Source organism: Janthinobacterium sp. HH102 (genome assembly GCF_001758625.2).
Classification (GTDB): Bacteria; Pseudomonadota; Gammaproteobacteria; order Burkholderiales; family Burkholderiaceae_D; genus Janthinobacterium.
Genome location: NZ_CP062064.1, coordinates 57,672 through 115,342 on the forward strand (window position 1 = coordinate 57,672; position 57,671 = coordinate 115,342).

At 54.4% G+C, this 57,671-nt stretch carries 53 protein-coding genes and 6 pseudogenes (1 of these 59 only partly in view); 16 read left to right on the top strand and 43 right to left on the bottom strand.

The annotated features are described in order from the left end of the window. Window positions 1-796: 796 nt before the first annotated feature. From JAB4_RS29780 to JAB4_RS29830, 12 genes are all read right to left on the bottom strand, one after another. A complete protein-coding gene (locus JAB4_RS29780) occupies window positions 797-4,780 on the bottom strand; it encodes a HEAT repeat domain-containing protein (RefSeq protein WP_139143927.1) in 3,984 nt (1,327 codons plus the stop codon). Between the two features lie 144 nt (window positions 4,781-4,924). Next, on the bottom strand, window positions 4,925-5,407 hold the full coding sequence (locus JAB4_RS29785; protein ID WP_139143928.1) for a hypothetical protein: 483 nt from the start codon (window positions 5,405-5,407) through the stop codon (window positions 4,925-4,927). Window positions 5,408-6,040: 633 nt separating this feature from the next. Beyond that, on the bottom strand, window positions 6,041-6,304 hold the full coding sequence (locus JAB4_RS29790; RefSeq protein WP_070219758.1) for a hypothetical protein: 264 nt from the start codon (window positions 6,302-6,304) through the stop codon (window positions 6,041-6,043). A gap of 78 nt (window positions 6,305-6,382) precedes the next feature. Continuing rightward, entirely contained in the window at window positions 6,383-6,598 is a 216-nt protein-coding gene (locus tag JAB4_RS29795) for a hypothetical protein (RefSeq protein WP_070219760.1), read from the bottom strand. Between the two features lie 106 nt (window positions 6,599-6,704). Next, a complete protein-coding gene (locus JAB4_RS29800; protein ID WP_139143929.1) occupies window positions 6,705-7,394 on the bottom strand; it encodes a hypothetical protein in 690 nt (229 codons plus the stop codon). A gap of 53 nt (window positions 7,395-7,447) precedes the next feature. Continuing rightward, window positions 7,448-7,657 (bottom strand): hypothetical protein, encoded by a 210-nt coding sequence (locus JAB4_RS29805; protein WP_070219764.1) that lies wholly within the window; start codon window positions 7,655-7,657, stop codon window positions 7,448-7,450. Window positions 7,658-7,746: 89 nt separating this feature from the next. After that, window positions 7,747-8,244, bottom strand: a complete 498-nt coding sequence (locus tag JAB4_RS30860) for a hypothetical protein (RefSeq protein WP_227742198.1) — start codon at window positions 8,242-8,244, stop codon at window positions 7,747-7,749. Window positions 8,245-8,291: 47 nt separating this feature from the next. After that, on the bottom strand, window positions 8,292-8,663 hold the full coding sequence (locus JAB4_RS29815; RefSeq protein ID WP_070219768.1) for a hypothetical protein: 372 nt from the start codon (window positions 8,661-8,663) through the stop codon (window positions 8,292-8,294). Continuing rightward, window positions 8,566-8,802: a DUF6283 family protein gene (locus JAB4_RS31075; RefSeq protein WP_254670499.1), complete on the bottom strand. Its 237-nt coding sequence runs from the start codon at window positions 8,800-8,802 to the stop codon at window positions 8,566-8,568. The genes JAB4_RS29815 and JAB4_RS31075 overlap by 98 nt, the downstream gene beginning before the upstream one ends. A gap of 198 nt (window positions 8,803-9,000) precedes the next feature. Next, entirely contained in the window at window positions 9,001-9,267 is a 267-nt protein-coding gene (locus tag JAB4_RS29820; RefSeq protein ID WP_083287481.1) for a hypothetical protein, read from the bottom strand. 11 nt (window positions 9,268-9,278) lie between these two features. Beyond that, window positions 9,279-9,626, bottom strand: a complete 348-nt coding sequence (locus JAB4_RS29825; protein ID WP_070219770.1) for a type II toxin-antitoxin system ChpB family toxin — start codon at window positions 9,624-9,626, stop codon at window positions 9,279-9,281. After that, window positions 9,620-9,871 carry a PbsX family transcriptional regulator gene (locus JAB4_RS29830; protein ID WP_070219771.1) on the bottom strand — a complete coding sequence of 84 codons (252 nt, stop codon included), beginning with the start codon at window positions 9,869-9,871 and terminating at the stop codon, window positions 9,620-9,622. Before JAB4_RS29830 ends, JAB4_RS29825 begins: the two co-directional genes overlap by 7 nt. A 946-nt stretch (window positions 9,872-10,817) precedes the next feature. On the opposite strand from JAB4_RS29830, the gene JAB4_RS29835 reads away from it, so the two are divergent. Continuing rightward, a complete protein-coding gene (locus JAB4_RS29835; protein ID WP_070219774.1) occupies window positions 10,818-11,183 on the top strand; it encodes a hypothetical protein in 366 nt (121 codons plus the stop codon). 796 nt (window positions 11,184-11,979) lie between these two features. Here JAB4_RS29835 and JAB4_RS29840 read toward each other — a convergent pair. From JAB4_RS29840 to JAB4_RS29865, 6 genes are all read right to left on the bottom strand, one after another. Beyond that, a complete protein-coding gene (locus JAB4_RS29840) occupies window positions 11,980-12,504 on the bottom strand; it encodes a hypothetical protein (protein WP_139143931.1) in 525 nt (174 codons plus the stop codon). A 59-nt stretch (window positions 12,505-12,563) separates the two neighbouring features. Next, window positions 12,564-13,040: a hypothetical protein gene (locus JAB4_RS29845; protein ID WP_139143932.1), complete on the bottom strand. Its 477-nt coding sequence runs from the start codon at window positions 13,038-13,040 to the stop codon at window positions 12,564-12,566. Window positions 13,041-13,166: 126 nt separating this feature from the next. Then, the gene (locus JAB4_RS29850) at window positions 13,167-13,454 is read right to left on the bottom strand and encodes a hypothetical protein (RefSeq protein ID WP_139143933.1); all 288 of its coding nucleotides are present in this window, start codon (window positions 13,452-13,454) and stop codon (window positions 13,167-13,169) included. 195 nt (window positions 13,455-13,649) lie between these two features. Then, window positions 13,650-15,539, bottom strand: coding sequence for a hypothetical protein (locus JAB4_RS29855; RefSeq protein ID WP_227742195.1), 1,890 nt, complete (start codon window positions 15,537-15,539; stop codon window positions 13,650-13,652). Window positions 15,540-15,781: 242 nt separating this feature from the next. Further along, on the bottom strand, window positions 15,782-16,225 hold the full coding sequence (locus JAB4_RS29860) for a hypothetical protein (RefSeq protein WP_070219778.1): 444 nt from the start codon (window positions 16,223-16,225) through the stop codon (window positions 15,782-15,784). Window positions 16,226-16,453: 228 nt separating this feature from the next. After that, complete coding sequence (locus JAB4_RS29865; RefSeq protein ID WP_070219780.1) at window positions 16,454-16,990, bottom strand: hypothetical protein; 537 nt, start codon at window positions 16,988-16,990, stop codon at window positions 16,454-16,456. 194 nt (window positions 16,991-17,184) lie between these two features. On the opposite strand from JAB4_RS29865, the gene JAB4_RS29870 reads away from it, so the two are divergent. Further along, a protein-coding gene (locus tag JAB4_RS29870) for an IS3 family transposase (protein WP_227742074.1) occupies window positions 17,185-18,443 on the top strand; the annotation gives its coding sequence in 2 pieces (ribosomal slippage) (window positions 17,185-17,524 and window positions 17,524-18,443; 1,260 coding nt in all). Window positions 18,444-18,543: 100 nt separating this feature from the next. On the opposite strand, the gene JAB4_RS29875 is transcribed toward JAB4_RS29870, so the two are convergent. Continuing rightward, window positions 18,544-18,939: a hypothetical protein gene (locus tag JAB4_RS29875; protein ID WP_070308602.1), complete on the bottom strand. Its 396-nt coding sequence runs from the start codon at window positions 18,937-18,939 to the stop codon at window positions 18,544-18,546. A gap of 293 nt (window positions 18,940-19,232) precedes the next feature. Then, window positions 19,233-20,651, bottom strand: coding sequence for an ISKra4 family transposase (locus JAB4_RS29880; protein WP_175445163.1), 1,419 nt, complete (start codon window positions 20,649-20,651; stop codon window positions 19,233-19,235). 259 nt (window positions 20,652-20,910) lie between these two features. Here JAB4_RS29880 and JAB4_RS29885 point away from each other — a divergent pair, with 259 nt between their 5' ends. Then, complete coding sequence (locus JAB4_RS29885; protein WP_071650240.1) at window positions 20,911-21,258, top strand: CzcE family metal-binding protein; 348 nt, start codon at window positions 20,911-20,913, stop codon at window positions 21,256-21,258. A gap of 614 nt (window positions 21,259-21,872) precedes the next feature. Next, on the top strand, window positions 21,873-22,352 hold the full coding sequence (locus tag JAB4_RS29890) for a hypothetical protein (protein WP_083287487.1): 480 nt from the start codon (window positions 21,873-21,875) through the stop codon (window positions 22,350-22,352). 262 nt (window positions 22,353-22,614) lie between these two features. On the opposite strand, the gene JAB4_RS29895 is transcribed toward JAB4_RS29890, so the two are convergent. The 8 genes from JAB4_RS29895 to JAB4_RS29930 all read right to left on the bottom strand — a co-directional run bounded on the left by JAB4_RS29895 (window position 22,615) and on the right by JAB4_RS29930 (window position 35,544). Continuing rightward, window positions 22,615-24,717 (bottom strand): heavy metal translocating P-type ATPase, encoded by a 2,103-nt coding sequence (locus tag JAB4_RS29895; RefSeq protein ID WP_083287486.1) that lies wholly within the window; start codon window positions 24,715-24,717, stop codon window positions 22,615-22,617. Window positions 24,718-24,945: 228 nt separating this feature from the next. Next, window positions 24,946-25,530: an SIS domain-containing protein gene (locus tag JAB4_RS29900; RefSeq protein ID WP_071650239.1), complete on the bottom strand. Its 585-nt coding sequence runs from the start codon at window positions 25,528-25,530 to the stop codon at window positions 24,946-24,948. A gap of 127 nt (window positions 25,531-25,657) precedes the next feature. Next, complete coding sequence (locus JAB4_RS29905; RefSeq protein ID WP_217494206.1) at window positions 25,658-26,068, bottom strand: MgtC/SapB family protein; 411 nt, start codon at window positions 26,066-26,068, stop codon at window positions 25,658-25,660. A gap of 426 nt (window positions 26,069-26,494) precedes the next feature. Further along, window positions 26,495-27,157: a response regulator transcription factor gene (locus tag JAB4_RS29910; protein WP_071650237.1), complete on the bottom strand. Its 663-nt coding sequence runs from the start codon at window positions 27,155-27,157 to the stop codon at window positions 26,495-26,497. Window positions 27,158-27,667: 510 nt separating this feature from the next. Further along, on the bottom strand, window positions 27,668-30,853 hold the full coding sequence (locus JAB4_RS29915) for a CusA/CzcA family heavy metal efflux RND transporter (protein WP_070222885.1): 3,186 nt from the start codon (window positions 30,851-30,853) through the stop codon (window positions 27,668-27,670). A gap of 14 nt (window positions 30,854-30,867) precedes the next feature. Further along, the gene (locus JAB4_RS29920; protein WP_070222883.1) at window positions 30,868-32,388 is read right to left on the bottom strand and encodes an efflux RND transporter periplasmic adaptor subunit; all 1,521 of its coding nucleotides are present in this window, start codon (window positions 32,386-32,388) and stop codon (window positions 30,868-30,870) included. Then, window positions 32,385-33,710 carry a TolC family protein gene (locus JAB4_RS29925; protein ID WP_070308601.1) on the bottom strand — a complete coding sequence of 442 codons (1,326 nt, stop codon included), beginning with the start codon at window positions 33,708-33,710 and terminating at the stop codon, window positions 32,385-32,387. The genes JAB4_RS29920 and JAB4_RS29925 overlap by 4 nt, the downstream gene beginning before the upstream one ends. A gap of 575 nt (window positions 33,711-34,285) precedes the next feature. Beyond that, a protein-coding gene (locus tag JAB4_RS29930; RefSeq protein ID WP_227742074.1) for an IS3 family transposase occupies window positions 34,286-35,544 on the bottom strand; the annotation gives its coding sequence in 2 pieces (ribosomal slippage) (window positions 34,286-35,205 and window positions 35,205-35,544; 1,260 coding nt in all). A gap of 514 nt (window positions 35,545-36,058) precedes the next feature. On the opposite strand from JAB4_RS29930, the gene JAB4_RS29935 reads away from it, so the two are divergent. Both JAB4_RS29935 and JAB4_RS29940 read left to right on the top strand, forming a co-directional pair. Further along, window positions 36,059-36,730, top strand: coding sequence for a heavy metal response regulator transcription factor (locus JAB4_RS29935; RefSeq protein ID WP_070223724.1), 672 nt, complete (start codon window positions 36,059-36,061; stop codon window positions 36,728-36,730). After that, window positions 36,727-38,163, top strand: a complete 1,437-nt coding sequence (locus JAB4_RS29940; protein WP_070223722.1) for a heavy metal sensor histidine kinase — start codon at window positions 36,727-36,729, stop codon at window positions 38,161-38,163. Before JAB4_RS29935 ends, JAB4_RS29940 begins: the two co-directional genes overlap by 4 nt. 219 nt (window positions 38,164-38,382) lie before the next feature. Here the strand turns inward: JAB4_RS29940 and JAB4_RS29945 are convergent. The 3 genes and pseudogenes from JAB4_RS29945 to ltrA form a co-directional block, all read right to left on the bottom strand. Beyond that, window positions 38,383-38,598, bottom strand: a pseudogene (locus JAB4_RS29945) (transposase domain-containing protein); the annotation flags it as partial. Between the two features lie 86 nt (window positions 38,599-38,684). Beyond that, a pseudogene (locus tag JAB4_RS29950) lies at window positions 38,685-39,656 on the bottom strand (IS66 family transposase); the annotation flags it as partial. A 64-nt stretch (window positions 39,657-39,720) separates the two neighbouring features. Next, window positions 39,721-40,998, bottom strand: a complete 1,278-nt coding sequence (gene ltrA / locus JAB4_RS29955; protein WP_227742196.1) for a group II intron reverse transcriptase/maturase — start codon at window positions 40,996-40,998, stop codon at window positions 39,721-39,723. Between the two features lie 634 nt (window positions 40,999-41,632). Here ltrA and JAB4_RS29960 point away from each other — a divergent pair. Beyond that, entirely contained in the window at window positions 41,633-42,325 is a 693-nt protein-coding gene (locus JAB4_RS29960) for an IS6 family transposase (RefSeq protein WP_070223707.1), read from the top strand. Window positions 42,326-42,385: 60 nt separating this feature from the next. Here the strand turns inward: JAB4_RS29960 and JAB4_RS29965 are convergent, their stop codons facing one another. Then, window positions 42,386-43,522 (bottom strand): serine hydrolase domain-containing protein, encoded by a 1,137-nt coding sequence (locus JAB4_RS29965; RefSeq protein ID WP_083287456.1) that lies wholly within the window; start codon window positions 43,520-43,522, stop codon window positions 42,386-42,388. A gap of 573 nt (window positions 43,523-44,095) precedes the next feature. On the opposite strand from JAB4_RS29965, the gene JAB4_RS29970 reads away from it, so the two are divergent. From JAB4_RS29970 to JAB4_RS30005, 9 genes and pseudogenes are all read left to right on the top strand, one after another. Further along, complete coding sequence (locus JAB4_RS29970) at window positions 44,096-44,374, top strand: hypothetical protein (protein ID WP_070308588.1); 279 nt, start codon at window positions 44,096-44,098, stop codon at window positions 44,372-44,374. 245 nt (window positions 44,375-44,619) lie between these two features. Beyond that, window positions 44,620-46,074 carry an alkaline phosphatase D family protein gene (locus JAB4_RS29975; RefSeq protein ID WP_070223712.1) on the top strand — a complete coding sequence of 485 codons (1,455 nt, stop codon included), beginning with the start codon at window positions 44,620-44,622 and terminating at the stop codon, window positions 46,072-46,074. 778 nt (window positions 46,075-46,852) lie between these two features. Next, a complete protein-coding gene (gene flgB / locus JAB4_RS29980) occupies window positions 46,853-47,257 on the top strand; it encodes a flagellar basal body rod protein FlgB (protein WP_193725224.1) in 405 nt (134 codons plus the stop codon). A 191-nt stretch (window positions 47,258-47,448) separates the two neighbouring features. Continuing rightward, complete coding sequence (locus JAB4_RS29985) at window positions 47,449-47,685, top strand: hypothetical protein (RefSeq protein WP_070308611.1); 237 nt, start codon at window positions 47,449-47,451, stop codon at window positions 47,683-47,685. Then, a complete protein-coding gene (locus tag JAB4_RS31080; RefSeq protein WP_232731431.1) occupies window positions 47,637-47,768 on the top strand; it encodes a zinc ribbon domain-containing protein in 132 nt (43 codons plus the stop codon). Before JAB4_RS29985 ends, JAB4_RS31080 begins: the two co-directional genes overlap by 49 nt. A 108-nt stretch (window positions 47,769-47,876) precedes the next feature. Next, window positions 47,877-48,074 (top strand): annotated as a pseudogene (locus JAB4_RS29990) (CopG family transcriptional regulator); the annotation flags it as partial. Continuing rightward, window positions 48,074-48,291: pseudogene (locus tag JAB4_RS29995) on the top strand (type II toxin-antitoxin system RelE/ParE family toxin); the annotation flags it as partial. The pseudogenes JAB4_RS29990 and JAB4_RS29995, both read left to right, overlap by 1 nt. Window positions 48,292-48,936: 645 nt before the next feature. Further along, window positions 48,937-49,089: pseudogene (locus JAB4_RS30000) on the top strand (recombinase family protein); the annotation flags it as partial. A gap of 58 nt (window positions 49,090-49,147) precedes the next feature. Next, window positions 49,148-49,840 carry an IS6 family transposase gene (locus JAB4_RS30005; RefSeq protein WP_083287490.1) on the top strand — a complete coding sequence of 231 codons (693 nt, stop codon included), beginning with the start codon at window positions 49,148-49,150 and terminating at the stop codon, window positions 49,838-49,840. A gap of 141 nt (window positions 49,841-49,981) precedes the next feature. Here JAB4_RS30005 and JAB4_RS30870 read toward each other — a convergent pair. The 11 genes and pseudogenes from JAB4_RS30870 to JAB4_RS30055 all read right to left on the bottom strand — a co-directional run. Next, window positions 49,982-50,077: pseudogene (locus tag JAB4_RS30870) on the bottom strand (IS6 family transposase); the annotation flags it as partial. A gap of 197 nt (window positions 50,078-50,274) precedes the next feature. Further along, a complete protein-coding gene (locus tag JAB4_RS30010; protein ID WP_070223558.1) occupies window positions 50,275-50,577 on the bottom strand; it encodes a HigA family addiction module antitoxin in 303 nt (100 codons plus the stop codon). A gap of 49 nt (window positions 50,578-50,626) precedes the next feature. Then, window positions 50,627-50,896, bottom strand: a complete 270-nt coding sequence (locus JAB4_RS30015) for a type II toxin-antitoxin system RelE/ParE family toxin (RefSeq protein WP_070223560.1) — start codon at window positions 50,894-50,896, stop codon at window positions 50,627-50,629. Window positions 50,897-51,015: 119 nt separating this feature from the next. Further along, entirely contained in the window at window positions 51,016-52,263 is a 1,248-nt protein-coding gene (locus tag JAB4_RS30020) for a tyrosine-type recombinase/integrase (protein ID WP_070223562.1), read from the bottom strand. Beyond that, window positions 52,260-53,258, bottom strand: coding sequence for a hypothetical protein (locus JAB4_RS30025; protein ID WP_131687624.1), 999 nt, complete (start codon window positions 53,256-53,258; stop codon window positions 52,260-52,262). The genes JAB4_RS30020 and JAB4_RS30025 overlap by 4 nt, the downstream gene beginning before the upstream one ends. Before the next feature lie 499 nt (window positions 53,259-53,757). Then, complete coding sequence (locus JAB4_RS30030) at window positions 53,758-53,922, bottom strand: transposase (RefSeq protein ID WP_083287491.1); 165 nt, start codon at window positions 53,920-53,922, stop codon at window positions 53,758-53,760. Window positions 53,923-54,140: 218 nt separating this feature from the next. Then, window positions 54,141-54,383 carry a hypothetical protein gene (locus JAB4_RS30035; RefSeq protein WP_071650252.1) on the bottom strand — a complete coding sequence of 81 codons (243 nt, stop codon included), beginning with the start codon at window positions 54,381-54,383 and terminating at the stop codon, window positions 54,141-54,143. Between the two features lie 284 nt (window positions 54,384-54,667). After that, window positions 54,668-55,480 (bottom strand): c-type cytochrome, encoded by an 813-nt coding sequence (locus tag JAB4_RS30040; RefSeq protein ID WP_070223566.1) that lies wholly within the window; start codon window positions 55,478-55,480, stop codon window positions 54,668-54,670. Beyond that, window positions 55,480-57,099, bottom strand: a complete 1,620-nt coding sequence (locus tag JAB4_RS30045) for a cbb3-type cytochrome c oxidase subunit I (protein WP_070223571.1) — start codon at window positions 57,097-57,099, stop codon at window positions 55,480-55,482. The genes JAB4_RS30040 and JAB4_RS30045 overlap by 1 nt, the downstream gene beginning before the upstream one ends. After that, window positions 57,086-57,661, bottom strand: a complete 576-nt coding sequence (locus JAB4_RS30050) for a cytochrome C oxidase subunit II (protein WP_070223573.1) — start codon at window positions 57,659-57,661, stop codon at window positions 57,086-57,088. The genes JAB4_RS30045 and JAB4_RS30050 overlap by 14 nt, the downstream gene beginning before the upstream one ends. Next, window positions 57,658-57,671 carry the end of a hypothetical protein gene (locus JAB4_RS30055; RefSeq protein ID WP_175444849.1) on the bottom strand. It continues 160 nt past the right edge of the window, so only the last 14 of its 174 coding nucleotides appear in the window; the start codon falls outside the window, past its right edge; it ends in the stop codon at window positions 57,658-57,660. Before JAB4_RS30055 ends, JAB4_RS30050 begins: the two co-directional genes overlap by 4 nt.

The following is a 57,671-nucleotide window of genomic DNA, read 5'->3' on the forward strand; positions in this document are numbered from 1 at the left end:
GGTGCCGCCATCGAGACAATTTTCGTCTCTCACACGGGGTGGTACAGCACTTTCGAGACATCGTCACCAGCTTGTCCAGACCCAAACGAGGCAATGTCCATAGCTTTCGGATGCTTGCAATTAGCGCGAGCACGCCACTCTGGAATGCGAGCCGGCGCCAACGATTGCAAGCCCATTTGCAGATAGCGTGAGCGCGGCCGCTTGGCCGCTTGCAGTTAATTCGAGCCCAAAACAACGTCGAATGCGAGCACGGCCGTTGTCAAACGCGAGCCGCTACACATTTAGACCGTTTTGCCATCGGTGTGCATGGCGAACAGTGCTCCTTGGAAGTGTTGAATAGGCTGGGCACTTTCCGTGGGTCACTTCTTGTTCATATCATTGCAGTGTGGCTCCCGCTTAAACCGGCGCAGAAACACTTCTCTCGCTTTTGCAGCGGTATCTATGCACATATTGCGTTAAGTGAGGGCGTGCATACCTCGTGCCATAATTTCGGTCCGCTCTATTCGATTGGTCCCATCCCACTTCTTTGAGTCAAGTTGGGCGCTTATTAATTTGCCCTCTTCATTTGCCAATGACGCCATAAGCAGAGCACTGCAAACTCTGCCTGTAAGTTGTGACATTGTCACTTTTGAAAAGTCTTCAGAGGCGGTGATGACGCACATGTGCGGTGCGCTCGCCACGTCGGCCACGTACGCGAAGAAGGGAGCGGCGACAATTACGTTAATCAGGCGAACGGATGGTCGCATTGGATCTTTCCCATTAATTAGCGTCCGACACGCTTTGGTAAGAAGGGACCTCAATTTTTCTTCTTCGGCGCCATGAACAATAGGACTTCTTCATCGCTGAGCTGATCTCCCAAATCGTCGAGCATGGTCTCGTCGAACTTACCATCGGAGCCCGCAAGCGCCCATGCGACCGCAGGATGGTTGGCAGGCAGCATCGTAGCTATTCGGTTCGCCGTCGGCAAATCTCGGGCCCGCATCACCCAGATTACGAGTAGCAGGAGGACTCTGCGCTTGTCGTTGGTTGCCAGTGTCTCAGCGATCGCGAGGACATGGGGCAAGTCGCCGCGCTTAGCGAGGAGGAGGAGAAGTCGCGAGGCCACTGGCTCGATCCGACGCGAAACGTCCCGGGCCGAAATACGTGCGATCACGTCGGGTGCGACGTGATCGGCAACCGCCATAAGAGCGTGCACTGCCGCCCGACGAACAGCCTTGCGTCCAGGATTGAGCGCAAGATCGAGCAAGCGCGCTTGCGAATCGATTTCTGCATTGGCAACCAGAAGCCTGAAAATCTCATATCGCAGGTCAGGGTCCCGGCTATCTATCGCAGTTCGATAGAGCTCATCTGCAGTTGGCGTATCTATGGCACCGAGCTTGGCGATGGCCGGCACTGCGGCCCGCGCGATGGGATAGATGTCATCCTCATTGTGATAGCGAGATTCTGGGGACCAGCTATCCTTGACGAGGCGAAGTAACGTGGGTAGGTGTTCAGGGTGTGGCTTCTCTGCAAGAAGTTCGACGAGCGTTTTTCGCACAGGACTGGCTTTCGCTTCAACAAGCGCGAGTAAATGTTGCGGCAATGGCGCCGGCAAAGGAGTGGCGACAGCCTTGAGCGCGCGCGAGATTACTGCGGCGAACTTGTGCTTCAGCGCGCCGTGCACTTCCTCGGTCATGCAATGACGAATGGCCGCCTCGATCGCTTCGACTGCCGCGCCATCGTCATCGGACTGTACGAGAACACAACGAACATCGTCCGCAATAGGCATCTGTATGTGCCGGTCGACCATAAACCGAAACACCCGCAGATTCTCGCTGGTGAAATTCATGCGTGCGATAAGAGCGCAAGCTGCATCAGAAAACTTAGGCGATTTATTATTTTTTAGCGCAATGGCTGCCTGGCTAACTTCCCCAAACGGAACAGGGAGCTTTAGCACTGCGGCCGCCGCGGCCGCGGCAGTGCGCTCGTGTAGGACGTTTTTTTTGAAACCGGAATGTCGATGTTGAAACTCGCCCAATTCTATGGCGATCTCTAATAGTCGGGACTCTCGACCTTGATTTCTGAGATCACTGACGATCTCTGTCAAGAAATCGGGTTCTCGTTCAATCAGACAACTCAGAGCTGCCTGACGAACGGACGGCTCTGGGTGGCCAGATACAAGCCGGCCGATCAACTCGCCTCTATACATCGGATCCCAGACTTTCGTGAGAATCCGCCATAGCGTACCCTCATCCTTGGTGCCGAAGCCGGTCGCAACCGCTCCGGCTATCTCGTCGGCGTTCGCTTCATCCTCATTTGCGAGCGAGCAAAACCAATAATACCGTAGCCGGTCGCAGTGGCGGTGCTCGGCAAGTTTTCGCCATCCGACGGTTGTTCTCACCCGATCAACATATGCTTTCAGAAACTCGCCGGCAGTGTGGCCGTCCTCGTTCTCCTGAAGATGGTTGGCGTAATCGTCGCTGTACTCATTATTGATAATTGCGAGACGGGTTTCGTCCGCGTTTCTGCGGTCTGCCTCGGACGGCGTTAGGACGTCCGCAGCAATATCTACAATCGCCTCGAACCCAGTAAGATCGTTGAGAGCGCCCGCCGCGATGGCATCACTGCTGTACGTCACGCCGTAGTGAACCGCTTTGGATGCTGCAGCCAAGAATGCCGGCGTGAGCTCTCCTGCTAAGCGCTCAGCTTCGACGACGAAGTTCTCGGAAAAACTATCTTGATCTCTTGGCAGTAATTCAATTATAAAGGTTTCGACCAACACTTTGACGGCAGGATCGGAGCGTAACCGATCATGCCACACATCAGCGTGTGGTGCAGTACCCCAGCAATGCATGCCGCCGAAGCTTCGGTCCGGACGGTGCAGCAGGAAACGTGCGGCCTCGGACACGTTGCTGTTGGCAGATCCCGCCGCCGCGGCTAGATCCAAGTTGCCCCGAAAACCTTTTCCACCTTCGGCGAGTTGGGCCGCGAGCCACGCGTCTATCTTCGCCTGAGAACCAGGCGTCGGCTCGGGCTTGAGCTCTGGTGTGCGATCAGCGGCCGCGATCAACCGAGCGGCAGCGGCAATACCCCAATCCTCCCCGGGGCCATCCGGTGAAACTAAAATATCAATGAGCGTTCGAAGTGTCTTCCTGGCGACGAGGCGGTCGCGCGTCAAGGCCTTTTCGATCCCAGCCTCTACACGTGGATGATAATAAGTGACGGACGCTTCTGCCTGACGCAGGTTGCGAGCTGAGACAAAGAATGCAATTAGCGGCGACACACCTTTTTCAAACTGGGCGCTATGCTCCGACAACTTCTCTTCGACCGACCGCAACAGCTTAAGCGACAATCGATCGTTCGCCTTGAGTAAGCCCCAGACCACCGCGGCCGCACGCACGTCACGTCTTTCCTCGATTTGGTCGATAACGGTGCGCTCGATCGAATTCTGGTGCGCCTGACGGATAGCCTCGGCGACGAAAGCACCGGGATTCCGCCGGTCATCGAAATCTATCGTGGGCAGTGCATCGAAGAACTTTTGGATCTCTAGAGGCGTGGCCAGCTCAGACAGCACCGACACCTCATGGTTTTTCGCGATCGGCTGAAGCTTGCGCGGCAGAGCATCAATTCGCGTGCGGTAAAGGCGGCGACGCTCAGTCGGACCGTAATGTTCAGCTTCCAAGTTAACAAGCCAAGGTTTAACGGTATCCAGCGCACCAGCGCTCTGAGCCACATCGAGACGGGAAGTTGCGACAATCATTCGGCTGGAGCGGGCATCGCCAAGAAAACCCGCGAGCTGATCGTTCCACGGGCGGCTCGCTGGATCGAAGTCGAACCGTCCCCATGGGTCTTCAATGTCATAGAGGACAGGAGGTTCGGTCTTATCGTCTCTAATCTGTTGGGGCCCTAGGGTGATCGGCACGCGAGTGAGTCCAGGGATACGTTCTCGCAGCTCTTCGTAAAGCTTTCCAGTCGCCATTGTCTTGCCTGTACCCGACTGACCGATAATCAACGCAGCGCCTCGCTTGTCCATGGCGGCGAGCAGGTCTGACCAGTTCGTTGGATGGACATAGTGTTCGAGCTCGGGAGAGCTCGCGATGTATCCGTCATGCCTCCGGATAAGTCTCTCGAGTTCCAATCGCGTCCAACGGCCGCCTCCAGCGCCGCCCATCCGGTTCCTGGCCTCGTCGCGTAAAGCTCTACGGCAGGCTTCCAATCGCGCATTCGGCACACGAAAGCTTTCCGTGAGTAGGCGTTTAATGTCGGTAGCTAGCCGTTCTTCGTCCTGATTGCAGATGATGGCAACGCGCCCTGCCGCGTCGGCCGGAAGCATTTTCTTTATGGACGCAGGCATATTGGTCGCCCCCGGCCAGATGCTCGCCCGACGGACACGCAACTTTCGCGTTTCGCCGTTGAGGGCGGCGCTTGTGACGAGCAAGTACCGCGCCGACGGCGTGGCGAGCCGTCGCGCAGCGGACTCCCGCACCTCGCCGTGATTCAAAAGGGCCTTAATCCCGCTAACGGTCCAAGCATCTCCTGTCCGTAGTTTCGCTTGAACGATTAGCCGATAGCCATCCATTGATACAGTGCTCGTTATCCGACCTGGTTCGTACTCGGTCAAATCGGCCTCGATGTCTTCCTCCGTGGCCGGCTCGAGCACGAGCTCATGCGTCAGCTTGCTGGCGAGCACTAGGTCGAGCGCCAGCCAGACCGACACATCGATCTGGTATTCATATCCAACAATAGATACGGCGCCGGACCCAGCGCCCTCATGAAGGTCAGATATTAATTGATCAGGCACTTTTCTTCACCTCGATTGGTCGGTAAATCGATAAGCTCGGCTTTACTACAGCAGCCGAGTTTGCTAAGCACTCTACAGTTCATGGCGATAGTGTTCCAACGCATCCGTCGTCGTCCGGAAGGAAGTACAGGCGACCCCAAGGTGTCATTCAGCTTTGCGGCGTCGAGCCTCGTCAGAACGTGCGAGTTCGATTGCCTCCAGCGCGTCGCGCAGGCGTCGTGCCACGCGTGGGGTGACGAACATATCCACCGTATCGGCTTGAGCATAATGGGTGCGGTTTGGTCCAATCGCTTCGATGCCGGTCCCCCCCGCACCAGTTTCAAACAACATCAGGTCGCTTGGCCCGTTCGTTTCGTTCAGCGATTGCTCATGCAGTTCGCGGGCCGAGTTGATGTTGTAGATCATCCCGTCGTCGCACCAGCCCTTTGTATCGACACACCACACCTTTTCCAAAAGCGCTTCAAGGTGTGCGCCTACGGCTTGTTCAGTCTTCGATTCGAAGAAAACAATCCGTTCTTCGAACGCGCCATTCGTCATGTGGTTTGGTAGGCTTACAATTCCTCGATACAGTCGGCCGTTTCCTGCGAACGTTGCCGGCTGTCGTAGATAGTTCGCTGGTTTGTTCATTGTGCTTTTCCTTTACTCGGCTGCCGCCGAGTCTTCCTTGTGGTGCGCCGCCAGCTCGGCACGTGCTTTGGCAAAATGCTGGGGACCGTTGCCACGCCCATCGGTGCCATACAATGCGATGCGCAGAACGTCGATGATCCTGGTGATGGTGTCTTAGCCCTGATTGACCAGTGTGTGGCCCAAGGCGCTCAGTTCGCCCACCGCGTCCGTCAAAGCCGCGTGCAGGACTTCAATGTTGGTCGATGCTGCCATATTCTCCTCGATCATTTCATGCGCTTCCAGGCGCACAGTTTATAGGTCAGGCGACCATTGAAAAGGTAATGCTCTGTGTCACGCTTGCAGCGGCCGCAGTAGCGCATAAATTTCCTGTCAAAGCTCAGAGGGCGCAGCGTCCCACTCGTTCAGCAAGCTGGTGATCAAACGTTCATCGCTACCACGCCAAATCTCGGTATTGCCACCTGTTGGCATCGAATACCCGCTGCTGGTTTCTTTGTAGACAGAGCTGAGAACGCGATCAGCCGGTACCGCTCTGCTTACCATTGGGCCGGTATCAAATTGTTGGTCGCCGGCGACCCAACCTTTTGGAGTTAGGTGCCACAAGGTCCACTCGCTGCTAGCCATGATCTTCCTCCATCAGATGCGGCACAACAGCCCGGTGAGCAGACCAGAAGCGCTGGACAATGCATCGCCGCGCAGTGTGCCCTTGGGGAAGCTCATGCCGTCACGGCTCTTGCCAATGATGACTTGGTGCGTGTTTTCGCCTTCGTCGATCTTGCTACTCCCCCGCAAGAAGCGCTCAAACGATTTCGGCAGGCCAGCTTGATTTATGCTGGTGGTAACGCTGGGGTGACCAGCGGTAAAAGCGCTTAAAAAGGCTTGGGGTCCTGTTTTGTTCATTGCTCCTCCGCATAGAGCGGCCTTTCAAGTTCGCCGGCTGCCGGCCGGCGCGGAGCGCCTGGCGGCGCCGGTTTTCTCTCACAAGCCGCGCAGTTTGATTGTGCCGTTGCGCTCGCCCTGTATCTTTTTCAAGTTACGCTTGTCGTAGTCGTCGAGCCCGGTGCAATCCGCGTCGGAAAGACCCATTTCACTCACAACATCAGCTGCTGCAACTGGTTGATCGTGCAGTACGATCAAAAGCGAGACGGCGACTAATGCCCCTAACTGAAATTCTGTAAGCTGTGTTTGTGCCATAATTTTCCTCGTTGGCCGGCACCATGCCGCCCTTCTAAACGTCGCAACTGCCTTGGGGTTGATGACGGTGGATCAGGCGCATTCCATGATCCATTACGTTAATCGTTTATATCGATTTTCCACGCACAACTAACTTTAGATCACACAAACACTGCAATGTCACATCACTAGGAACCCCAGCAGCTTTAAGCCGAGTTGCAAATTCGATTGGTGAGATCGTCGGCTGTCGAACAGCTTCTACGATGGCTCTGTAAATTAGGTCAACATGCATTGGCCGACGCAGAACTGCTCTCACGTTTTCAAAAAGCGCACCGCTAGATTTCCACCAACTGGAACTCCAAATATACCGGTATTTACCTGACGCAAAAGCCGGATCGACATCAGAAATCTGCGTTGTATTTTTTTGTCGAGCAGATATCATTTCGCGGTCAGCCCGCTGTCGTTCCGCTTCAAGAGTGGCAGAAACAAGTTCAGCCTGCTGTCGTTCTGCTTCATGTACGGCAGCAACACGTTCATTCTCGATGCGTTCGTTTTCAAGCTGTTCAATGAATCGAGCGGTGTTTTCCACCAACAGGGCTCGTTCGTCGTCTGTAAGTGGTCTTGCAGCGCCGCCACCATAATAAGGCGCAGCCACTGTACCCAGCCCACCGTAGAGCGTTGCAAAACACTGCGATCCGAGGACATGGAATTTGCCATTATCAAGGACGACATGTATGCGCTTGAAAACCGAATGACCGCATCCGTCTGCCTGGCACCTTATTCGATTGGCGTGCGATACCTCGACGATGCTCAACAAATGGGACTCCGGTTCAGGCGCTGATATCATCTCGCGTTTCCTTAACTCAGTTTTCAGTTGACCGAATGGTCAGGCCAAGCGTGAATCGTCACGCTGTCGCCGACCGTAATCGGGCCATCCTTCGTATCCACGCGTTCATTTCGGTTCTGAAGAACCCGTTCGCCTTGCCGCACTTTGCCACTGGCCAGTAGCGCACGCAACGCACCGACGTCATCGACTACCTCGCTGTCGAACAAGATTTGGGCTAAATTCTCGCTGGCCATAATTCTCCTCAATGGCCAGCACCGCACTGGCCTTCTCATTACGCCAGGCCCGTCATGCGGGCCTTGGGGGTGCTGCTGGGCGCTTTCTTCTAACCCCAACTGACCAGATCAGCTGGGACTTCAATATGATGGTGCATCTTTACTTGAGCACGAAATACGTCCCAGGCATCAGGGCCTGATGGCGAATGAGTACAATGCAAGCACTGGGTACCGCCGGCCATTTGCTCTGCTGCGGACTTGTGGACATCTAGACCAAAGGTCTTGCTGAACCTGCCAACGCAAGATCCGTCAGCCGCCGTTACCCAGACTGTGCTGCCGTCGCCGGAAACTTGAATATCATACGGTGGGCAGTCTAGGAAGGCCGGATGGTCGAGATCAACCACAATGCTGCTTTCATGCTGATCCTTACCAACATATTTTTTCGCCCACGCACGACGTTGTCTTGGTGTCCGGTCTTCACAGCCACGCTCATGCCGACGCTTCCATATCTTGCACAGCGCTTGCATGTCACGATTAAAGATCGTGAAAAGTCGATATTCGGCACCGCAATGTACGCATGAAGCATAGCCGGTGTTGTTGGTACCCATTTAACTTTTTTCTTCGAATTGGGAATCGACCATTGCAATAATTTCCTCTATGCCGGTGTAGCATTGTTGTGATCGCCAAGCCAGCCCCAACGCTCAGGGTCGCCCTCATGGGCAAGCATCCATGACCAGCCAGTCTCTCCAGTGTCAGGGCCGTTGCTGTTCAATTGCACAAAGGCGGCACCGCCGATGTTATCGACGATGAAGAGGCCTACGTGACAGAAACCCGGCGCCTCCCGCTTGATGCTTCCTTCGCGGCCATCAACATGCTTTACGCGCTTCCCTGTCCAACCCATTCCGCGACTCATTTGGTCTTTTCCTTGATCAATCGCGGCACGCTGCCAAGGCAGCATCGTCCGCTGATACACCGTTTGCAATTGCCATAGCGCGGTAATTCTTGTGCAGCTCGTGGCCACCGTCATGTACGTCGTCCCTCAACTCGCCTCGGATGTACCGCAGGCGCACCGTCAGGTTATGGTCGGCACCTCGCATCAAGAACCCGGCACACAGGGCTGGCTTTTTGCTCCCAGCTTCGTGGCATCCAAAAGTATGTTCCGCCATATCGTACGCCGTGCCAGCTGAATGACGGAACGCCTCGGCAGGAAACTCACCGGTCGCATCTATTCGTCAGGGACACTTGGGGCATGGTTGTTTTCGATAGCAGCCCTTCCCGCCTTCAACCGTCACGACTTGGTTATTGGCGTCAGCAGGTCGGACTCGCGTTATCCTGGGCATGTTCTTTCGCATGGGCTCTTTTCCCTATTTTTCATCAAGCGCTTCAAGCGCCTCTTCCCCAGCAAGTGTCGGCACCAATTCAAATTGCGACTCCCAGAGGTTACCGCTGTCACGTACGAACAGGAAACCAGCGGTCTCCAGATCCTTCGCGGCTTTAGAGAGCTGCTTGCGCTTGACACCTGTTGCCTCGACCGCCTCGGCCAACAGCTTCCGAGCAGGTAACCCGAGATTCACTAGAATCGCTGCCGATTCCAGCACTTGCTCCATTGACTCATGCGAGATCAGCATCATGTGGATTTTCCCTAATCGGTGATTGCACGCAACCTGGCGAGAGCATCTTCCACCACGTACTCCGGCACTGTCTCGACTCGCTTTGCCTTTCTTGCTTCCAAATCCAACATGCGAATCTGATTGACCAAAGCTACACCTTGGGTCTTTGTGCCGGCACCGCTCAGCGAAGCTGCGAAGCCCGCATGCCGTGCGAAGTCGCCGCCTTGTGTTATTGGAGCGACCAAGACCACGCCCAACGCGTTGAAAGCGCTTGTGGACAGTACTAAGACAGGCCGCATACCTCTTTGCTCGTGCCCTTCGGTTGGGTCGAGGCTGACCATGACAATGTCGCCGCGTCCGAATTTACTACGGCTCACCACGCTTCACGCCCCACCGGCTTGATTTGAGACCAAACTGCCATATCGGCCGGTTCCGCTGCAGAAAAGTCACATTGCGCTAGAAGGTCAACCAAAGAATACGACGGGCGCGCAGCTTTCAGCAGCACGCCCTCTGCCTGCACGTTGACACTGAGTTTATCTCCCAAAGTCACTTTGAGCATGCCCAGCAACTCGGTAGGCAGCCGTACTGCTGCGCTATTGCCCCACTTCTGAACTGATAATTCCATAGACCCTCCTAATGTAGATACATTGTAGATTCTTTTAATCAGCGTTGTCAATGTCATTGTTTATACAATGTATCGCCATGATCGAACTATAGTACTTCCATCAAAGGCTGACGGAACTTTTTGTTGGAGATCGAAAAATTTATGACAAATCACTGTCATAGCCTCATTCATCGGTAAAGCTTAAGGCAGCATAGTGTGCTTCATATCGACCGCTGCAGCGCGGTTATTAATGCAACGCCGATGGAGAGGGAACCAAAGGCTGACATTAGTTTGAGGTGGCCCGCGACGGGCCAGCTGCCTGATTGATTGGTAGGAATGGCGTATTGCTCACGTCCGCCTCCGGATCTTCGAACACCAACCGCAACGCGCGTGAAATGGACCGGGGTTTGGTCACGCCGGCAAACATCACGAGCATAACGCTGCACCTCGTGACGGGCAGACCCCGCCGGCGGCACATGCAGATCGCGGTGTACGGGGAGCCGGGTAATGTCGCCATTATGTTCCCCGTCCGTTCGACCTTGCGGCGCACGTGACGTAATTGCTTGGCCAGCACACTAGGATCGGCCCTGCCTTGCTGGGTTGAAATCGATTCGACCAGCCGTCGCAGTAAGTTTGGGATCGGCGGGCGCTACCCCCTATTGATCCGTTTTGCCACCTGCTGAGCGTTTAACTCTACCGGGATCGCGATATCACTCAAGGCCTGTCGCACGGCCCTCCATGTGGACTGCGACTGCGTGCCGCCAGGCTGGGCGTGTATCAGGAGCTGCGCCCAATGCGCCTCCGTTGTCAATTCCATTTAATTGCGCGCCTGGCGAGTACGGGAAAAGACACTATCGCAGCAACTAAAAAGGCGACTAAATCCACGAAAAAATGCGACTGATTAAACGGCACAGCTAAATCCGCGACTGGAATTGACAGCCGCTGCAGTAGCTGCAGGCCTTGGCCCGTGTACGGGTTTGACGGCGAGACCACGCCGCCGGCCGTGGCCATGCTGATGGCATGCGCCGTGCTACACGTCGACCAGCTGGCCGGCCAAGATCCTGGCCGCTGCGCGGTGGTGGCCAGCGCCGTGCCGGCGCCGCCTGCTGATCGAATGATCGAGCGGCGGGCGTCCGCTCTGGTGCAACTGCAGGCACTGCTGCGCCAGCTGCTGCAGCTGGCCCACGCGCGCTTGACGGCGGCGCCTCGGCAACGGCGGTGGCCATCCTGGTGGCCAGCTGCGCTGCATGTCGACCAGCTGGCCAGCCTCGATATCGGTCGCTGCGCCTTCGGCGCAAGCTCTCCTAGTGATGCCAGTCGCGCTTTTAGTTAGAGAATCGCCTCTTCAAATGGAATTGACATCCGTGTCGACGTGGATGATCGAGCCAGTCAGTGACGCTACATACAGAGCCGCTTTGAGGCTTAATCCCTTGAATACTTGGATCTGCGCACCCTCCTATCCTGAGGGAAGCGGCTGCAGCAACGTGTAGGGATCGGCCAGGGCTTTGCGCTTGAAATACTCGATGAACCGATCCGTCGCATTAGCGTCTGTTTCGGGCATGTGGTCGGCAATGAAGCACCGCTGGGACGCTTCTCGCAGCATCCAAACCACGCGCTTCGTTTCCTGTTTCGCGAGTTTCAGGAAGCGCTATAGGCCACCGACCTTAAGTGGTTTCCATCCGTCGCTGCGCCGGGCCAGCACCTCCTTAACATGATGGCCTACCGGGCACTAACCTCACCGGGATCGCGTACCATATGCACGAGGCCGGTGCGGATAAACGGCTACAGCTTCAGGAGCAACATGACGTTCTTGAGCATCTGCATGTTGTGGCCGGTGGGTGATTCATTGGGGCTGAACCCCAGCCTCATGCGCGTGCCCAAGAATAACGGGTGCACGAGCACAACCTCTTCGGCAAACGGAAGCCTGCCCAGCACCGTTGCCTCGACAGCACGCGGATCGCTGAACCCCATGTAGACCGAGCCCAAGACTTTAGAATTGGGCCGTGAGCAGCGAGGCCAGATCGGCGTCTTCTGCCCACAGACCAGCAAGCGCGCGATGGATACGCGTAACCTGCTCGTCACTCAGGTTACGGAGCATTGATGGTAAGCGACTTCTTAACTGTAAATAATCAATCGAGACATCCATTGCCGCGAGGGGACAAGGATGTGCTACCGCTGAGCGCTGAATTGTAGTTTCCATAAATAACCAAACGCGGCTCGGTATTAAAATATACTTTCTCCAGTTTCATCGCCCGTTTGCTTGCTAACGTGCTGGGGTAGCGATGATGCACACACGACACACTATCGGATATTCTTTTTGAAGTCTGGAGGAGACTGGTATAGTTCGCTAAGTCCGTGAAGAAAATCTGTGAAAAAGCGACTGCAGTTTGTTCCAAAGATTTTTTTTGCAACTCGGAATCAGGAAGGCTCCGGATAAACGAATCAACATCATCACGCACCCCATTAAGGTCGTAGTCGAAACCGACAACCGCATCGAGTCGATCTGGTGATGGTGCAGCCATCAAGGAAGATGTCGCAATAAAGGTAATTAAAAAAAATGCTAATCTGTATTTCATATTATAAAATATCCAGTAAATTGGTTTAGAGCAAAGAAATCGATCTATTTCTTTGCTGTTCCTTGAGATGATGGCCATTCTGATGAATCTGCCCACAGTAGTAAACGCTACTGTGGGCAATGATTGCTTCGATTCTTTTAAAAGCCCGCAGGCGAATCCTCAAAATGATTTTCTGAAAGGCGACACTGTTTCAATGTTCTTAGCATCAAATTTTCCATGCTTACCTGTCGCATAAAAAATTGAAGTGATCCGATTGTCGCATGCGTCTCAATTTCGACATCAACGGTAGAACACCCTTCATATCTTTTTGATGAAATGGACAGTGCCCTTCCGGCACGTTTGCAGAACCATTCAAGCTGTTCTAATTGCAGAGCGCTTTCAGCTCTGAAAGAAAAAATGTCTTTTTTCTTTATTTCCATGACTTCTTTGATTGATGGATCCGATAATGCATTTGCAATGTTGCGATTTGTTTTGTGCTCACTAGAAAATTTTCTAATAATTTCATCGTCCGAATGGGCATCTCGTTTCCAGGATGCCAAGGTGGCCGATGGACGACGGTGAAAGGCGGCGCGATCCTCTGCCGTGTAGCCGAGATTTTTGCGCGAATGATGCATAATTGTGCTTTCCGTTTTTTATGCGGAGAGCACCCCAGCGGGATGCTCCCCCGCTGGGTTAATGCCGCAAAGCGGCTGAATGTTGCTGTTATCTATTCAGATCCGAAAATTCCTATTACTTCCTGGTTAGTCGTGGATTAAGCACGGGTCACCGTTCGCGGCGGAGCAATGTTGGCACTCTTGAACACGTTCGAAATATGAAGCATCTTCTCTACCCTCATTCCATGCCGCCATTAAGGTCGGACTGTTATTTATTTGGCTCGGTAAGGCTATATCTGTAAAACCACTATATTGACCGCCCAAATAATAGGCGGCTTCACGTGCGTCTTGCATTTGCACCTCATTGACGAAAAGCCCACTGCCGTTGTAATAATGAACTTGGTTATCTACTGACGATGTTTTAATCGCTTGCATAAAATTCTCCAAATTGTCGATCTCTGAAAAAAGAGAATTCGATATTAATATATTCCGCTAGAGGATAGAAATATTTAATGGAAAGTACTTCGATAAACGCGTCATGGGAATACACGTAACGTTTTTGGGGACGATCCAAACGTGGTTTTCAACGTATTGGAACGCCTCTTTTTACTCGCAGTTTCCAATATTTTTTTACGAAGTGCCGAACATTTCGAACTGCGGATTCTTAGGAAGCAGTTCGGAATGTTCTGCGTTTGTTATTGAATTTTTCATTACATATTTCTTCAATTCATCGGGTGATAAATCTAGCTGGAGTGATAGGTTCGCGAAATAACGGTTGCGAAGTGCGATTTCTTGGTAACGTTGCGCATGACCAACTGGTAGACTCACAATTCCCTCATTTAGCCAGAATGCAGCGGACGTCGTGGCCGGCATCAGATTGCATTCAATTGACATGTTTGGATATGTGCAGGTAATGAACGCGCATGCCTTCTCCGCGTCAACGTTAAGTTGGTCTGTCTCGTTGAACCAGGTCGTCTTTTTCCCACTTACGACTCGATGGCTGAAAATTCTGTCAGGGTGGCGGTACGGATTCCAAATTTCGTTTTCCGAACTGCCCATCCCTTCCGAAGGAACCAAATGGTCGAATCTCCCGACTTTTATCCAACGCGTAGTAGGAATGGTCAGCTTCGGCGCCTTGCTAGATTTTGGGATGGCATAGCGGCGTCCTAGAACATTGACCTGGTACCAGATCGCCAAGGCTGGAAAAGCCTCAGATGCTTGGTAATGATTACTCCAATGCCAATCAATGAGCGCGAGCTGCTGGAGCGACACTAGTTCAAAACATGCTGAAGCCATTAGCCAGTTTTCCTTCGTATCAGCGACGCGGCCGGTTAGGATTGCTGCCTCCATCTCCTCCGCGCGGTCCCGCTCGTTTGCATCCATTGAAAGCAGGTATTGGAGCATTGATTGCCTGAAGTCATACGAATAAACGTCTGGTCGAATCGGTAGGTAACCGGCGTCGCTGACTGTTCTGCCAATTAAATCGCGAGTATCCAGATCAAACTGCGTTGCCATTAGCAGGTTACGGAAGTCATTAAGTGGTCGCATAAAGGCATTTCGCTCCAGCGCTAGCATGCTTTCCATGCTCTTGTCTTGCGAGCCGGTGAGTGTGCAAAATGCGCATCCCATCCGAGCTCCGCATGGTTGTTTGTTTCCTGCATCCCCCAACACGATGCCGCACATGCCATCGTTCGCATCTTGATAGATAGTGAAGAGGCGATGCACGCTCTCTTGGGATATCGCAGCAATATATGGGCTCGTTTCGGGTTCTAGCAGCATCTCGAGCGTCTGCCACACATTGGATAGCGACCAGTCCGCGATGAGGCTCAGGACCAATTCCCCTGATTCTCCGCGCACAGGCGTTTTGGCTGACTCTCCCCGGCCTTTCATCCGAGTGTTGCGAGATTTAGACTCCTGAAAGCGCGTTCCTATCAGAGTTACCATTTCGCGGCCGGTCTGTTCGTTTGCCCGCGTTTCAAGCTCAGCAGCCAGGCGTCTTGCCGGGTAGTATTTCCAATCCGCAGCGCACTGACGAGCTTTACTATTTTCGGGAAAGCGTGGAAGCGTTCCCCGGCCGACGGTCGTAACAATGAAAGAGGACGCTATTGATGGATGAGTAAGGTGGACCTCGATTGGCAAACCATGTTTGCGGAAATGTTCTCGCATTTCGTGTTGCACTTCCAAAAGATGCATTTCCATCACTGGATTTTCGATGCCAGTACTGCTGCCACTGACATAGTGCGTGGTAGATATGCCTTCTGCAAATGCACGCCGTACCGCTTCAATCATTAAAACCGCGCAAGCGGTCGAGTCCTTGCCGGCACTAAATCTTAAATGCAAGGAATGTTGGCGGCGGATGAGATCGAGTAACGTCTCTATGCCCTTTTCCTGGATTGTTTTACTGTCCGGTACGCGATCGCCAATTACTTCTGCACAGCGCGGAACGTGCGTCAGTGCTAGTAAATCATCATTGTCGCTTTCGCGCTTTCGTGAACTCTCTTTTTTGAGGGTGCTCAACATTTTCTGCTCCTGGTGGAGCCAGCGGGCAGCCCATACGGGCGTACTGCCCGATGGCTGAGTTGGTTTGGCGCTAGGCCTTGTCAATGCCGAAAAGCGGCGATAGATATAAATTACGACTACTCATCTTTGACCGACAGAGATCAGTATCGCGTCGCTGCAAGACACACCAGCATGCAGCTGGCGTGTACTTCGGAATTGGATGATTTTCTTGGATTTATGGAGCGTGTCGCATCAGTCTGGAGCTATTCGGCCGTCTGATGGATGTAGGTCAGCCAGATGGCGGCAGACGGTAATTCCTTGACCACCTCCAGGATCTGAGATTCACTGGAATGACAAAAGTCGATGAAAGTACCCTTCTGGATTGCTGAAAGTATGTACATGCAATCGGCTAGGGTGAGTATCCCCCGAATTTCACCGATCGCGGAGAGCGTCTCATTCGCGGACAAGAGCTCTTGCATGAAGCACGCGGAATTGCTCTGGCCGATCACGCCATGTCCTGCTGGCGTAGGACCCGGCCCTGTGCTGACAACGTAACCGGCTAACGCGGCGAGTTTGTCGATCGCTGCGATTGAAGCTGTACACTGGGATTCTGCATCGTCCGGATGATACTCGTCCTCGCTAAGTAAGCCCTTGCCAATTAGATAGTTGAGGATGCTGTCGGTAAAGTCCGTGCAGGAAAATGCCATTTTATACTCCGGTATTGTGACTGGAACTATGCCTGGGGAATAGCCCACTAGGGTTAATAAATTGAAACCAGGAAAGGGCAAAGTTACTTTTTTTAAGAGTCTCGACGGTTAGTGGAAGTAAGTTAAGCCGGGACGTGCAAAACTTTGCTTTTTATAGAAGATGACCGTTGCCGACGCAAAAACTCCGCCTTGTCCAAGAATAGGTACAAGACGGAGTTTCAATCGTGATTAGCTTGCGGGTGGGATCAACGAACGAAGTATCGCTAAAAGATCTCCAGCGTTACTTTTCGTACTGTCTCTTTCGAAGGCCGAGACGAACTTTTCAGCCTGCAGTAAGGCAGCCATCGGATAGGTGGACTGGATCATAGACTCGATTTCGTCAACCGTCTTGTCCCCGTGGGTTGTGGGAATCTTCTCTTTCCCGTTCATAAGTGAGTGGGCGATGTCTCCTGCTGATGAGCGCCCTAACCGCGGATATGGGAACGGCTTAGCTCTCGGCCTGAATACTGATGCGGCCGCTCGGACCGGATGGCTTTGATCATGTAGCAAGGCATGCTTCGCCGCGTCGTCGCACTTGTCGAAATGCTCCTTCGCGATCTCGAACTTCCCACCCCAGTCCAGGCTGTTGATCTGATCGACAGAAATGACCTCGCTTCTCAGTATGGCTTCGACATCTTGCTGGCGAAGTAGTCTTAGTTTTTCGATCTCTTGGGGGGTTGGCTTGCGACGGCCTAGGGACGCTTGAAAGGTCTTAGCGTTCGTCATTTGGCACTCGCATGCTGACTGGAGCGGAATGGCTTCGGGATGCAGAGGTGATACTGGAGGAAGTTTGTATGGAGCATGATTTATCCGTGTTTCCAAGACGAACCTGCCCCACTGGGGAAGGTTCTGAAATAGCCCCTTGATTCACCAGACACAGCCTATGCGTTATTCTTACGGATAGGAATAGGACTGTGCATATGACTAGGAACAAGCAAACAATCGAGGTTGTGACGGTGAGCCAGGAGCGCCGCAGGCGCTGGTCTGCCGAGGAAAAAGCGGCGCTGGTGCGCGAGACTTACGAGCCAGGCATGAACGTGTCGCTGGTCGCTCGCAAGCACGGCGTCGGTGCAAGCCAGTTGTTCAACTGGCGTAAGCTCGAACGGGAAGGCGCGCTAACGGCGGTCACTGCTGGCGAATCGGTGGTACCGGCGAGCGAACTGGCCGCTGCACGCGCGCAGATAGCCCAGTTGCAGCGCATGCTCGGCAAGAAGACGATGGAGGCGGAAATCCTGAAGGAGGCCGTCGAGTTCGCTCGCGAAAAAAAGTGGATTGCGCGCTCGCCCTTGTCGGGCAAGGACGACCAGTGAAGCCGGTCTGCTCTGCCCTTGGCGTAGCGCGCTCACACGTAGCCCAGCTGCTGGTTCGTCCCGCGGACTGGATCGACGGGCGTACCACTCAGACGTTCCACCAACCTACCGACGCCATCCTGGTCGACGCCGTGCGCGCCGAGATTACAGCGCTGCCGACCTATGGCTACCGCCGGGCTGGCGCTCTGGTCAACCGCACGCGCGCCTTGATGGGCTTGCCAGCAATCAATCACAAGCGGTTTTATCGCGTGATGAAGGCGAACAGTCTGCTGCTACCCAAGGCGCCGAAACGCCCAGTGAGCAGCCGCGTGCACAATGGCGCGGTGGCGGTGGACGAACCCAATCAGCGCTGGTGCTCGGACGGCTTCGAGATCGCCTGCGACAACGGCGAAGTGGTGACCGGTGTGTTCATGAAGGATTGCTGTGACCGAGAAATCATTGCCTGGCGTGCGTGGGCCGAACGTGGCCTGCCTGGCGAGCCCGTGCGCGACATGCTGGTGGAAGCGGTCGAGACAAGATTCGGCCAGGCCAGCGTCGGCTCGACCAGGCTGGAATTCTTGAGCGACAACGGCGGCGCCTATCGAGCCCATGAAACGCACGCGCTGGTGCGCGCACTTGGGATTGAACCGGTGCATACACCGGTATGCAGCCCGCAGTCGAACGGCATGGCCGAGAGCTTCGTGAACACGTTTAAACGGGACTACGTGAACTTGATGGACCGCAGCAGCGCAGAAATCGTTCTGGCTCAACTGCCAGACGCCTTTATGCACTTCAACGAGGTCCATCCGCATTCGTCGCTGAAATGGAAATCGCCTCGCATGTTCAGGAGGGAGCTGGCGCGCCGGGCTCAGGAAAGCGGCGCTAACTAAACGATTGGCTGTGTCTGGTTATATGGGGGCAAGATCAGTTCACCCAGGTGGTAGAAATTTGTACGGGAGCGATTGCGCTCCCTAGTCGCTATGAGGCTGCTTAAATTGCAGCCTGTCGTTGAACGTTGTGGCGGCGGCGCCATGCGTGATTAATCGCATTCGCAGCGCCGCCTACGTGTGCAACCGCTTCCGATCCCATGTAATAAGGCCCGGATGAGATCATACCGTGTATGGCGTCGACGGCTTCCCCGTGCGTTAGATTGGGCGCGAAGCGCAATGCGCGAAGCAACATTGGAAACCGCGCGAGAACTTCTTCTCGCGTGGGATAAACCCGACATTCGGAAAATTGGGAAAGCTTAATCTGGCCTGTCTGTCCCAGACCAGGCCGTGATAGGTAGATCGTCGTCGATGCGACTTTCTCGATAAGCCACGCTTGATGTCTGTAGAGAATCGTGCGCCCAATGAAATTGATGGGGTCACGGAGTTTAAGTTTCATATGGTGCTCCTTGAGTGCGTGCAGGAACCACCATCCGTGCCGGAAAGGATTCCGACGACGCGAATGAATTGCAATGGGTTGAAATGCGAGGATGAACGAACGTTCCGCAGTGCGGCAGTTTGAAACTGAGGAGTCTTGATGTACTCGCCAATGCCCAGGGCATGAAGGAGCTGAAGCTTAAAACAATGCCGCAGAGCGACTGAGAAATTCTATATGGAAACTGACGGTAAGTCCAACACAATAAAAATTGAGGCGCGGAACGAGTGCGTGCAAAACCTGGGGAGGCTGACAGATCATCCTTGCTGCTCAAATGTGCTGCCATTGGCGCAAGACTGTCGAGAGGCGACGGAAGTCGGCCTGGTCGCGATCAAAGTTTGCAGTCTGCCTGGCGAGAGTTCGCCATTGAGAACGGCGACTCTGACCTGTGCAAGGCAGTGCGCGCCTTCGTCGGTCCAGCGCATTTGGCGCTTCTTGGCCATGCGCTGGCTGACGACCAGATTCACGGCCGATTCGGCGATGCTGCTGCTGATTGGCAGGCCTTTTCTATATCGTGCACCATAGTTGACCAGGGAATCGGTGTTGTTGCGGATGTAGCAGCTGACGGTACGCAGATTCCACCACAGCCTTGAGAATTCGTAACCATCCCTGCACAGCAGCCTGTCATCAAGTGCCTTGATTCTGGCCACCGCCTTACTGCCCTTGCCATGCCAGACCAACCATTTGGCGCCGCGAATATCACGCTCCATCGACTCGTGTCCAAGCGAGTCGATGGTCTTTTCGCCGGAAATCGAGTTCAGTGCCGCCTGAAACTTCATCGCGATATGAAACCAGTCCAGGATACGGCCGCGCGCGAGCTGGCTTCCTTTGACGGCTTTGCTGAATTCGCCGGCATCGTCGCTAATCACCGTCACGCGCTGATTGGGCGCCACGCCGCAACGACTGAGAAACTGATCCAGCCGTGCAGCCGCCGATGCGACTTCCTTGTGGACGTAGGCGTAGACACGCGGCTCGCCGTCGACAAAAGTCGCGCGGCCGACGACGAGATTCACATGCCGACCCAGACCCCGAATGGAGTCGGTGTGACGAAGCCAGGCCGAATCCACGCTGACTGCGCCGACATGCTCGGATTCACTGTCACTGGGCTCTGTGACGACCTGCCTGGCGATATCACGTTCGATTTCGGCATCGAGCAGCTTGCCAACAACGTGGATCCGATTCCTGGTGCCACTGAAAGAGATGCCCTGATCCAGCGGCAAAAGTTCTTTGAGCAAATCGGTCGCCGCTCTGAACGGCAGATGGGCAGCCCATTTGACCTGGAGGTAGTTCAACTCGGGTGTCGTGTGTTCGGGCAGCGCCTCGCTCAAGGGACTGAACGTACGTTTTGGCGCGCCATGGCAATTGCATGACCACAGTCTCGGGCTCGGCACGGTCACCTTGCCATATACGGTGCGCACGACACGCGCCCGGCTTTCCTTGTGCTGCAAGGCTGCGGCGCAAAACCTGCAATGCATTTGTCCGGCAAGCCATGAATCCACTTGCTGCATCACCAATGCGCGCTGCACCTCGGCCAAAAGAGATCTCCCCTCGGAAAGCGTGAGACCCAGCTGTGAAAGACTATGGTCGGGACGCTCGATCACCGCCAGAACCGCATTGTCTGCTCGGCTGGTATCGTCGTCTCCGTCAACGATGCGTGCCTCTATAATCAAACGCATGACCATCTCCCTCGCCGTTGCGATACCCGTCAGATTACCGCAATCATGCCGAACCGAAAAGAATGCCGCCGAATGTTGCATCAGGTCATCTCCCCAGGTTTTGCACGCACTCGTTGATGGCGGTAAAGATTGGGTAGCTGACGCTTACTGTTGTAATGCAAATGTAATGATTCGGCCATTCCGGTGTGCGATCACTTCTATAAAATGAACTCACCGAATTCGAAGATTCTTTCACCACAACCATGAGGCAGGAGATCAAATGAACTTAATCAAAACCAAAATCATCACCGCGTTTGTGATTGCATCCCTCAGCCCGCTAATTGCCACTGCTCAGTCTCAGAGTAAAGTCATGGCTAAAACCAACCTTGGCAGCACGGTCCAAACCCAAGCAGTAACACGTAGCGTCACAATTTTGCCATCTACAAAATATGTAAATGTCAGGCAGGGAGATGTCGTTACATTCACCTCTGATGGAAAACAGTTTACCTGGCTATTCGATACTCTTCGCCCTACAGATGATTTTGATCTATCCTCCATTGCACCAGCCGAAATGAAAACGCATGGTGTTCGCGTATATGTGGGATCAAATCCTCTTTATGCTAACTAGCTGATAACTGTTTAACCGGCACATGTTATTTCCTTGCACGTGGCATGTAGCCCGACAGTGTAGCTTGTTACTCGCGTAGCTAAAGCCTGCCAAACAGCCTGCCAAACCGCTACGCGAACCGTAGCTTGCAGCATACATCTACGTGCCAGACTTATACATTACTTGCTAGTTCCAGAAGCAATAGCTTTGCACAGCCAATTCATTTTTTCTGCAATATCCAGAAATTCGTGCCCCTCCTATCTAATATTCGAGATAAGAATATACGATGTATACTTCGCGGATATTTTTCTATGCGATGCTGGGAAAAGGTTGATCGAATACAGGCATCCGCCATCGAATTAACTATTATCCACTGATTCATTCTCTTACATATCATTTAAGTTGTTTTTTTGGAACGCCTTTTGTTATATCCCCCATAGAACAGCGCCACGTACCGATGCTTATATGGATGTCAGATGGCTTTCAAGACAGACTGCGACTCAAACGTTCTTGTCTGGACGCGCGACGCGCCTTGCCTTACTCGCATGATAATGTATTCCATTCGATACTGGGATTGCTCGGCGTAAGCACCTCAGTTTACAAGCCAGAGCTTGATATCTTAAACGGATGCACCAATGCAGAGTAAGGCATACTCCAAGGCATTGCTCCTCTTAGCTGTTAGCGCCGGCTTGCTATTATGGATGGGGCAGGCCGCTAATATCGACATGTGGCTAGCAGGACTGAGCTTTGACGCCCAACAGCAGGTTTTTCCGTTGCGAAATTCATGGGTGACCGAACGCCTGTTACACAAATATCTTAAAAATTCACTGAATTTACTGGCTATTTTCTTTGCTATTCTAACCATGATCGGCTGGAAGTATCCGGGAAAGTTTTGGAAACCCAAATTCGACCGCCGCATCCGACGAGTCATTTTATCGTCGATACTGGTTCCTGCGACTATCAGTCTATTGAAGAGGAGTAGCCGGTCGCACTGCCCTTGGGATATTGATCAATTTGGCGGCACCGTGCCTTATTACCGTCTTCTGGAATTTATGCCGGATTTCGTTATAGCCGGAAATAGTTTTCCTGCCGGACACGCTTCAGGCGGTGGCTGATTTCGTTATGTGTTTTTTGGCTACCGGCCGAGCCAAAAAAGGCTATTCCTGCGGGCGTAGCAGGTTTTGCGGTGGGGTTGACCATGGGTATATCACAGCAATTACGCGGGGCCCATTTTCTGAGCCATACGTTATGGTCGATCTGGTTCGCTGCGGCGTTAATCCTTGTTCTTTATTGGCTCTGCATAGCGCCAAAGAGGGAGGATTTAAGAAAATAAATTTCGGCGCGCTACCGTTCAGCTCTGGTGCGCGCCCTTTCTTTTTACGCGATGGTTTTTGCAGATTTAATATCACCATAAACCAGCAAACGTAATGCATTGATGACAACCAGCAACGTCGATCCTTCATGGAATATGACCGCGGTCCCAATGTTCAAACCCATTATGGTGGCTGGTATCAATACTGCGACGACGCCCAAACTGACCCACAAGTTTTGCTTGATGATACGACTGGTGCTCCTGGACAGTCCTACGGCGAAGGGTAATTGTGCAAGGTCGTCTGCCATCAGTGCAACATCTGCCGTTTCTAGCGCTACGTCCGAACCCGCAGCGCCCATGGCGATTCCAACTGTTGCATTTGCCATAGCTGGTGCATCGTTGACGCCATCGCCAACCATGGCGACTTTGCCGTGCTTATCACGAAGTTCCTTGATCGCTTCGACCTTTTGCTCTGGCATCAGGTCGCCACGCGCCTCAGTTAAGCCTACGCTTTTGGCAACCGCATTGGCAACTTGCTGATTATCGCCTGAAATCATGATCAGGCGATCGATACCCAAACCACGCAGCGCCGCCATGACCTCTCCTGCCACTGGACGAGGCGTATCCATGACGCCCAGTACTCCCAGAAAGCGTTTCCCTTTAAGAACAATCATGGTCGTACGCCCTGCTTCCACTAGTTTCAGATCAGCGTTGAGCACGTCCACCGGCAGGACATTTCCATCTGTTTCCGAAAAAAAGACCGGCTTGGCAATGTACACGAGTTCTTCACCGACCATCGCCTGTACCCCGCGCCCCGTAATGCTCTTGATATCGGACGCCTGCACTGGTATCACGGAGTTCCCTAGTCGTTCCTTTGCACCGACCACCACGGCGGACGCCAGCGGATGGTCACTATGCTCCTCAATTGCCATAGCTACTGATAACAGTTCCTGTTCGGTCGCCCCGTCAGCTGCAACAGCATCAGTCAGCTTAGGCTTGCCTTCAGTGAGAGTGCCGGTTTTATCAAAAGCAATTGAAGTAAGCGTGCCTAGATTTTCCAGCGGCGCTCCTCCTTTTACCAGAACACCACCCCGCGCTGCCCTTGCAACACCGCTCAATACAGCACTTGGTACGGAGATGGCCAACGCACATGGGCTTGCGGCAACCAGGACAGCCATGGCGCGGTAAAAGCTGTCCGAGAAAGGTTCATCCACCACAACTCCGGCAAACAGCAGAATGGTTACCAGAACAAGAACTGCCGGCACGAAGATACGCTCAAACTTTTCGGTAAAATTCTGTGTCGGTGAGCGCTGCGTTTCTGCATCGGCAACCATCTTGACTACGCGCGCCATCGTCGACTGATCCGCACGCCGAGCCACCATGACCTCGATGACGCCACTACCATTGATGGTGCCTGCGAACACGCGGTTTACAGCTGCGACCTTGTCAAAAGCCTTCACCGCCTCTGCAGGATCAGAAGCGGGTTGCTTGTCGACGGGAACGCTTTCGCCGGTTACTGGCGCCTGGTTCACACTGCTGGTACCCCGGGTCACCACACCGTCAGCAGGAAGGCGTTCGTTCGGTCGGACAATCACGATATCGCCAAGCTGCAGTTGTGACACTGGAAGCTCAATCATCGTCCCATTCCTGCGTACGTTGGCCGTTTCGGGAGCAAGCTTGGCCAATGCCTCGATCGCACGACGTGCACGCCCCATTGCATAATGCTCCAGCGAATGCCCAAGGCTAAACAAAAACAGTAATAGAGCCCCTTCCGCCCATTTTCCCAATGCCGCAGCACCCACGGCAGCGACCAGCATCAGAGTGTCAATTTCGAAACGACGCGCACGGATATTCTCGATCGCATCCTTGGCGGTAAAAAATCCGCCGAAAAAATACGCTGCAACAAATGATGCAGTAGGCAACCAGCTTGGGCCGAACGAGAATTTTTCGATCCCCCATCCTGCCAGCAGCAAGATGCCCGATACACCGGCAAAAATGAGTTCCGCATTTTCACCCAAAGCACCACCATGCGCATGGTCGTGGCCAGCATGTTCATCCTTGGGGCGGTGATCGGCTGCCACCTGCCCAGGATGGTCGTAGGCTTGCGCAGCCTTGTCAGGCTGGTTATCTTCTGGTCCGCCTTCAACGGGATGTTTAGTTGCATTCATGGATTAATTCTTTCATGTCAAAGGAATTATGGAGCTTGCGCTGTGGAACATCGGTCGTACTTAACATTTTCCGATACCGCATCTTTCGCGCAGCTATTGAAACAGTGTCTTTAAGAACCATCCCTAACGATGGGGAAGTAAAAAAACAGTATAAACCAAGGACAAGTTTTATCTCATCAGGTAAAAATTCTCTGCATTCCAGTGAGGCCGGATTTTCACATAAATGTACTAGTAGTTTTCAGGAAAGCGCGAACGCTCTACCAATTCGATCAGTATGTGAATAATCTTAATATGCATCTCTTGCACGCGGTCTGCATATTGGCCAGCTGGTGCACAAATACAAACATCGCATAGTGGCTCAAATTCCGAACCCGCCTTGCCCGTCAATCCAATTACCTTCATTCGGAGATTGCGGGCGCTGGTAACAGCCATAATGATCGACGGACTTTTTCCGCTCGTACTGATGGCTAACAGCACATCGCCTTCACGCCCATGCGCCTCCAGATAGCGAGAAAATACCTGGTCATATCCGAAATCGTTTGCAACACACGACATATGGCTTGGGTCACTGATCGCTGTTGCTGGCAGACCAGATCGATCATTACGGAAACGCCCAGTAAACTCTTCTGCAAAATGCATCGCGTCGCACATGGACCCTCCGTTACCACATGTGAATATCCTTCCTTCACCATTAAAGGCAGCCAGCAAGACATTTGCTGCACGCTCTACCCGCTGCAGCCCAGATTCGTCGGTTAGAAATGTATCGAGGGCCTGTTTAGCATCGGTCAAACTTGCTTTGATGTGTTCCAACATAGTTTACTCCGAAATATATTTTAAAATATCTTACTATTGATAATAATTTTAACTTCATTAATTTTAACAAATAACTATACATAAAACTTCACAAGAAATATTCGTAATGATGGGCATTCATGATCATTCATGTATTTAATTTTCTGAGACGTAGTGTCAAAAAAGTTACAAAACTCAATACCACGGCGATATCGTACAAAGCAAATCCCACTGCAGCGCCAATTGCGCCAGTCACCCACACTGTCGATGCCGTGGTATTTCCGCGCATCTCGCTACTACTCTTGAAGATAGTACCGGTACCAATAAATCCAATCCCCACAATCAAACCGTATAGGACCTGCGCTAACTGTGGTGAATTTTCACCGAGCGCACCGATTCCAATTAAAATAAAACCGCAGCTGGCCATTGCAACTATAGGAAATGTCCGCAAACCTGCGCCACCATTTGTTGCCGACTCTCTGTCCCACCCAATTGGCAATGCCAAAGCATAGGCGATCAACATATCAATAATGTGAGAAGCGACTTCAATCCAGCTCATTGATTGAAAGCGAAGCATCAAAATATAACCTTCTTTTAATTTATTAAAATTTTGGACTGCACAATGGTTTTAATGGCGTCGCCGTTTTCGCTTTCGTGGATGTCGAGTCGGTAGAAGAATTTCTTTCTTTACCAACTTTTTTCTACGACTCGACAGCCGCATCCATAACACGAATCCCATGAGCAGCAAGAATGTCAGAACGGATGTACCCAAAACTGTCCAAGTGACCTCCAGATGAAAATCAGGCATCTCTGTAAGATTGCGCGCCCCCACGCTTTCAATTGGTTTATTTTCTACTATCGGAGAATTTTTAATCGCATCATTCATTTCAGATCTCAATTAATATGTGAGATGTATGTTAAAATTTATATAGCTTTTTAATTTTTATATTTTGTATTTAGAACGCATTCAACTCCAAAGGAATTTTTAGCATGGATTAGCCATTAAATATCCTTGGCCATAGGCGGTAGTAATAATGCCCGCACCCAGTTTGCGTCGGACCTGACAAATATGCACGGCTAGCGTATTGCTTTCAATCGTAGCAGCTCCGTCATACATCATTGCTTCTAGATGCTCATGTCCAACAACATGTCCCTTCCCCTGCATAAGGGTTAGCAGGATCCGGTATTCGTGATCGCTAAGCCGGACTGGCTTACCAGCACGCGTTACACTACGCTTTACGACGTCAATTTCAATATCGCCCCAAGTTATTAAAGGCACCATACGGCCCTCACTTCTTCGGGTTACTGCGCGTACGCGCGCCCACAGCTCATCAAATTCAAATGGTTTCAGCAAATAATCGTCTGCACCAGAATCAATCCAAGTTATACGCTCACTCACCTTACAGGATTCGGCTGTTATGAGTACTGGTGTCACGTCATATTGAGCACGCATATTTCGAAGCAGGTTCAACCCGAATTTCGAAGATAGATCATTATCGATTAGGACAATAGAGTAACTCGTCTCAAGCAAGGCCAATCTTGCTGCGATAAGGTCTTTCACATGATTGATCCTCCAGCCATTTTTCAAGGCGCTATCAAATACCTTATCGGCAAATGAGATATCACTTCCCAGCAATAATATACGCATGACTCCCCCCCATCTTTACCAAAAAATTATTTTTATTTGATTGTCAAATATTTTATTTCTATAAAATTTTTGTGATTAACCAATTTAAATTCGGCAACCAATAGGACACAGAATCAAAAACAACAAAAATCAACAATAAAACGAGTGCCAATATCAACAATTTTTCGCCGATATATTTTATAAATTCTCTTTCATTTTTCATTGATACACCAACTCTTTCCCTATACATCATATCAATGCACAATTAAATCGCAATATTTTTTGAAAAAATTCAATTACTGCCAACCTTCTGATCGCGCTAACCAAGAAGAAATTCTAAAAATATTAATTAATAATTTTCATTTTTAATAAAATAAATAATAATTACATGCAGTATTATCGAAATCATACTTTTCTACTGTGCCCATAGCGGTATTGTGATTTCTGACCACGTCTATGTCGCTCTTTTTCCGCCCAAGCGATGCCATGCTTGGGCGGTTTGTTATCAATTGTCGTTAATCAATATGAGGATCAAGCAGGAAGTTGATCTTTTTCCTGGACAGTACCGGATTCAGCATCCTCATCCTTGCCATGTGCTAAGCGATAAAGCAGCGGAAGGACCAGTAGCGTTAGCAGCGTCGATGAAATAATTCCCCCAATAACGACTGTCGCAAGTGGCTGTTGTACTTCCGCACCTGTGCCGGTCGCAATCGCCATCGGAATAAATCCCAGCGATGCCACTAATGCAGTCATCAAGACTGGTCGCAAACGAGTCAGCGCACCCGTCGTGATTGCCTGGTCTAAGGACATGCCCTCATCGCGAAGTGTCCGGATAAAGGAGATCATCACTAAACCGTTCAGCACGGCCACACCAGACAAGGCGATAAAACCGACTGCAGCGGAAATCGAGAGCGGAATATCGCGCAGCCAAAGCGCCAGAATGCCGCCTGTCAGCGCAAACGGAATGCCTGTGAACACAATCAAGCCGTCCTTTGCGTTATTGAACATCACGAATAGCAAGGTAAACACGAGGAATAATGCGAGTGGCACGACCAGTTGCAGTCGCTGGGTTGCTGACTGCAGTCGTTCAAAAGTCCCGCCCCAGATCATCCAGTAACCAGGTGGTATTTTGACTTCCTTCTGAATCAGTTTTTCCGCTTCAGGAACGAAGGTACCAATATCGCGCCCACGCACATTCGCGCTCACCACGATGCGTCGCTTGCCATCCTCCCGGCTGATCTGATTAGGACCTGGTGCAAAATCGAGGGTGGCTACTTCGGAGAGAGGGATGAAACTAACTTCCCCGGCCGCACCGTTCGTTCCCGAAGAACGTGCCAAAGGAATAGGCAGGCGCTTGAGTGCCTCCAAGTCAGTTCTCAGATCTTCCGGAAGCCGCACGATGATGTCGAAACGGCGGTCACCCTCAAACACGGTGCCGGCATTTCTTCCGCCTGTAGCAATCGCCAACGCTTCTTGAACCGCGCCGACATTGAGGCCATAGCGAGCAGTCTTCTCCCTATCGATATTGACAGTGAGCATCGGCAGGCCGGAAGTCTGTTCGGTCTTGACCTCCGCCGCGCCGGGGATGCGAGAAAGTACACTAGCGATTTGCGCCGCTGTCGCATTCAGGACGTCCATATCGTCGCCAAATATCTTGACGGCGACATCACTACGCACCCCAGAAATGAGTTCATTGAAGCGCAACTGAATGGGCTGTGAGAACTCATAACTGTTGCCAGCGTAAGTGGCGGCCTCCGCTTGTACGGCCGCTAGTACTTGCGCGCGGGTTTTTTTCGGACTCGGCCAGTCTTTTTCAGGCTTAAGCATCACATAGCCGTCTGAAATATTCGGCGGCATCGGGTCAGAAGCAATTTCCGCAGTACCTGTACGCGCGAAGACCCGCTCAATTTCCGGAAACTTGGCCTTCAGACCAGCTTCGAGCTGTTTCTGCATTTCGATCGACTGGGTCAGGCTAGTCCCCGGGATGCGCAACGACTGAATCGCAAAATCGCCTTCGTTCAGATTGGGAATGAACTCGCTCCCCATCCGACTTGCGACAGCACCCGACAGTACGATAAGCACGACTGCAGAGGTTACCACGACAGCTTTATTGAGCAACGCCTTGGCCAGCAAAGGCGTGTATAAGCGCTTGGCGAACTCCATTACGCGATTTTCTTTTTCAGCAACATTCTTGCCGATAAACAGTGCGATAGCGGCCGGGATGAAAGTGAGCGACAGAATCATCGCGCCGACAAGTGCCGCGACAACGGTAAATGCCATTGGATGGAACATTTTTCCTTCCACACCGGTCAGGGCGAAGATAGGAATATAGACGATCATGATGATGAGCTGACCGAACAACAATGGGCGACGCGCCTCTTTTGCCGCAGCAAATACCTCATGAAAACGTTCCGCGCGAGTCAATGTGCGTTGATGATGCGCTTGCGCATGAGCCAGACGGCGTACGCAGTTTTCTACAATGACAACGGCTCCGTCGACGATGATGCCGAAGTCAAGGGCGCCGAGACTCATCAGGTTCGCGCTGACCTTATAAGTTACCATCCCCGTGAACGTAAACAGCATGGCCAGCGGAATGACCATCGCGGTGATCAGAGCAGCTCGTATGTTACCAAGGAATAGGAACAGTACGACGATGACCAGTACCGCGCCTTCCATCAGATTTTTCTTAACGGTATTGATTGCCTTGTCAACCAGCACGGTCCTGTCATAAACAGTGACGGCTTTGACACCAGCGGGCAAGGTGCGGTTAATCTCCGCCATTTTTTTGTCTACCGCTTGCGAGACGATCCGACTGTTTTGTCCAATCAGCATGAAGACAGTACCCAACACAACCTCGCGGCCGTTATCGGTCGCCGCACCGGTACGCAGTTCACGCCCGAGTTCGACTTCGGCCACATCACGAATGCGAATCGGTACCCCTTGAACGGTATTGAGAATAATATTTCTCATATCCTCCAGCGACTTTACCTGGCCAGGAGCGCGGATCAGAAACTGTTCACCACGTTTTTCAATATAACCGGCACCGACATTGTTGTTGTTCGCGTCCAGCGCAGTGACGATGTCCTGAAACGTCAGGCCATAAGATGACAGCTTTGTCGGGTTCGGTGTAACGTGATATTCCTTTGCAAATCCACCTATGGAGTTGATTTCCGTAACCCCAGTCACGTTGCGCAATTGGGGCTTGATGATCCAGTCCTGGATTTCACGCAGATCCGTCGGCGTGTAAGGCTGGCCATCGGCCTTCTTTGCGTTCGGCTCACTCTCAACTGTCCAAAGATAAATTTCGCCCAAACCCGTTGAAATTGGACCGAGTACCGGAGAAACGCCTTCAGGCAGGCGTTCTTTCGCTTCCTGCAATCGTTGGTTGACCAGTTGCCTGGCGAAGTAAATATCCGTTCCATCTTTAAAGATCACGGTAATCTGCGACAAGCCATAACGCGACAATGAGCGCGTCTGCTCCAGACTTGGCAAGCCGGCCATCACTGTTTCGATCGGAAAAGTCACACGTTGTTCAACTTCCAGCGGCGAATACCCTGGTGCTGAGGTATTAATCTGAACCTGGACATTGGTAATATCGGGTACGGCATCAATTGGCAGCTTTTGGTAGCTGAAGATACCAATACCCATCATGGCAATAACACCGAGTATCACCAACCATCGATGCTCGATGGAAAAGCGGATTATGCGTTCAAACATTTGATTTCTCCGGCTTAATGTGCATGTTCGGCGCTGTCTTTGCCCTGCTCCGCCTTGAGGACGAAGCTACCTTTTGCCGCATACGTAATACCAGCAGCAAGACCCTTTACGATCTCGGTGTATTTCCCATCGCTGCGGCCGGTCTCCACTGGCTGAGCGAAAAAGCCGCCATCGATGCGGATATACACGGCTGGACTACCTTCGACCGTCTGGATTGCATCGCTGGCCACCGCAACAGGTACTTCGCGCTCATCGGAGGTCAGGTCGACATTGACGAACAGGCCCGGGCGCCAGGCCAGTTTCGGGTTTGCCAGGGTGACTCGCGCTTTGGCCGTGCGTGTCTGTTCTCCAAGCAGCGAACCGACATAGGAAACTACACCAGATGCCTCGGAATCCATCGTGGTTGCCTTGACGAGTGCTTTCGTACCAACGCGCACAGTGCCGAGATCCTTGGCGGGAACGATGATTTCTGCCCATACCGTTGACAGATCCGCAATCGTGAATACGTTCACATCGGCGCCCACAGATTCGCCTAAAGTAATGTGCTTTTCGATGATTGCACCATCGAATGGCGCACGCAGTTCAAAGCGGTTCAATGCACCGGAACTAGCACCAGAGGCACCAATGGCGGCGATTTTTTGAGAAGCGTTCTGAGCAGCTATTTCCGCTTCGCGCAGCCCCTGCTGGGCTTGCAAATAATCCTGCTCTGCGGAAATTTTGTCTTCCCACAATTTTTTCTCGCGGTCGTAGGTCAATTTCGCCATCGCCAGGCGCTTTTGCGCACCAAGCGATTCGCTGCGCATTTCAGACAAAACGGTGCTGGCGATGATTGCTAGAACTTGTCCTTTCTTTACCTGCTGACCAAGGTCGACGGCCACACTTTCAACTACACCTTGCAAACGGGGCACGATGTGTGCAGTACGGTCTTCGTTGAAGCGCACTTCGCCAGCTAGTTGAAAGGCACTATTAATACTCGCCGTACCGGATTTTGCTACCATCACCCCAGCAGTCTTGATTTGAGCATCAGTCAACTCAATTTTGCCTTCCTCGCTTTGCAACTTGATCGGGATCGTGACGCCGCCCTTACGGACAGTAATGAGAGCATCAAAAATATGCGGTTCGGAAATGCTCTCTTTGGCCAGCAAACTATCTTTGTCGACTGCGAATTCAAAGTTCATCACCTGGCCGTCAGCGCGTTTGATTTGCTCGGTCGCAGTGGCGGTAGTCGGCGCAACGGGTTTGCCATTTTCGTAGAGCCATAAGCGATGGCGAGCTTCTCCCTTCTCTTCTGCAAGGATGACTTCAACGGTAGTCGCCCCTTGGACAAACAATTTTCCGCCATGGCTGCCTTTGCCGGCGCCTCCTCCAACGCCTTTCTCTTTTTCATCTGCCTTGGCGGAAGTTTCAGTGTCCGTCCCTTCCGGGGCGCCGCCGGATTTACCAGTAAATAAAATGGCGGCCAACAGCACAGCGCCGATTGCTACGATCGCCATCATCGCGCGCAGCGATTTCTTTTCAATGTTCGGTGTTTTCATTTTGTTTCCTGATATGAGATCGCAGGTGCAATCAAAGTGCCATTCGATTCAACGCGTCCGATAATGCGATCGATGTCGGCGGCGGAGCGATGTGATTCAGCGAGCGCGCGTACATATTGAGTTTTTGCCTGGAAAAGTGTGCGCTGTGCATCAAGGACATCAAGGAAGCTAAATTTTCCGAGTTCAAACCCTTTTGAAGCTGCCTCATATGCACTCAGCGCTCCTGGCAGAATGTCGGTCCGCAAAATTGTCAATTCGGACTGCGCAACACTGAGGCGTGCAGTTGCCTCAGCAACTTCCGCTGACAATCTGTTCTCTACTGCCTTCAGCTCATCTCTGGCTTTGTCTGCTCGGCGCAAGGCTGCGAGGACGTTGCCTTGATTACGATCGAAAAGTGGCAACGGAATCGATAGCCCCAAGATGGTGCGACGCGGCCCGATTTGACCAAGTTGTTCGTCACGCTGGGTTCCAACGATCAGATTTACATCAGGAATCCTGCGGCTGCGTTCTACCTTAGTCAACGCCTCTTGGCGATCAACTTCCAGACGTGCCCGGAGAGTCTGTGGGGCTGTCGGAAGGCGATTATTTAATTCATTAGAGGTAGGGACAGCCTGTGCTGGCATTTCAAGTGCGACAACGGAATCAAACTGGGGTGTCTGGCTTCCCCAAGTTGCAGCGAGACGCCGTTTGGACAGCGTCAGATCATTGGCAGCCTGATTTAGTTCAATCTTGCTGCTTGCTTCCGCCACACGAGCCCGGGTTTGCTCTACCGGTGACACCTTGCCTGCCATCACACGCCGCGCCGCTGCATCGCTGACGCGCTGCGCAAGTTGCTGTGATGCAAGCGCAAGTTGATAGCCCTCTTGAGCCGCTACGACGTCGAAAAAAGCAGTCACGACGTCAGCGCGCAACGAGGTACGGTACCCGGCCAGATCGGCGGAGGCAATATCTCCTCCGAGGCTCGCTGCCGCCATGCGGGCAGCACGTTTGCCACCCAGCTCCAACGGTTGACTGAATTGTATAGTTCGTGTCCTCTGTTCTTTTTTAAGACCCTCCGAAACAAAGGAAAGCTCAGGGTTAGGTCGGGTACCCGCCTGGATCAATTCGCCAGCGGCGATATCAATATCACGCATGGCTGTCCGGAGCCCAGGGTTGCCCTCAAAGGCGAGTTTGATTGCTTCTGCCAATGTCAATGCAGAAGCGCCTTTATGAGCAGCCGCTGGGGCTGCCGTTGCAACTGACGGTGCTTCCGTCTGTGCAGCCGCTTGCAGCGGAAATGCGAGTACGATCGCAAGCACAAGCGGCAAAAATGATGGTCGCATAGAATTCTCCAAAAAATAAAATGGGAAGAATCCGGCGACGACACGCTCACCTGTAGTGGTGATCTACAAATACGAAGATGTATATGAGTCTATGTCGCCGGACTAGGCGGCAACATGCCACTGAGGGCGCTCAGGTAAGTCAGGATAGGGAGGGGGTAGTGCTCGAACTAATAACGGCGGGGAATGAATTGCCGTCAACGGCTCCTCGAAATTGGAAGCCCAAGTGATCATGCCTACCAAGCCATGCGAGCACGATGGGCAGTCAAGATGAACAGCCGATTTCTTTGAACTGGAAGAGGAAGAACCACAACAAGTATCTTTGGATGTTTTGTGTTCGTGCTGGTGATGCCCAAAATGCAAACTTGCTTTACCGGTCTCATGCAAGCAATATGCGCTCGCAATTCCCCAACTCATCTGGAGAGCGAAAGCGACAGCAAGAATATAGAGGAAGCGTTTGAGCATGACTGATTATAACTGGATATTACTTGGGATGTGATACATGCTAAACGCCAGATCAGCAAGCTGTTGCTACATAACTTGATCTTGCCCCCATATAACCAGACACAGCCAATCGTTTAGTTAGCGCCGCTTTCCTGAGCCCGGCGCGCCAGCTCCCTCCTGAACATGCGAGGCGATTTCCATTTCAGCGACGAATGCGGATGGACCTCGTTGAAGTGCATAAAGGCGTCTGGCAGTTGAGCCAGAACGATTTCTGCGCTGCTGCGGTCCATCAAGTTCACGTAGTCCCGTTTAAACGTGTTCACGAAGCTCTCGGCCATGCCGTTCGACTGCGGGCTGCATACCGGTGTATGCACCGGTTCAATCCCAAGTGCGCGCACCAGCGCGTGCGTTTCATGGGCTCGATAGGCGCCGCCGTTGTCGCTCAAGAATTCCAGCCTGGTCGAGCCGACGCTGGCCTGGCCGAATCTTGTCTCGACCGCTTCCACCAGCATGTCGCGCACGGGCTCGCCAGGCAGGCCACGTTCGGCCCACGCACGCCAGGCAATGATTTCTCGGTCACAGCAATCCTTCATGAACACACCGGTCACCACTTCGCCGTTGTCGCAGGCGATCTCGAAGCCGTCCGAGCACCAGCGCTGATTGGGTTCGTCCACCGCCACCGCGCCATTGTGCACGCGGCTGCTCACTGGGCGTTTCGGCGCCTTGGGTAGCAGCAGACTGTTCGCCTTCATCACGCGATAAAACCGCTTGTGATTGATTGCTGGCAAGCCCATCAAGGCGCGCGTGCGGTTGACCAGAGCGCCAGCCCGGCGGTAGCCATAGGTCGGCAGCGCTGTAATCTCGGCGCGCACGGCGTCGACCAGGATGGCGTCGGTAGGTTGGTGGAACGTCTGAGTGGTACGCCCGTCGATCCAGTCCGCGGGACGAACCAGCAGCTGGGCTACGTGTGAGCGCGCTACGCCAAGGGCAGAGCAGACCGGCTTCACTGGTCGTCCTTGCCCGACAAGGGCGAGCGCGCAATCCACTTTTTTTCGCGAGCGAACTCGACGGCCTCCTTCAGGATTTCCGCCTCCATCGTCTTCTTGCCGAGCATGCGCTGCAACTGGGCTATCTGCGCGCGTGCAGCGGCCAGTTCGCTCGCCGGTACCACCGATTCGCCAGCAGTGACCGCCGTTAGCGCGCCTTCCCGTTCGAGCTTACGCCAGTTGAACAACTGGCTTGCACCGACGCCGTGCTTGCGAGCGACCAGCGACACGTTCATGCCTGGCTCGTAAGTCTCGCGCACCAGCGCCGCTTTTTCCTCGGCAGACCAGCGCCTGCGGCGCTCCTGGCTCACCGTCACAACCTCGATTGTTTGCTTGTTCCTAGTCATATGCACAGTCCTATTCCTATCCGTAAGAATAACGCATAGGCTGTGTCTGGTGAATCAAGGGGCTATTTCATAACTAAACCATTTAATTTGCCTTTAAGATAATATTTATTGGATGAGGAGGCACGTTCTAACAACAGCTTTATCGATTCTTCCTGACTCGCATCCATGTCAGCAACCAAAAGCCTGAACACTGTCTTTTTCCTTGTTTTCATAGGCCCGCCGTGCAAATATCGTACATTCGAATGCATCTTTTTCCATAATGCAGGATTTTCTCTACCAACCCGAACGGCCGAAGGGACATCGTCGAGGAAGGCTTGCAAGTGCCAGCAAGGCCATCAATACTTATCTGATTTTTGGCTCTAATAGGTTCGAAAACACGTTGATTCTGACAAAAATGTAATGTTGGCGTCAGACGGTTGTCACTTGGTCGAAGTAGACTCAACGCAAAAACGCTGACCAGAAGTCCCATATGCTGTCAGATGTCAATAATTAGCTTGCTCAGTGGAACAACAACATGCGTCTATTAGTGGTGGAAGATGAACAAAAGGCAGGCGAATATATTCGCAAGGGTCTCACCGAGTCAGGTTTTATAGTCGATCTCGCCACCACAGGCCCAGACGGGCTTCATGCTGCGACCGTGTCACAGTATGATCTGATCGTCCTTGACGTCATGCTTCCTGGCCTTGATGGCTGGCAGGTGATATCGGAGTTGCGCAAAACCATTGATACGCCTGTACTTTTTTTGACTGCGCGGGATGGCTTGGATGACCGCGTTAAGGGACTTGAACTCGGCGCGGATGACTACCTGGTAAAACCATTTGCTTTTGTAGAGCTTCTTGTGCGCATCCGCACACTGCTTCGGCGAGGTCCAACTAGGGAACCAGATCTCTTACACGTCGCCGATCTGGAGCTGGACGCTCCCAAGCGGCGAGTCATTCGGGCTGGGATCCGCATCGATTTGACTGCAAAGGAGTTTGCCCTTTTGCATTTGCTGCTGAAGCGCGTCGGTCAAGTTTTGTCGCGGCCACTGATTGCCTCTCAAGTCTGGGACATGAATTTCGACAGTGATACCAATGTTGTCGATGTTGCGATACGTCGCCTGCGGGCGAAAATTGATGATCCGTTTGAAGTTAAGCTTATCCATACAATCCGCAGTATGGGTTATGTTTTGGAAGATCGCCGGTGAGGGTCAGCAACTGGTCTCTCACTGCGCAGTTGGGAGCACTCTTTGCCTTTATTTCAGTGTTCGTGTTTTCCGTGCTTGGCATCTACCTTTATCAGGCGCTGGCAAGCCAACTCCAGGAACGGGACGATACCAACCTAGTGGAGTGCATTCTATTCATCAGACACGTTTTAGAGGAAACGGCTGATGTCGACTCGATCCGCCTGCATCCTCATCGTTTTTTGGAGGCAGTTGACATTCACGGAGAGTTTTCGTTGTTGATACAAACTAAGAATAGGGATATCTTGGCGCGTAATAATGTCCAGTACTCGTTCACGGATGCCGCCGCACCGATACCAGCAGCTGTGATACCTGAACCATCGCATGTTCGCAATGCCGTACAGCGCAACGAGCAAAATTTGCGAGTCATCAGTGCACTGGGTTCTGTTGGTGCCACCGGTACGGAAGTCACCATCACGCTTGCCCGCAGTAGCAATGGCCTTGCTGCGGTCTTAGCTACTTATAGATTGAAAGTTGTTATTGCAGGACTCATCGGCGCAGTGCTGACAGCGCTACTGGGCTTTATGGTCGTTCGTCGTGGCTTGGGGAAAGTGAAGTTATTTGCAGGTCAAGCACAACAGATTACGGCGCATAATCTTGAAATACGATTGGATGCACAATCGGCACCTGCTGAGCTACGGGTTCTGGCCGATTCGTTTAACGAGGTGCTTAACCGCCTGCAAAGCAGTCTCAATAATCTGTCCGAATTTGCTGGCGACCTTGCTCATGATTTACGCACGCCGCTGAACAACCTGATGGTCCAGACCGAAGTCGTGTTATCTCAACCTAGAGAAACCGAGGAATATCAAAATCTGCTTTCTTCTAACTATGAGGAATTTGGGCGGCTAGCGAGAATGGTGGAAAGCATGTTGTTCTTGGCTCGTGCAGATCACGATCAGGTTGCACTATCGACGGAACAATTGGACGCTCACGGCGAGCTCACGCGCATTACCGAGTACTTCGAAGGCCCCGCCTCCGAGGCTGGGGTTCTCCTTTTGCTGATTGCCACCGGCACGGTGCATGCCGACGCACACCTGCTGCGCCGCGCAGTAAGCAATCTGGTCTCCAATGCTATTCGTTACACGACAAGAGGCAACACCATCGTGTTGCGTACGGTGGCTGATCAAGATGGTGTGCACCTATCGGTTTCCAACACTGGCCCAGGTATTGTCGCGGAAGATTTGCCACGCCTGTTCGACCGTTTTTACCGATCGGACAAATCAAGATCGAGCATTTCTGCATCAGCCGGATTAGGACTGGCCATCGTCAAGTCGATCATGTCCTTGCATCACGGAAGTGCTAAAGTTCAGAGCGAACAGGATGGTGTAACGACATTTACTTTATTTTTTCCAAGTGCCTCAGCGTCTGTACCTAGCGGCAATTGTCGGCAGCGATAAACGGGCAAGACTTTCTCCTGAGTGGCAGGCAGATCTGCGTCATTTCTAGCTTGCATAACCGGTGCGCGCGCCGGTAGAAGAAGGCAAACACTTTGCAGCAGCAGGCAGCCTGGCGCACGCAGTCAGTGTGTTCAAGGTAAGCGTAAATCCAGTACCGTCTTGAACCCGGCAATGAATTAGAAGATGATGGCATCACACCGCTGGGCAGCGGCGTGTTGTTTAAGCCGAAGGGAGCTGCGCGGCGCAGTTCCAGGGCAGGAAGTCCTCGACCCGATTGACCGGATGATCGGCGATGTGGGTCAGCACATGGCGCAGCCAGGCCTCCGGGTCAACACCGTTGAACTTGGCCGTGCCGATCAGCGAGTAGATGGCGGCGGCACGCTCGCCACCGCTGTCGGCACCGGCGAACAGATAGTTGCGCCGGCCGATAGCGACACCGTAAGCGTCAAGCCAGCGCCGTCTTGAACACGGCAATGAATTAGAAGATGATGGCATCACACCGCTGGGAAGCGGCGTGTTGTTTAAGCCGAAGGGAGCTGCGCGGCGCAGTTCCAGGGCAGGAAGTCGTCGACCCGGTTGACCGGATGATCGGCGATGTTGGTCAGCACATGGCGCAGCCAGGCCTCGGGGTCAACACCGTTGAACTTGGCGGTGCCGATCAGCGAGTAAATAGCGGCAGCGCGCTCCCCACCGCTGTCGGCGCCAGCGAACAGGTAGTTGCGCCGGCCGATGGCGACGCCACGCAGCGCCCGTTCAGCGGCCGAGTTGTCGATCTCGATGATGCCATTGTCGCTGTAGCGCAGCAGCGCCGGCCACAGATTGAGCGCGTACTGGATCGCAGCCGCCGTGTCCGACTTGCGCGACAGCTTTTCAAGCGTGGCACGTAGCCAGCTGCCGAAGTCGTCGAGCAATGGTCGTGATCGTTGCTGGCGTACCTGCTGTCGTTCATGCGGCGGTTTGCCGCGTATCTCGGCCTCGATCACATACAGCTCGGCGATCCGGCGCAGGGCCTCGGTCGTGATGGCCGATGGTCTGGCTGCATGCAGATCGTGGAACTTGCGGCGCGCATGCGCACAGCATGCCGCTTCCTGTATCGTGCCATCGATGTAGAGTGCATTGAAACCGGCATACGCATCGGCCTGCAGCACGCCCTTGAAGTTGGCCAAATGAGTTTGCGGATGGATGCCTTTGCGGTCCGGCGTGTAGGCAAACCAGACCGCCGCGGGCGTGGTGTCGCCGGAGGCGCTATCGTCACGCACGTAGGTCCACAGCCGTGCTGTTTTCGTCTTGCCATTGCCCGGCGCCAGCACCGGAATCGGCGTGTCGTCGGCGTGTAGCTTGGTGCCAGCGAGCACATGGCGCCGGATCGCGTCCACCAGCGGGCGCAACAAGGCGCTGGCGGCACCAACCCAGTTCGCCAGCAGCGCTCGCTCCAGTTCAACGCCTTCGCGGGCATAGATCACCGACTGCCGGTACAGCGGGAGGTGAGTGGCGCAGGGGACTCTCACCCCTACGCTCTCCCAGAACCGGACGTGAGTCTCTCAACTCATCCGGCTCCTATCGTCCAATCATTTGTATCGCTGCGCCCCAATGTGGAAATAATGCCGGAGCGCGACGTTGAAGTTCGGACAGCCAATCCCATGCCTTCGAAATATGGCCGCGAAGCCGCTTGTACTTGCGCCGCGCCCACCGCACCAGATGAAAGTCCAGTGTTTTCAGGGAGCGTTGCAAAGTCGATGGATGGAAGAGCCCGTAATAACGCACCCAGCCGACAATCTTCGGGCCAATCCGCGCTAGCAGTTCCCCGAGATCATATCGGCTCAGACGCGATAGGCCCCAGTCACGCATCTCTTGTCGCATAGCTTTCGCCGCTTTGTCGCTCACGGCCGGCGAGAAGCTGGTGAACAGCTCTCCTCGTCGATTTATCGCTTTCCGAGGCTTAAAAGTGTAACCAAGGAAATCGAACCGCTTGACTGCAAAAACGCCACGTCTGTTTGCATCGACGCAGTACACCACTTGAGTTTTCTCCGGATGCAATTCCAGCTGACACTGCGCCATGCGTGCCTTCAGATCAGTCAGTAAAGACTGCGCTTCAGCTTCGCTCGCGCAATGGCAGATGATGTCATCCGCGTAGCGCTCAAACAACACCTTGGGATGCTGTCGCTCCATCCATTTGTCGAACGCGTAATGCAGGAACAGGTTTGCCAACAAGGGGCTAATTACGCCCCCTTGTGGCGTACCCCGGTCCCGCATTTGCCGAGTTCCGTCCGGCATCACCACATCTACAGTCAGCCAGCGCTTAATATAAAGCGCCGTCCACCGACAGCTGGTATGCCGCTGCACAGCTTTCATCAGGAGGTCATGATCGATGTTATCGAAGAACCCTTTGATGTCAAGGTCAAGCACCCAAGGACGCTGCCAGCAACGATCTCTGGCAACACGCACGGCATGATGTGCCGAGCGCCCTGGTCGGTATCCATAAGAATCTTTATGGAATACCGGCTCCAACAACGGCTCAAGCCGCCGCCGAACAACCATCTGCGCAATCCGGTCAGCTACCGTGGGAATTCCCAACGGTCGGGTTTTGCCATCCCCCTTGGGAATGTCAACCCGCTTGACCGGCGACGGGAAGTAGCTGCCAGAGGCCATTCGATTCCATATCCTGTAAAGATTCTTGCTTAGATCATGATCGAACTCGATGATACCAACCCCGTCAACTCCAGCCGCGCCACGATTAGCTTTAACGCGCTTATATGCGTCCCAAACTTCCCGCTTGGTAATATCAAATGACTTTGCCTCAGACATGAACATCATCCCCTTCCAGGTTGTATCCATGCTGAGGCTGAACGACGACGCCCCTTCGGTCCAGCCCCATTACAGAGCCTTCCACCCTACTACGAGCGTCTCCGTCCCTGTGCCCCGCATCGGTACTCTCGTTCTCGCAGAGGCTTTCCACTTGAACTTCTTCCTTAACATCGGGACGACAGGTTCTTACGTTCCTTACTGAAGCCTGATACAGAGTCACGCCGTCTTCATGCCGGGCGCCGGTCGAGCAGTCAGCAGGCATCCCTCGACCTTCATCCCGGGCTAACCACCAAGGCCCGGTTTCGACACCATTTATCGTTTCGACACCACATCGACGGTTCATTTTCATTCGTCTCTCTGTAACATACCTGACGCAGTCATTGCCACGCCTTTTCCTCAACGCTCACCACCAAGGCTCTTTACCTCAGCAGCTTGAGGTGGTTTGGAGCCTGCTCCTGCAAACCGACTCCGAGGGGCCTACCCTCATCTCCAATAAAGCACCACAGTTCTCCGCACTACTATGGAGGCTGTGTTCGTAACACACGATGGTCGGCAAACTTGGCCACCAGCACATGTGCCAGCAAGGTTCTGTCGCATTGGCATGTGCAAACGGCCAAGGTGCTGATCAAGTAGACTTCGGTGTCCGATCACTGGACAAATCAACATGCTCAACTTCAAGGGGATGCGCTTTCCGATCGACGTGATTTTGGCTTGCATCCGCTGGTACGCCGCTTACCCGCTGAGCTATCGGCATTTGGAAGAGATGATGGAAGAGCGCGGTGTATCGGTCGACCATTCGTCGATCAACCGATGGACGGTCCGGTTCCTGCCGCTCATCGAGAAGATGGCCCGCAAACACAAGCGCCCGGTCGGTGGCAGCTGGCGCATGGATGAGACCTACATCAAGGTCAAGGGCATCTGGAAATATCTCTACCGCGCCGTCGACAAGCAGGGCAAGACTGTCGACTTCTTGCTGACGGCCAAGCGCGACATGGTCGCGGCGAAGCGCTTCTTCGACAAGGCGATGGGAGCAAACGGGGGTCCCGACAAGGTCTCGATGGACAAGAGTGGCGCCAACAAGGCGGCCATCGATGCGGTCAACGCCGGCCGCGACGTGCCGATCCTGGTGCGCCAGGTCAAATACCTCAACGACATCATCGAACAGGACCATCGCGCCATCAAGCGGGTCACCAGGCCGATGCTCAACTTTAAGTCCTTCCGGTCTGCCAGCAATGTGCTTGCCGGCATCGAGCTCATGCACATGATCCGGAAGGGGCAGTTCGTGTTCGATGGCGCCGCTGCCAGGTCGTTTGCAGACCAGTTTTATGCCCTGGCGGGACAAATCCGTCCGGTGTGAGCCGGGGTCATACTCGACACGGAAAGTCTGTCCTGTTCTCAGCAATGCGACAGAACCGGCCTACTGCGCTCTTTCCAACGATGCCACTGTATCGAAAATGTGCGCCAGCGAACTTTCCATGGCGCCGGCGGTATCGTCGCCGCTCTGGTTGGTTATGATGAAGATCCCAAGCTGATATTTTGGAACGACGTAGGCGTAGCTTTGCGCACGTGGCACGCCGCCGTGGTGTACATAATGCGTTCCTAACTGGCGATTGCTACCGATGTTCCAAAAGTAGCCAATGCTGAAGTCGTCCTTAAAGCTTACCAGCGGCTTGTGAGATTCGACGACCGCTGGATTGGCGCTCAGTTGCAGGCGCAGGTACTTCGCCATATCCGGCATGGTCGACTTCAGATTGCCTGCTGCGCCCCATGGCAGTTGCGGCATCGGTGTTGTGACGACGGGATTATCGCTGTGATAGCCGGGCGCTAGGCGGCTGGCATCCTTGGGTGTGAGTCTCAGCCTGGTATCCTGCATACCGGCTTCGCGCGCGATGAATTGCGTGAGCAGCACTTCATAGGGCATGCCGTAGATTTTCTCAAGCGTATGCGCAATGAGTTCGGTGCCGGCACTTGAGTAGGCGTAGTCCTTGCCAAGCGGACCTTTGATGCTGACTGAGTGCAAGTCCTGCCAGAACTGCGGTTGTCCGTAATTGGCGTAGGCTGCATTCAGCTTTGCGGGCGTGGCGTGTTCAGTGAAGTCCTCTAAGATGGTGTTCACCTGCAAGGGCAGCATGGCCGGCATATTGCTAGTGTGAGTGATCAAATGGCGCAAGCGAACTGGCTGCCGCTGTGACTGCAGGTTTGGGTAGGCGCCCACCAGGTACTTCTGTATGGGATCGTCGAGCGCCGCTTTCCCATCAAGTACAGCATTCGCCAGTAGCAGACCGGCAAAAGTCTTGCTGACTGAGCCGATTTCATAAAGCGTTGTGTCGTTCGGCGGATTTGCTTTGCCGGCCTCCAGCTCGCCTTGATGCAGAACGAATTCCTTGCCGCGATAAACTACAGCAATAGACGTCGAGTGTAGAAATTTGGTCTTCAGCAAGGTGGTCGCGGTCTGGCTCATTGCCGCAGAAATATCATGTGCAGGTGCTGTAGCAGCGGGCTTGCAAGCAGCCAGCACTAGCGTCATGACAGTTATCGCGGCGAGTTTGGTCATTATGCGCATCATTCACAGAGGAACGGCATTCTCGCACAATGGTTTAAGCGGTGACAAAAAACAAAGTCACGTGCTTTGTATGCTCCTTACATAGCTCATGCGAACGACTGCTATTTGTAGTAACCTGCATTTAAAACCAGCCCGACCAGCATTCCAGCGGTGTCTCGGCCGGGAATAACTGCGACTGACAGCTCCCTCAAACCAGCATTAGCTGCAAATGAACCAGCATTGGTCTGCGCCGACCTGCATTTCATCGCTGTGAACCAGCGTTATCTGCAACTGACGAGGATGTTTAACCCCCTTGGTGCCAGCATATATTTCGGGGATATTGGTATGTCCATGGAAAAGACTCCTGTTTCCGCTCGATCAACCTCCACAGGTTCTGCTTGAATCCCCTCATGGACGGGTGGCGCGGGTCGCTGCGCAGCTTCGGATGGCAGGTCAAGGATCACAGCCAGTCGGCCAGCCGCGTTCGCCGAAATATCCGTTCGCCACGACTCGCACTCGACTTACGACTGTACGGGACGTAAGTATATAATAGGTAAATCTAGGATGTGCCTTCAAAAAGAACATATGAATTTTCGCTCGAAGCTTCTACTTTCTGCGGGACTGGCATCTGATCCGGCCCGAATAATCCTAGCGCTTGCGCTTTGTGTGCTGGCCGCTGGATGCGGGACGGTGCGCCTCACGACGCCGGAGGAAATGGACGCATCCCTGGCGAAGTCTGCCGAAGCGCATAATTTGCGTGAGTGTCAGCGCAGGAACGTAGACGCAAGAGATTACCTTGCCTGCAAACAACAGAACAAGCAATCGTACGAGCAATGGCAGAAAGAACGCGGCAATGCCAAGTAAGATGGCGCCGCACGGGTGCCTGGCAAACCAGTGCATGCAGGCCTGGTCTTTGGATTTATTGGTGCCGCCTGCACGGCTAGCCGACCTTTGTCGCGTCCGAGCGCGCCTGCCGACATGCGGGGCCACCTGACTACGCGTATTGACAACGTGCTGGCCAAGCAGAGTGACCCGGGGCATGGCAGCAGTTGGATGTTGGGGCCACGGCGGCGCACTCAAACGCGGACCGCCTCTGCGCGCATTCGGACATGACTAAGCAGCTAGAAACTATTGGGCCTGTACTGTTAGCGCGCGGCGCCAACGAGCGTCAGTGTCGACTTTCAGCCATCGTTATCACCTTAGAACACCTCAATCCACCAGTCCTGGTCCCAGATGAGGGGAAAATCATCACGCCCGTGCAGCTACATTCGCAATTCGGCCGGACGGTATGGCGATACGACTTCGATCTGCCGGCGCGCGAGAACGCTACCTACCGTTTGGGCAATGCCGTCTTTCCCGTGCATGCAGATTTTTCAGGCGATGTGCGGATGGCCTATGTGTCCTGCAATGGGCAGGAGCACGCCGACGCGGATCGGCCAGCAGCAGAGCGCAACGCGATGTGGCGCCGCTTGGCAGAAGAGCACGCGCGTACGCCGTTTGGCCTACTATTGCAGGGCGGCGATCAGCTTTATGCCGACGAAGTCTTTCAGTCTCATCCGGCCCTCGCGAGGTGGGTAGCGAATGCGAGGGTGGAGAAAACAGAGCAGTCGTTCAGCGACGACATGAGCAAAGCGGCGGAAAGTCACTATTTTAACCGGTACATTATGCTTCTGTCTCAGCCGGATATCGCCCATCTGAGTGCCCGAGTGCCGTCGCTCATGATGTGGGATGACCATGATATTTTTGACGGCTGGGGCAGCATTCCCGAAAAGCTCCTCGATGACCGAATTGGTCGCGGCCTCTTTAACGTGGCGCGGCGCATGTTCATGCTGTTCCAGCTCGGCGCAACCCTGGAACAGCCCGCAATCAGCGAGGAGACTAGCGAACACCGAAGTCTTACCCAGGTCGTGCGTTTCCCCCGGTTCTCAGTGGTTGCGCCCGACCTTCGCTCTGAGCGCCGGCCGACTCAGGTGATGGGGCCATTCGGCTGGGCCGCATTTGAGCGGGCGCTCTTAGTGACCAACCGGGACGACCGGATTCTGCTCATGTCCAGCGTTCCGATCCTCGGCCCTCGGCTCAGCTGGATCGAGAAATTTCTGCACGTGCTCCCCGGCGTCCAAAAATATGAGGATGACATGCTTGATCAATGGCAGAGCCGAGCGCACCGTGCTGAGTGGCGGCGCATGCTGGAGGCGCTGCAACTGCGCGCGATCGAAGGCCGCAACGCCGTCACGGTGCTCTCGGGCGAGATACATCTGGCCACGCGCGGCGAGATGGCGTTCACGGACGGAACGATCATGCATCAGCTTGTTGCGTCGGGAATCGCGCATCCGCCACCGCCGAGGTTGTACGCCCGCGCGCTCGGATATCTTGCGATGATGGGTGAAAGCGTGTTACCGGGCCAGCCGGTCCGCCTGAAGCCCTTGCCTGGCCACAAGCATATCTACACAGCCGAGCGTAACTACGTGGTCTTGATGCGGCGTAGCGAAAAGTGGTCTGCCGAGTGGGATCTAGAAGTGAGCGGCCGTACACCTGCGATGCTTCTAAACGGGCGCCATAACTGAGCGAGTCATCGGTTGCGCCAGGTGCAATCATCAGGAAGGCCACCTACTTGCCGCATGCATCGCAACGTACATCTTGACCCAAAACCTGTCCTGGGGGGCGAGCTAGCCGAGCTTGGAGTAGCGCAGGGCTTCCCCGCCCTCGCCCTGATTCAAGATTACGCATCAATTCGTTGCGCGCTAGAAACAACCAATGCTGCGCGCAATTTCAGCCATACGGACTATTATCAACGCTGCCATATCAACTTGGCTTAACAGAAACTCTATGGGAGACCTCTATGCAAAGTCAAAGTACGAGCACGCACGATAAAAATCTTCAAGCCTGCATTGAAGCCTGCGAAGAAGCAATCCATGCGTCCCAAGCCTGCGCGGCTGCGGATATTCGGGAGGGTGGTGGTGCCAATTGTGCACTGATCAATCTCGATTGCGCGGATATTTGCACTGCTACAATGAATGCGCTGGCAAGAGGATCAGAGCATCATGGGGATTTTTGCGCGCTCTGCGCCCACATTTGCACAATGTGTGCACAGGCATGCGCCGCTCACGCAGACAAACATGCGCACTGTGCGGCGTGTAAGACGGCGTGCGAGAACTGCGCTGCAGCCTGCGCAAAACATGCACGCGAGCGGCACGTCTAATTTTTTGAGTACTCTGCAGGGGCGGTATCTCGATACCGAATTGCTTTGAAATGAATAAGTGAAAGGTAAACGCCCCTCTTTTCTGTCCTCTATGAAAGCTGATATTGCGCTAGCATGGGATCCTGGCAAATTGCGGGCACACCATGGAAATCGTCAGGGCAAAAGAAGCGGACAGTGACGTGTTCTGGGAGAAGTCCCTTAGCATTTATGCGAAAAGGCTCGAGCTGATTGCGTCGAACATCGCCAATGCGGACACACCACATTACAAGGCGCGTGATGTTGATTTCCAGGCTGCGTTGAGCCAAGCGATGAGACAACCGGAAGCTCAGTCAAAAGGGGATCAAAATTTTCGGTCAGTCCTTCCAAATGACCCTTTTCCCATCCTGTACCGCGTGCCATCTCAAGCGAGCGCAGACAATAACACCGTTGACATGGACGTGGAACGCGCCGCATTCGCAGAAACCGCCATTCGTTACGAGCTTGCAGTCCAAAAAGTTGCACACGAATACAAAGAGATGAGTGAACTTTTCAAGTCGCTACCATATTAAATTAATTTCATTGCCCGTCGATTCCTGCCTGCCATCCTTGCCGCATCAAATCGCGGGTGGCAATAGGTTTTCTTGGAGCATGTGGACCGCAAGATGACCGCCGGCGCTTAATTTCGATGACGATAAGCGAGGATTCATGGAGCAGGTTCAATCGCTACAAAGTAGAGTTGTTCAACGATTGTTAAGGAGTCATGAAATGGGCATTTTGGATCGAATATTGGGAGGGCATGGCGGTGGTCATGGTGGTGGGCATAGGGATAGCGGACATCATGGAGGTGGCCATCACGGTGGTGGTGGTCACGGCGTTCCGCCCGGTGGAGGTTATAGCAATACCCCTCCTCCGGTTAGCAATGGAGTTTCGTGCGCCACATGTCGGGCTATTAATGCACCAGGAGCGAAATTTTGTCACCAATGCGGCACCTCACTGACTCCTGTAGCATGCCTCCAGTGCGGCACTAGTTTGCAAGTAGGCACAAAATTCTGCGGTCAATGCGGTAAAGCTGTCGCATAGTTGCGGCGATGTCCATGTCATCCTTATGAACTGAACTACCTGTTCTCGGCTCCGCGGACCAAAATTTGTTGTTAGTGCAAACATAGTAACGTCGGCCAGTTTCCTGGCCGCCTTGAGCGCTCACACGGCTGGGTTTTCAAACAGGGGCTTAGCGCATGGGTCGGACAGGAGGGGGAGCGCAGCTGTCTGGCCCGCGAGGCGATGGCCGACGTCGATGCCCGCCGCGCCATCGATCACCAGGCGGTGCAGGCTTTGGCCGATAGCCTCGGTACGGACGACCCGCTGCCCGCGCCGGTGGTGCGCTGATGCGGTCGCAGTGGACCAGCAAGGTATTGTCCAACGTGGTGCGCCTGCATGAATTCAATGCCAGCGCAAACGGACCCGCTGCGGCGCGCCTTAAAGTCCTCGGCCAGCGGCTGGAGAAATTCGACCCGCGCGAGGTCGCATGCTACTTGTCGGCCGTTATGAGATCGCCGATTCCGTGGTTTATGTCATGCGGACTTGGCACATACGTGAGGACCAGTTATATGAGTTTTTCGTTACCTGCCGACGTCGTCGTGCAGCGAAAGCCGCTGTCCGCAACCTCGTTCGAATATATTTTCAGGCACCATAATCTCGGCGAATTGGGCCGGCTGATCTTGGTTTCTGCGCCTTGCGGCCTAGTCGTAACGCCGGTAATGTTCGCGCCCATAGGCGATGTAAGGAATGCGCAGCGCAAGTTGGTTTTCGAGCCACTGGCGCAGACTTTAACGGATGATTTGAAAAAAAGACGTCGCAAGGGGTAGCGCACCATGAAGGTTCGTTGGAGGGCAGTGCGACTCGGTGCGTCCCCGAAGTTTGATACCAAATTGGATATAAGCACCGTAGCCCTCGATTGGAGCGCCTTGAACCTGTAGTTTATATAATCTCATGGCATACTGATCGGGAGCGCTTAAGACATAGCCGTCTTGTTTAACCTTTCAAAGGGAAAGGCATCATACTGTAAAGTGTCATTCCCATAATTAATTAGACTGTTCAGCGTCCAAAGTGCAACAAACGAGGGTTTGTTGGACTTCCGCGCCCGACCGACGCGAGGCCGACAGCTCAAGCGCAACAACGATCCATAATCCCTATCCAATAATCAAAGTCCAGCTATACTGGAATTTCGTGATTTATTGGACAAGTCGCCATGCTGATCGGCTACGCCCGCGTATCGACCGACGACCAGAACCTGGACTTGCAGCGCGATGCGTTGCAGGCGGTTGGGTGCGAGCGTGTCTTTGAGGACATGGTGAGCGGCGCGAGGGCGGACCGCTCCGGGCTGGCCGGTTCTGTCGCATTAGCGAAGGTCGACGAGCCAATCAGGTAAACTGCGGCGCCCGAACCCAGGACGAATCGATATGCTCAATTTCAAAGGGATGCGCTTTCCGATCGATGTGATCCTTGTCTGCATTCGCTGGTACACAGCATATCCGCTGAGCTACCGGCACCTGGAAGAAATGATGGAAGAGCGCGGCGTGTCGGTCGACCATTCGTCGATCAATCGGTGGGCGATTCGTTTCCTGCCCTTGGTCGAGAAGATAGCCCGGAAAAACAAGCGCCCAGTCGGCCGCAGCTGGCGCATGGATGAGACCTACATCAAGGTCAAAGGCGTTTGGAAATACCTGTACCGCGCCGTCGATAAGGAAGGAAAGACCGTCGACTTCCTGCTCACGGCCAAGCGCGACATGGTCGCAGCGAAGCGCTTCTTCAACAAGGCCATGGGAGCGAACGGCGATCCGGCCAAGGTCGCGATGGACAAGAGCGGCGCCAACAAGGCGGCGATCGATGCGATCAACGCCGGCCGCGACGTGCCGATCCTGGTGCGCCAGGTCAAATACCTCAACAACATCGTCGAACAGGACCATCGCGCCATCAAGCGGGTGACCAGGCCGATGCTCAACTTCAAATCGTTCCGCGCCGCCCACTGCGTGCTCGCAGGCGTCGAACTCATGCACATGATCCGCAAGGGCCAGTTCGCAATCAACGGAGCCGATGCGATGTCGTTCGCCGACCAATTTTATGCGCTGGCGGGCAAGGTCCGTCCTGTTTGAGGGCCATGTGCCATGCCGGGAAAACTCCGCCGTTTAATCAACAATGCGACAGAACCCTCGCTTGATGGCGCGATGATCCTGCTCGACGATGTTGTTGATCGACGAATGGTCGACCGACACGCCGCGCTCTTCCATCATCTATTCCAGGTGTCGGTAGCTCAGCGGGTAGGCCGCATACCAGCGGATGCAAACCAAGATCACGTCGATCGGAAAGCGCATTCCTTTGAAGTTGAGCATGTCGATTCGTCCAAGTTTCGGGCGCCGTAGCTTACCTGATCGGCCCGTCGACCTTCGCTAATGCGACAGAACCCTCTTTGCTGTGTTTGTACGGCACGGGTCTACCTGGAAGAAAATGATGCCAGATTGTACACCCCTATGGCGACGGGTCGAATTATTCAACAACGCCCCGTGAGTGCTGCTGGGCGATCCTTGAGCTATGCCAATGCAAGCGGCTTGATCGCTTTGGCGATGGCTTTGCCAGCCGATATCTCGGCCATACGCAGGTCATACGCACTTTGGAGATTCAACCATCCTTGAGCCTCACTGCCAAAATAGCGCTCCAAGCGAAGTGCCGTATCAGCGGAGACGCCGCGCTCACCTTTGGTGATCTCGCTGAGGCGAGAGTACGGAACGTGCAGGGCCAGAGACACAGCGCGCACGCTGACGCCCATGGGCTTAATGTAGTCCTCCACCAAAATTTCGCCGGGGTGGATAGGACGCATACCATTTTTGAACATAATGCCCTCCGTGGCTGTTCAGGTTTTTCTATGATGGGCTAGGCCCCGCTCAGTGTGGGTCTTCGATCAGCACTTCATAAGGGCCGCTATCACCCCACTTGAAGGTCAGACGCCACTGGTCGTTAATCCGCACATGCCAAGCGCCGTCGTACTCTTTCAGGTCGTTACCCGGCGGCGCCTTCATGAAATTCACCGAGGGAGCCGCGTCGAGCTGGGCCAGCTTGCGCTCGGCTACGTTCTTAATGTTGACGAATCGGCGACTCCTGCCTGTGGTGAACAGGGCTTGCGTGTCGGGACAAGCGAAGGATTGAATTGGCATGTTTTCATATTATCCGTTATCCGGTTAACAGTCAACAAAACGCAAGAATTTGCCTCGTTACATTTAGTTGGACGGCTGAAGCATCTGGGGGTAAGCCTACCAAAAAATTTAACTACTGTTCACTTGATTCCATCGGCCGGGCCCGCACGGGCCACGCGGCCTGGCGTTTCTCGCTCCCAACTCTCGATCAGGTCGATCGCATCCTGCTCCGTGTAGCCCATCGTCGTGTCGACACTCGCATGCCCCAGTGACGTGGCCACGCTACGCAGATCCTGCCCCGACAAAAGCGCCGTCATCGCGAACGTATGCCGCAACCAGTGTGCCGATACCCGATCCAGGTGTGCCGCGCTCGCGGCATCGCCGGCCTGCTCCAGCAGAAGGACTGCATCCCGTATCCGGCCTTTGATGATGCCGTGAAGTCCTTGCCGGCTCCCCACGTCGCGCCATTCACCAAACAGCCGCCGGTCCGACGCGCTCTTGATCCTGCTCCCGATCTCCCTTTTTTTGGTGCGCACTGACAGTACAAGCCCATACTGCTGGGTGCTCGGCCCGGGCATCGGGTCCAGCCCGAACGCGCGCCGGTAGGCAATAAAAGCTTCCAGGAACGCCACGCTCACCGGTACCGTGCGCTGTTTGCCGCCCTTGGCCGTCTCTGCCTTGACCGTCATGGCCCAATAGGTGTTGCCGCTGTTGGGGTTGTACAGCAACCCGACGGCATCCATTTTCGCCCCGATGAGTTCCGACGCCCTCAGTCCCGACTCGCGCAGGCAAATGAAGATGAAGCAGTCGCGCAGGTAAATCTGATGGTCTTTCTGGGTCGGCCGCGGCGCCTCCGCCATCACCTGCAGCACCAGGTCAAACAAATCATCCCCCACGGCGCGTTTTTTGTCCAAGCGGCGCTGCTTCGGCGCTTGGACGAGCGCCATGGGATCGAGGCGCAGATAGCCGGTACGATGCAGGGCACTGAACATCGCCTTGGTAAAGCGCATGATGTCGGACTGGGTGCTGACGCCGGGCTGCTTCTGAAACGGTGAGTAGTCCGGGGCACCAGGTACGATATTGATAGTACGCAAGGACGAAGCAGGCAGTTGTGCCAGGTAGTCGCGGAAGGCTTTGACATCTTGCAGGGTCCAGGTTGACGGCGGGCGTCCCAGTTCGCGTTCACAATACCAGCGCAGCTTGGCCAGATGGTAGCGGTAGGTTCTGAGCGTTTCATTGGAACCGCTTCTGCTGTTGTCGGCCACCGCGGCCAGCCACACATTGATCGCTTCCCAGTCGTCTGCGACCGGCCCCAGGCTGTGCACCGGCTGAGGGGCGGCAACCGTCATTTGGCCGGCGCCGTGGGAATAGGGGGTCAGTCCGGTCATCGCGCTGGACCTCCTTTACTGAACGCCATTTGCCGGTACATGTCCACTTGCTGCTCCTTGTCTTTGAGTTGTTGCTCCAGCTGCGCGCAGCGCTCTTTGGCCGCGCGCGTTTCTCCGCGCACGCCATCGATGGCTTGCATGGCAAACTGCCGGCTGCCATGCAGTTCTTCCGCCATCGCGCCCAGCGCCGCCGCCTGGTCTTTGACGTTCTGGTATAGCACGGCCAACTCGCGCGCGCGTTCCTCTGCCTGGGTGGTGGCAGCTTGCGCCTCGAGCGCGATGCGGGCGGCCTGCGCCCGCGTTTGATTTAAATCCTCTTCGGTGACGGCGAGACGCTCGCGCAGATAGTCGTTGTGGGCTTGCAGGCCGGCCGAACGATCCTGGCCGGCAAACGCACGATCCTGTTGATCGAGTCGCGCTGACAGGTGGTGCAGCAAGCCAATGATCTGTTGAAGTTCAAGTCCCGTTTCCCGCGCCAGCGCCGGTGCGGGGACCGGTGGCACTGCCTCAGCTGTCGTCAGTGGTGTTGCCGCAGCGATGCCGACCGACACCGCGCGGCTTTTCAGCTCATGCTCAAGCAAGTTTTTTTCGGTCTCGAGCGTCGTCGTCGACGGTGTGCGCTCGGGCGCGTACGCCTGCAGCAGCTTGCGATAGGTGCCGGCGCTGTAAATGCGCCCGGTCGCGTGGTGCACCGCCCGTAGAAAATCGTGCACGAACGGACGATGCTGGCGGGGGTTATTGGCGTGACGGGTACGCATATCGCCCAGTTGCATCACCAAGCTGCGCGCCTCGTCGTCGGTGAGCGCAAAACGCGGGCGGCCGGCGTTGCGCAGCGCCGATGCCGGTGCCGGCGGCGGTGGGAACAGCGAATCTGGTGCTGGGTGCATGGTGCGCGCAATCGATCGGGTGGGCCAGCGCGGATATCCCGGCGGCGTGGGTGAAAAAGAGCATAGCACGATCGGCCAAACAGCGGTATTTAAACCGGTATTTTTCATGGATAAACGTACCTGTCATTTACCCTATAATACTTAGTCCATATTAAGTAAACTACTTAACATTGTATGCTTTTAGAAGATACCGACCGATCTCATAGTACGCCGACATCATTCTGGGGTGTTTTGCGACATCATCATGGGGTGTTTGCGAAATCGTCCGAAAAGGTACAACTAGATGTCGCACAGTTTCTCAACTCTGTCGCCAAAGTACGCCGTCATCATTCTGGGTGTTTTGCGACATCAGTATGCATTCTCGATTTTGGTCCTCAAACGACAGCAGTACTCGTTCGAGTCCGTAATCAAATTCCAATGCGCTATTCCAAATGATGCTCCCCGTGCACTGTAAAAATTACAGTCGGTTCGCCGCGGCCGTGTCCGGCTTGCGCGACAGATATTCAAGAGTGGCGTGCAGCCACCTATCGAAGGCGCCGAGCAACGGGCTTGATCTTGCTGGCTCGCCTGCTGTCGTTCGTGCGACGGCTTGCCGCATATCTCGGCCTCAATGCGCCCAACAACCCGCTTCTTGTATGGTGTCGTCGACGTAGAGTGCATTGAAACTGCCATACGCATGGGCCTGCAACTCATCCTCGGAGTTTGCCAAGTAGGTTTGCGGGTCGATGCCTTTCCGGTCTGGCGTATAAGCAAACCAGGCTGCAGATGGCATGGTGGCCCCGGCAGCGCTGTCTTGGTCTTGCCATTGTCCAGAACTGTGCACGTTCCAGTTCGAAGCCTTTGCGGGCAAAGATCATCGACTGCCGGTACAGCAACATAAGCAAAGTCACTAATCTTGTTCTACGTCGTTCAAAAGACTCTTGCGGAAAGGGCTGCGGCTTTCAAGATTTGACAGCCGCAGAGATACCCCTGCCTACCCCCACTTAATCACTAACGTTTCTTTTCTGACTGAGATACCAAGGAGCCGGCAAGGGATTTGGTTGTAGCCGCAGAATTTGGGTTCTTAAGCGCAGCTGATGCCTTCGCTTCCATGTCTTTGCCAGTCAGCTTTTGTGTACCTGACTGCGCTAAGGCGCTTCCAGCCAAGCTACGTTGCAGCGCCGATGTTCCTGAATTGCCGAGGATGCGGCCTGCCGCCGATGAAATCTTACCGCCAGTCCCTTTGCTTGCCATGGATTTTCTCCAAGTTAAGTTTAAAAACTACTACCTGTTCATCGCCGACGACCGCGACATACGCTGATCAAGCAGGACCGCTTGAAAAATTAAGCACTGGCACTACCAGCGATCCATCACGCAAATGAGCATTTCAGACCCCGAGTAAGCCTCAAAGAAGAAACTGACGCGGCGCGCTCACTTCTTGGCTGAGGCCGACAGCGCAAAGCACTAGCTCCGCCGTTGCGATATAGGCTATCGGGGCGGGTGCTGGTCGTGCTGGCGGTGCTTGTCAACTTGACGAACTACCGATGCTCGGGCAGCGCCTTTCTCGCATAGAACGTGGCTACGCTGTCGATCTCCGCGTCTGTCATCTGGCGCGCGACATTTCGCATCTGCTGCTGGCCGTCGTTCTTGCGCCGGCCATGCCTGAAGTCTTCGAGCTGCTGCACCAGATAGGGTTTTGGCATGCCTTCGAGCCACGGCGCGCCCAGCTTCTGATCGACGCCGCCGTGGCACGAAATGCAGGGGGCGATATTGCGCATCGGATCGCCCACGCGCACCAGCGCCGGCAGCGCTTCGTCGTAGGTTGTCGGGGCCGTGCGCGCTTTCGGCAAGCTGGCGTAGTAAGCGGCCAGGTCGGCGATGTTTTCTTCGGTCAGGTTACGCGCCAGCGCGGCCATGATGGCGCTGCTGCGCTTGCCGCTCTGGTAGTCGAGCATCTGCTTGCGGATCACTTCCGGATACTGGCCCGCCAGATTCGGCGCGTCCGAGCGGCTCAGGCCCAGCGCGCCGTGGCACATGGTGCAGTTCAGTGCCAGCGTGGCGCCGCGCCCGACCGAGGCCGAGGATGCCGGTTTCGCCATTGCCGGCAGCAGCACCACGTTGGTGGCGACCACGTCGGCATTGTCCTTGCGCGGGCTGCCATCGAGCCATTTGGCCGGCACGCCCGCGGCACGGCAGATGCTGTCCCATAATCCCTTCGCGCGGAAGTCGGCCTGCGCTGACGGCAGCCAGGCAAAGGCGACCAGCACCGCAATCAATGTCAGCACGAGCAGGCCAACCGTGCTGACCCAGCCGATGCGGTTTGCTCGGGAAAAGAAGCCGTGTTCTCGCATTATCGCGCTCCTATCGGCACTATCGGAACGCTGGCGTCAGGCGTGATCGCCAGCTGCAAAATGGGGTAGCCATAGTTGACGACGGTGAGCGCGATCATCATCGCCACCCACAATGCAAACCCATTGAGGGCGGCCGGCACCCTGGCGTTCGGATGGACGGCCTGGCTAAAGGTAAACGGCGCCGCCGGCGCATCCTGACGTTTTGGCGTGGCCAGAATGTAGATGAACAGCGCCGCCGAAATCACCAGTATCAGCCCACCAAAGGTGGACATGGTGACCGTGATGGCCTGCGGCGCCAGCAGCGGATGCGTATAGTCGTAATAGGCCATGCGGCGCGGCGCACCGAGCAAGCCTACCAAGTGCCACGGCATGGTGAGGATCATCATGCCGATGAACCAGCTCCACAGCTGCGCCCTGATCAGGCGTGGCGACAGCGGCCTGCAAGCACGCAGCTGGGGCCACAGCTCATACGCCACCATGAAGTACATGATGACGATGGCGCCGGCAAAGATCAGGTGGAAGTGTCCCGTTACCCATTGCGTGTTGTGGATCGACTCATTGAGCTGGTAGCTCATGTTGATGATGCCGCCGGCGCCGCCAAAACCGAGCATGATGAAAGCCAGCGTGACGGCCAGCATCCACGGATTGGACCACGGCAGCGCTTTCACCCAGCCGACCGGTCCCTTGCCGCCGCGCAGCCGGCCCACGATTTCGGCCGAGGCGACGATGGTGAACACCGTGAGCAGGGTCGGAATAGACACCATTGCCGTCATCGCCGCATGTACGAACTTGAAGCCGGCGCCGACCTGGGGGTCGGCGAAAAGATGGTGGATGCCGATCGGCATCGAGAACACGAGGAACAGCGCAAATGCGACGCGGCCCATGGTATCGCTGTACAGCCGTCCGCCGATCGCGCGCGGGAACAGCGTATAGAATGCGATATACGCCGGCATCAGCCAGAAGTAGACGATGGCGTGCAGCGTCCAGGAAAACAGCACGCGCGCCAGGCCGACGTTGATGGTGTCGGTCAAACCCAGCGCGGCCGGCAAGATCAGCACCAGGATTTCCACCGCCGCGCCGACCGAGGTCCAGGCCCACAGATAGGCGCCGGCCACGTTGCCGAACATGGCCAGCGGCATGGTGGCACCCGGATTGGCTTTTTTCCAGGCACGCAGGTTGACCGACATCAGCGCGACCCACACCCAAGAGCCCACCACCACCAGCACCACGCCCAGGTAGTAAAAGACGCTGCCAATCATCGGCGGATAAAAGGTGTACAGCACCGACGATTTGCCCGAGGCCGTGGTCAGCGCCGCCATCAGCGTGCCGGCGATCACTAGCCAGAAACCGGCCCAGGCCCAGCGCAGGCCGATCAATGGGCGTTTCAGGGCCAGCTCCGTGATCGCATAGCCAAAGCCCATCGCCACCAGCGTGGGCAGCACATAGCCCATCACGGTGCCGTGTGCGGTGACGGAGCGGTAGTAATGTTCGGGGTTGTTGACCCAGGGCGAGAGGGGGCTGCGCACGAACATCTGCCATTCGCCAAGCAGGATGGCGGCGAAAAAAGCGATGAAGGCGACCCAGAAATGGGCGAGGACCAGTCGTTTAGCCAGGAACACAGCTCATCCTTTCTGCCTTTTTTGCCCGGGCATAGAATTCGTCGGAAGGAATCACCTGGAACCTGGCCCACATGGCCTCGTGCCCGGTGCCGCAGTATTCGTGACAGGGCATCAGCTGCTCGCCTGCCTTGGGAAATGTAGTGGTAAAGGTAGAAATGAATCCCGGAATCAGCATGGTGTTGGCGTTGGTGCGACCCACCACAAAACCGTGGATGGCGTCGCTGCTGGTGCCGCGAAACGTGACGGGCACGCCGGCCGGCACCACGATGCATTGCGGCGCGAACGAATACTGCTGGCCGATCAGGCGCACCACCACACGGCCGTCTTTTTCCAGCGCCGTGCCCAGGTTGTTTTCGACGAATTCGCCTTTCAGGTGCAAGGTTCTGACGTCGACCGTTTCCACACGCGACGGCGGCATGGCGGCCCAGTGTAGGCCCGTGAAGACCATCACGGCCAGCAGCAACACGATAATGGCGATAACGATGTACGCCCAGCGCCGTTCGGCCGCCACTGCCACCGCTTCCGACGCATGGTGCAATTCATGTGCGGCAGGTTCACTCATTGCACCGTCC

Coding starts and splice junctions, on each gene's coding strand:
- JAB4_RS29785 (WP_139143928.1), bottom strand. CDS start 5,407: ATGAACAAACCAGCGAACTATCTACGACAGCCGGCAACGTTCGCAGGA.
- JAB4_RS29790 (WP_070219758.1), bottom strand. CDS start 6,304: ATGAACAAAACAGGACCCCAAGCCTTTTTAAGCGCTTTTACCGCTGGT.
- JAB4_RS29795 (WP_070219760.1), bottom strand. CDS start 6,598: ATGGCACAAACACAGCTTACAGAATTTCAGTTAGGGGCATTAGTCGCC.
- JAB4_RS29805 (WP_070219764.1), bottom strand. CDS start 7,657: ATGGCCAGCGAGAATTTAGCCCAAATCTTGTTCGACAGCGAGGTAGTC.
- JAB4_RS30860 (WP_227742198.1), bottom strand. CDS start 8,244: ATGGGTACCAACAACACCGGCTATGCTTCATGCGTACATTGCGGTGCC.
- JAB4_RS29815 (WP_070219768.1), bottom strand. CDS start 8,663: ATGACGGTGGCCACGAGCTGCACAAGAATTACCGCGCTATGGCAATTG.
- JAB4_RS31075 (WP_254670499.1), bottom strand. CDS start 8,802: ATGGCGGAACATACTTTTGGATGCCACGAAGCTGGGAGCAAAAAGCCA.
- JAB4_RS29820 (WP_083287481.1), bottom strand. CDS start 9,267: ATGATGCTGATCTCGCATGAGTCAATGGAGCAAGTGCTGGAATCGGCA.
- JAB4_RS29830 (WP_070219771.1), bottom strand. CDS start 9,871: ATGGAATTATCAGTTCAGAAGTGGGGCAATAGCGCAGCAGTACGGCTG.
- JAB4_RS29840 (WP_139143931.1), bottom strand. CDS start 12,504: ATGGCCATCATCTCAAGGAACAGCAAAGAAATAGATCGATTTCTTTGC.
- JAB4_RS29845 (WP_139143932.1), bottom strand. CDS start 13,040: ATGCATCATTCGCGCAAAAATCTCGGCTACACGGCAGAGGATCGCGCC.
- JAB4_RS29850 (WP_139143933.1), bottom strand. CDS start 13,454: ATGCAAGCGATTAAAACATCGTCAGTAGATAACCAAGTTCATTATTAC.
- JAB4_RS29855 (WP_227742195.1), bottom strand. CDS start 15,539: ATGTTGAGCACCCTCAAAAAAGAGAGTTCACGAAAGCGCGAAAGCGAC.
- JAB4_RS29860 (WP_070219778.1), bottom strand. CDS start 16,225: ATGGCATTTTCCTGCACGGACTTTACCGACAGCATCCTCAACTATCTA.
- JAB4_RS29865 (WP_070219780.1), bottom strand. CDS start 16,990: ATGACGAACGCTAAGACCTTTCAAGCGTCCCTAGGCCGTCGCAAGCCA.
- JAB4_RS29875 (WP_070308602.1), bottom strand. CDS start 18,939: ATGAAACTTAAACTCCGTGACCCCATCAATTTCATTGGGCGCACGATT.
- JAB4_RS29880 (WP_175445163.1), bottom strand. CDS start 20,651: ATGCGTTTGATTATAGAGGCACGCATCGTTGACGGAGACGACGATACC.
- JAB4_RS29885 (WP_071650240.1), top strand. CDS start 20,911: ATGAACTTAATCAAAACCAAAATCATCACCGCGTTTGTGATTGCATCC.
- JAB4_RS29890 (WP_083287487.1), top strand. CDS start 21,873: ATGCAGAGTAAGGCATACTCCAAGGCATTGCTCCTCTTAGCTGTTAGC.
- JAB4_RS29895 (WP_083287486.1), bottom strand. CDS start 24,717: ATGAATGCAACTAAACATCCCGTTGAAGGCGGACCAGAAGATAACCAG.
- JAB4_RS29900 (WP_071650239.1), bottom strand. CDS start 25,530: ATGTTGGAACACATCAAAGCAAGTTTGACCGATGCTAAACAGGCCCTC.
- JAB4_RS29905 (WP_217494206.1), bottom strand. CDS start 26,068: ATGAGCTGGATTGAAGTCGCTTCTCACATTATTGATATGTTGATCGCC.
- JAB4_RS29910 (WP_071650237.1), bottom strand. CDS start 27,157: ATGCGTATATTATTGCTGGGAAGTGATATCTCATTTGCCGATAAGGTA.
- JAB4_RS29915 (WP_070222885.1), bottom strand. CDS start 30,853: ATGTTTGAACGCATAATCCGCTTTTCCATCGAGCATCGATGGTTGGTG.
- JAB4_RS29920 (WP_070222883.1), bottom strand. CDS start 32,388: ATGAAAACACCGAACATTGAAAAGAAATCGCTGCGCGCGATGATGGCG.
- JAB4_RS29925 (WP_070308601.1), bottom strand. CDS start 33,710: ATGCGACCATCATTTTTGCCGCTTGTGCTTGCGATCGTACTCGCATTT.
- JAB4_RS29935 (WP_070223724.1), top strand. CDS start 36,059: ATGCGTCTATTAGTGGTGGAAGATGAACAAAAGGCAGGCGAATATATT.
- ltrA (WP_227742196.1), bottom strand. CDS start 40,998: ATGGATACAACCTGGAAGGGGATGATGTTCATGTCTGAGGCAAAGTCA.
- JAB4_RS29960 (WP_070223707.1), top strand. CDS start 41,633: ATGCTCAACTTCAAGGGGATGCGCTTTCCGATCGACGTGATTTTGGCT.
- JAB4_RS29965 (WP_083287456.1), bottom strand. CDS start 43,522: ATGACCAAACTCGCCGCGATAACTGTCATGACGCTAGTGCTGGCTGCT.
- JAB4_RS29970 (WP_070308588.1), top strand. CDS start 44,096: ATGAATTTTCGCTCGAAGCTTCTACTTTCTGCGGGACTGGCATCTGAT.
- JAB4_RS29975 (WP_070223712.1), top strand. CDS start 44,620: ATGACTAAGCAGCTAGAAACTATTGGGCCTGTACTGTTAGCGCGCGGC.
- flgB (WP_193725224.1), top strand. CDS start 46,853: ATGGAAATCGTCAGGGCAAAAGAAGCGGACAGTGACGTGTTCTGGGAG.
- JAB4_RS29985 (WP_070308611.1), top strand. CDS start 47,449: ATGAAATGGGCATTTTGGATCGAATATTGGGAGGGCATGGCGGTGGTC.
- JAB4_RS30005 (WP_083287490.1), top strand. CDS start 49,148: ATGCTCAATTTCAAAGGGATGCGCTTTCCGATCGATGTGATCCTTGTC.
- JAB4_RS30010 (WP_070223558.1), bottom strand. CDS start 50,577: ATGTTCAAAAATGGTATGCGTCCTATCCACCCCGGCGAAATTTTGGTG.
- JAB4_RS30015 (WP_070223560.1), bottom strand. CDS start 50,896: ATGCCAATTCAATCCTTCGCTTGTCCCGACACGCAAGCCCTGTTCACC.
- JAB4_RS30020 (WP_070223562.1), bottom strand. CDS start 52,263: ATGACCGGACTGACCCCCTATTCCCACGGCGCCGGCCAAATGACGGTT.
- JAB4_RS30025 (WP_131687624.1), bottom strand. CDS start 53,258: ATGAAAAATACCGGTTTAAATACCGCTGTTTGGCCGATCGTGCTATGC.
- JAB4_RS30030 (WP_083287491.1), bottom strand. CDS start 53,922: ATGCCATCTGCAGCCTGGTTTGCTTATACGCCAGACCGGAAAGGCATC.
- JAB4_RS30035 (WP_071650252.1), bottom strand. CDS start 54,383: ATGGCAAGCAAAGGGACTGGCGGTAAGATTTCATCGGCGGCAGGCCGC.
- JAB4_RS30040 (WP_070223566.1), bottom strand. CDS start 55,480: ATGCGAGAACACGGCTTCTTTTCCCGAGCAAACCGCATCGGCTGGGTC.
- JAB4_RS30050 (WP_070223573.1), bottom strand. CDS start 57,661: ATGAGTGAACCTGCCGCACATGAATTGCACCATGCGTCGGAAGCGGTG.